This window comes from Bacteroides sp. AM16-24, assembly GCF_003471885.1.
Lineage (GTDB): Bacteria > Bacteroidota > Bacteroidia > Bacteroidales > Bacteroidaceae > Bacteroides.
Map to the genome: position 1 here is coordinate 273137 of NZ_QRKI01000005.1, position 53111 is coordinate 326247.

At 44.3% G+C, this 53111-nt stretch carries 40 protein-coding genes and 6 pseudogenes (1 of these 46 cut by a window edge); 14 read left to right on the forward strand and 32 right to left on the reverse strand.

Features of this window, described 5'->3' with window-relative positions; all coding sequences use genetic code 11:
* From DW182_RS08620 to DW182_RS08650, 7 genes are all read right to left on the reverse strand, one after another.
* Window positions 1–463, reverse strand: partial view of a glycoside hydrolase family 2 TIM barrel-domain containing protein gene (locus DW182_RS08620; protein ID WP_005831635.1) — the 5' portion only. The gene continues 1874 nt to the left of window position 1, outside the view; the window shows 463 of its 2337 coding nt (coding positions 1–463); it begins with the start codon at window positions 461–463; its stop codon lies off the left edge, out of view.
* Window positions 464–496: 33 nt separating this feature from the next.
* Window positions 497–2470 carry a DUF4978 domain-containing protein gene (locus DW182_RS08625; RefSeq protein WP_011965490.1) on the reverse strand — a complete coding sequence of 658 codons (1974 nt, stop codon included), beginning with the start codon at window positions 2468–2470 and terminating at the stop codon, window positions 497–499.
* A 245-nt stretch (window positions 2471–2715) separates the two neighbouring features.
* Window positions 2716–4416: a polysaccharide deacetylase family protein gene (locus DW182_RS08630; protein ID WP_011965489.1), complete on the reverse strand. Its 1701-nt coding sequence runs from the start codon at window positions 4414–4416 to the stop codon at window positions 2716–2718.
* A gap of 414 nt (window positions 4417–4830) precedes the next feature.
* The gene (locus tag DW182_RS08635) at window positions 4831–6876 is read right to left on the reverse strand and encodes a RagB/SusD family nutrient uptake outer membrane protein (protein ID WP_005831644.1); all 2046 of its coding nucleotides are present in this window, start codon (window positions 6874–6876) and stop codon (window positions 4831–4833) included.
* Window positions 6877–6888: 12 nt separating this feature from the next.
* Window positions 6889–10179, reverse strand: coding sequence for a TonB-dependent receptor (locus DW182_RS08640; protein ID WP_032845400.1), 3291 nt, complete (start codon window positions 10177–10179; stop codon window positions 6889–6891).
* Between the two features lie 220 nt (window positions 10180–10399).
* On the reverse strand, window positions 10400–10735 hold the full coding sequence (locus DW182_RS08645) for a hypothetical protein (RefSeq protein WP_005831648.1): 336 nt from the start codon (window positions 10733–10735) through the stop codon (window positions 10400–10402).
* 200 nt (window positions 10736–10935) lie between these two features.
* Entirely contained in the window at window positions 10936–13050 is a 2115-nt protein-coding gene (locus DW182_RS08650) for a hypothetical protein (RefSeq protein WP_005831652.1), read from the reverse strand.
* A gap of 243 nt (window positions 13051–13293) precedes the next feature.
* Here DW182_RS08650 and DW182_RS08655 point away from each other — a divergent pair, with 243 nt between their 5' ends.
* The 7 genes from DW182_RS08655 (at window position 13294) to DW182_RS08685 (ending at window position 23686) form a co-directional block, all read left to right on the forward strand.
* On the forward strand, window positions 13294–17364 hold the full coding sequence (locus DW182_RS08655; RefSeq protein ID WP_005831654.1) for a hybrid sensor histidine kinase/response regulator transcription factor: 4071 nt from the start codon (window positions 13294–13296) through the stop codon (window positions 17362–17364).
* A 1176-nt stretch (window positions 17365–18540) separates the two neighbouring features.
* Window positions 18541–18834, forward strand: a complete 294-nt coding sequence (locus DW182_RS08660; protein WP_002562183.1) for a hypothetical protein — start codon at window positions 18541–18543, stop codon at window positions 18832–18834.
* Between the two features lie 32 nt (window positions 18835–18866).
* A complete protein-coding gene (locus DW182_RS08665) occupies window positions 18867–19880 on the forward strand; it encodes a hypothetical protein (protein WP_032844108.1) in 1014 nt (337 codons plus the stop codon).
* A gap of 62 nt (window positions 19881–19942) precedes the next feature.
* Window positions 19943–20533: a hypothetical protein gene (locus tag DW182_RS08670; RefSeq protein WP_009860247.1), complete on the forward strand. Its 591-nt coding sequence runs from the start codon at window positions 19943–19945 to the stop codon at window positions 20531–20533.
* Window positions 20534–20559: 26 nt separating this feature from the next.
* On the forward strand, window positions 20560–22494 hold the full coding sequence (locus DW182_RS08675; RefSeq protein ID WP_032844110.1) for a ParB/RepB/Spo0J family partition protein: 1935 nt from the start codon (window positions 20560–20562) through the stop codon (window positions 22492–22494).
* Window positions 22495–22624: 130 nt separating this feature from the next.
* A complete protein-coding gene (locus tag DW182_RS08680; RefSeq protein WP_042994496.1) occupies window positions 22625–22864 on the forward strand; it encodes a hypothetical protein in 240 nt (79 codons plus the stop codon).
* A gap of 360 nt (window positions 22865–23224) precedes the next feature.
* Window positions 23225–23686, forward strand: coding sequence for a hypothetical protein (locus DW182_RS08685; RefSeq protein ID WP_032844114.1), 462 nt, complete (start codon window positions 23225–23227; stop codon window positions 23684–23686).
* A gap of 21 nt (window positions 23687–23707) precedes the next feature.
* Here the strand turns inward: DW182_RS08685 and DW182_RS08690 are convergent, their stop codons facing one another.
* The 23 genes and pseudogenes from DW182_RS08690 to DW182_RS08805 form a co-directional block, all read right to left on the reverse strand.
* A complete protein-coding gene (locus tag DW182_RS08690) occupies window positions 23708–24619 on the reverse strand; it encodes a M48 family metalloprotease (RefSeq protein ID WP_032844116.1) in 912 nt (303 codons plus the stop codon).
* Window positions 24620–24775: 156 nt separating this feature from the next.
* The gene (locus DW182_RS08695; RefSeq protein WP_015532679.1) at window positions 24776–25237 is read right to left on the reverse strand and encodes a TraQ conjugal transfer family protein; all 462 of its coding nucleotides are present in this window, start codon (window positions 25235–25237) and stop codon (window positions 24776–24778) included.
* 25 nt (window positions 25238–25262) lie between these two features.
* On the reverse strand, window positions 25263–25853 hold the full coding sequence (locus DW182_RS08700; RefSeq protein WP_009040009.1) for a conjugal transfer protein TraO: 591 nt from the start codon (window positions 25851–25853) through the stop codon (window positions 25263–25265).
* 18 nt (window positions 25854–25871) lie between these two features.
* The gene (traN, locus tag DW182_RS08705; protein ID WP_032844117.1) at window positions 25872–26771 is read right to left on the reverse strand and encodes a conjugative transposon protein TraN; all 900 of its coding nucleotides are present in this window, start codon (window positions 26769–26771) and stop codon (window positions 25872–25874) included.
* A gap of 4 nt (window positions 26772–26775) precedes the next feature.
* Entirely contained in the window at window positions 26776–27177 is a 402-nt protein-coding gene (gene traM, locus DW182_RS08710; protein ID WP_230596381.1) for a conjugative transposon protein TraM, read from the reverse strand.
* A 15-nt stretch (window positions 27178–27192) separates the two neighbouring features.
* The gene (locus DW182_RS08715; RefSeq protein ID WP_032844119.1) at window positions 27193–28044 is read right to left on the reverse strand and encodes a conjugative transposon protein TraM; all 852 of its coding nucleotides are present in this window, start codon (window positions 28042–28044) and stop codon (window positions 27193–27195) included.
* Window positions 28028–28318, reverse strand: a complete 291-nt coding sequence (locus tag DW182_RS08720; RefSeq protein ID WP_032844120.1) for a TraL conjugative transposon family protein — start codon at window positions 28316–28318, stop codon at window positions 28028–28030. The genes DW182_RS08715 and DW182_RS08720 overlap by 17 nt, the downstream gene beginning before the upstream one ends.
* Window positions 28308–28931: pseudogene (gene traK / locus DW182_RS08725) on the reverse strand (conjugative transposon protein TraK). Before traK ends, DW182_RS08720 begins: the two are co-directional and overlap by 11 nt.
* Window positions 28932–28961: 30 nt before the next feature.
* Entirely contained in the window at window positions 28962–29975 is a 1014-nt protein-coding gene (gene traJ, locus DW182_RS08730) for a conjugative transposon protein TraJ (RefSeq protein ID WP_032844122.1), read from the reverse strand.
* A 27-nt stretch (window positions 29976–30002) separates the two neighbouring features.
* Window positions 30003–30632: pseudogene (locus tag DW182_RS08735) on the reverse strand (DUF4141 domain-containing protein).
* A gap of 4 nt (window positions 30633–30636) precedes the next feature.
* Entirely contained in the window at window positions 30637–30912 is a 276-nt protein-coding gene (locus DW182_RS08745) for a hypothetical protein (RefSeq protein ID WP_004313115.1), read from the reverse strand.
* A complete protein-coding gene (locus DW182_RS22710; RefSeq protein WP_008020351.1) occupies window positions 30913–31044 on the reverse strand; it encodes a hypothetical protein in 132 nt (43 codons plus the stop codon).
* Window positions 31045–31066: 22 nt separating this feature from the next.
* The gene (locus tag DW182_RS08750; protein WP_032844123.1) at window positions 31067–31660 is read right to left on the reverse strand and encodes a TraG family conjugative transposon ATPase; all 594 of its coding nucleotides are present in this window, start codon (window positions 31658–31660) and stop codon (window positions 31067–31069) included.
* A gap of 8 nt (window positions 31661–31668) precedes the next feature.
* On the reverse strand, window positions 31669–33315 hold the full coding sequence (gene ltrA, locus DW182_RS08755) for a group II intron reverse transcriptase/maturase (protein WP_005655094.1): 1647 nt from the start codon (window positions 33313–33315) through the stop codon (window positions 31669–31671).
* Window positions 33316–33945: 630 nt separating this feature from the next.
* Window positions 33946–35970: pseudogene (locus tag DW182_RS08760) on the reverse strand (TraG family conjugative transposon ATPase); the annotation flags it as partial.
* 3 nt (window positions 35971–35973) lie between these two features.
* A pseudogene (locus tag DW182_RS08770) lies at window positions 35974–36294 on the reverse strand (DUF4133 domain-containing protein).
* Between the two features lie 24 nt (window positions 36295–36318).
* On the reverse strand, window positions 36319–36618 hold the full coding sequence (locus tag DW182_RS08775; protein ID WP_032844128.1) for a DUF4134 domain-containing protein: 300 nt from the start codon (window positions 36616–36618) through the stop codon (window positions 36319–36321).
* Between the two features lie 271 nt (window positions 36619–36889).
* Window positions 36890–37318 (reverse strand): hypothetical protein, encoded by a 429-nt coding sequence (locus tag DW182_RS08780; protein ID WP_009040015.1) that lies wholly within the window; start codon window positions 37316–37318, stop codon window positions 36890–36892.
* 21 nt (window positions 37319–37339) lie between these two features.
* Complete coding sequence (locus DW182_RS08785) at window positions 37340–37795, reverse strand: hypothetical protein (RefSeq protein ID WP_011965463.1); 456 nt, start codon at window positions 37793–37795, stop codon at window positions 37340–37342.
* A 328-nt stretch (window positions 37796–38123) separates the two neighbouring features.
* The gene (locus DW182_RS08790; protein ID WP_011965462.1) at window positions 38124–39056 is read right to left on the reverse strand and encodes a hypothetical protein; all 933 of its coding nucleotides are present in this window, start codon (window positions 39054–39056) and stop codon (window positions 38124–38126) included.
* A 3-nt stretch (window positions 39057–39059) separates the two neighbouring features.
* Window positions 39060–39554: a DUF3408 domain-containing protein gene (locus tag DW182_RS08795; RefSeq protein ID WP_009040018.1), complete on the reverse strand. Its 495-nt coding sequence runs from the start codon at window positions 39552–39554 to the stop codon at window positions 39060–39062.
* 2 nt (window positions 39555–39556) lie between these two features.
* Complete coding sequence (locus DW182_RS08800) at window positions 39557–39967, reverse strand: ParA family protein (RefSeq protein ID WP_032844135.1); 411 nt, start codon at window positions 39965–39967, stop codon at window positions 39557–39559.
* A 63-nt stretch (window positions 39968–40030) separates the two neighbouring features.
* A complete protein-coding gene (locus DW182_RS08805; protein WP_080510700.1) occupies window positions 40031–40225 on the reverse strand; it encodes a conjugal transfer protein TraA in 195 nt (64 codons plus the stop codon).
* 849 nt (window positions 40226–41074) lie between these two features.
* Between DW182_RS08805 and mobA the strand changes: the two are divergent.
* The 3 genes and pseudogenes from mobA to mobC all read left to right on the forward strand — a co-directional run bounded on the left by mobA (window position 41075) and on the right by mobC (window position 44907).
* Window positions 41075–41509 (forward strand): annotated as a pseudogene (gene mobA, locus DW182_RS22465) (conjugal transfer protein MobA).
* A 136-nt stretch (window positions 41510–41645) separates the two neighbouring features.
* Window positions 41646–42839 carry a conjugal transfer protein MobB gene (gene mobB / locus DW182_RS08820; protein WP_032844130.1) on the forward strand — a complete coding sequence of 398 codons (1194 nt, stop codon included), beginning with the start codon at window positions 41646–41648 and terminating at the stop codon, window positions 42837–42839.
* Between the two features lie 46 nt (window positions 42840–42885).
* A pseudogene (mobC, locus tag DW182_RS08830) lies at window positions 42886–44907 on the forward strand (conjugal transfer protein MobC).
* Window positions 44908–45003: 96 nt separating this feature from the next.
* Here the strand turns inward: mobC and DW182_RS08835 are convergent.
* Window positions 45004–46635, reverse strand: coding sequence for a hypothetical protein (locus tag DW182_RS08835; protein WP_042994497.1), 1632 nt, complete (start codon window positions 46633–46635; stop codon window positions 45004–45006).
* Between the two features lie 39 nt (window positions 46636–46674).
* Window positions 46675–48147, reverse strand: coding sequence for a hypothetical protein (locus tag DW182_RS08840; RefSeq protein WP_051671267.1), 1473 nt, complete (start codon window positions 48145–48147; stop codon window positions 46675–46677).
* A gap of 273 nt (window positions 48148–48420) precedes the next feature.
* On the opposite strand from DW182_RS08840, the gene DW182_RS08845 reads away from it, so the two are divergent.
* The 4 genes from DW182_RS08845 to DW182_RS08860 all read left to right on the forward strand — a co-directional run bounded on the left by DW182_RS08845 (window position 48421) and on the right by DW182_RS08860 (window position 53070).
* Entirely contained in the window at window positions 48421–49710 is a 1290-nt protein-coding gene (locus DW182_RS08845; RefSeq protein WP_032845669.1) for a DUF3945 domain-containing protein, read from the forward strand.
* Window positions 49711–49811: 101 nt separating this feature from the next.
* Window positions 49812–50258: a DUF1896 domain-containing protein gene (locus tag DW182_RS08850; RefSeq protein ID WP_032845671.1), complete on the forward strand. Its 447-nt coding sequence runs from the start codon at window positions 49812–49814 to the stop codon at window positions 50256–50258.
* Complete coding sequence (locus DW182_RS22290; RefSeq protein WP_009860214.1) at window positions 50248–50427, forward strand: hypothetical protein; 180 nt, start codon at window positions 50248–50250, stop codon at window positions 50425–50427. Before DW182_RS08850 ends, DW182_RS22290 begins: the two co-directional genes overlap by 11 nt.
* A gap of 153 nt (window positions 50428–50580) precedes the next feature.
* Window positions 50581–53070: an N-6 DNA methylase gene (locus DW182_RS08860; protein WP_233564115.1), complete on the forward strand. Its 2490-nt coding sequence runs from the start codon at window positions 50581–50583 to the stop codon at window positions 53068–53070.
* Window positions 53071–53111: the final 41 nt, after the last annotated feature.

The window sequence follows — 53111 nt, forward strand, 5'->3', positions numbered from 1 at the left end:
TACCCGAGCCAGTGTACCAGCGCGATTTCTCCGAATGATCTACCTTCACGCTCAATGTATTCTTTCCTCCATATTTCAAGTAAGGAGTCAAGTCAGTTTCAAATGAAGTATATCCGTAACGATGGTAATCTACCTCCTGTCCGTTCAGATAGATGGTAGCTTTATGATAGATGCCATCGAACACAATGCTGACCCGCTTACCTTTGTAAGACGCAGGCACATTGAAATCTTTCTTATAATAACCTATACCCCCCGGCAAATATCCACTTTCAGGACCCACCTCTTCGTTAAAGTCCAGTTCAATACTCCAGTCATGCGGAAGCTGGACAGGTTTATAGATACCTTGTTCTCCCAAACGGAACTGCCAATCGAAATCAAAATTCTGCCGGATACGTTCGGCAGACCATCCTATTGTCCCGGTAAACAAGAATAAAATGATTATTAATAAATTACGTTTCTGCATAAGTGATTAATATTATGATATGTTTCAACTCTTTCATAGTATCTGTATTTCATCGATATTTCCTGCAGGAGCTGGCACAACAACCCTATTAGGACGATAATAGTTACCTGTCGTTTCCAAATGAATGGTATTGTTTTTCCCCTTCTGCAACGGTACAGAAATACTGAAATAATTATATTTAGTGCCTCCTCCTGTAGGTTCCAGTTTTATCCGATAAGATTTCCCGTTCACAGTCAGAATATGGCTGGCCTGCCGGTTGTCCTCCAAAGAATAACGGATGCGGATGATATGTTCGCCCCCTTCCTTACCGTCCAGTTGTTCCCAAGTAATATATGCACCCTCATGAGAAGGCAATTTCACATAACCATTCCCGGCAAACCCAATATTCTGGATGTCATATTCCGCAACAGCATCCGAACTGAGCGATACAAACTCTGCCTGGACTATCTGATAAGGTTTCGGGAACAAGGTCCCTTTGCATTTCAGTAACACGGTAGTGCCTGCCTCCACGAATACCGACGGATTTTTGTCAGATGCCGTGTCGAACAATTCCGTTTGTCCCAAGCTGACGTTACCTTGTCCCACCCACTGATTACCTTTATCGAAATAACCATACGATGCGCTTTCCACTTGCATGCCAACAGGCAATGTGAAACGTCCTCCACCGGTGCTCATCAAAACTACCTCCGTATCACTACGCAGAATACTGATACCTTGCGATGTCGGATAAATAGGGGAGTATGATATTCCGCTGTTGGCAGTACTCGTACCTCCATCAACGCCTTCCCAATTGTGTACAAACAATCCGTAACCATGCGTCTTGGTAGCAAGGTCCACCGGGTCGCTCTGTAAAATCTTGTTCATGCGCCGTATGTCGTCCAAGTGCCCTACCAGCGGAACAATCTTGTTCCCATTCCTGCCATAGAGCGCTTCTATACTATAATAGTCGAAAGCAGCATTGCCCGACAAGGCAGCCAAATGCATCTGGGCAGAGATAGGAATACCCGAATTGGTTTCCATAATCATCCGGAAATTCTTGCCAACGTATGGGACATTGTTACGCATACTGGCAATGAATGAGGCATCCGAAGCAAAATGATGCCGGTAAGTGTCAATTCCTACAAAATCAAGATTAGTCTTTTCCCCTGAAAGCCTGTGGGCTTCATTCTCTTGGATCCGTCCGGCAACGTTCCAAAACACACAATTGGCACGGGTCCATACAACATAATCCGATTGTTTCACCGCACCGGCCACTCCATTCAGATAAGAAATAGCTAACGAATTGGGAAACGTGGTTCGCATCCCAATGAATTCATTATTGATTTGCACACCGATTACAGGATGCTTCTTCTCATTGGCAGCATCCCAATCGGCTATGTGGTTCATTACTTCTTTCAACACATAGGTTTCCCTTTCGCGCAAACGGTCATCTGCAATATCCAACGTGTAGTCAGACATATCTCTCCGGATGGTAAATTCACTAGTTGTTTCTTTAGAAGATGGTGAAGGGGAATAAAGCACATAGTCCGGTGTGCGTAAGTGTACGGCATTTTTATTAGGACGTCCCAGCCATTGCACATGCCCTCCGCTGTTTGCACCAAACCAGAGCATTTCCATTTTTAACCCATATTTATTCACCAGCTTCAGATAACTGTCCAGGATAGTCCAATCGAACCGGTCCTTTTTCGGCTCCACCTCATACCAATGTACCGGAACAGACACTGTATTGAATCCGTCTGCCGCCACTTGCGCAACAAGTTTTTCACACAAGTCCATGCTCCATTCTTCAGAATATCTCAGCAAATCCAGCCGCAACTGTATATTGGTCATATAAAACGGCGTACCTGTCACCCGAAGCACATACTTCTGTGTACCTTCAAGGCTTGTGTCTACATTTGAAATGACCTGTTGCTTCCTTTCTGTAGGAACAACATTTTTCGCGTTTGCCATTGCCGACCAGTTCATGCAGCAATAACATAATGATAATACTACCAATCTGTGTTTCATACTTATTTCAATTCGTGACATTAATAAAGTTATACATGATATTGTTTCTGCAAAATTATAGAAGGAAGAAGATATGAATAGGTGGAAAATCCGTCTAAAAGGGATGGAATACTACCTAAATACCGGACTAATAACAGAAAGGTTGCTAATCTGCTCTTATAAACGATATTTTCTCCTACCTATTGGCAGAATCAAGTTCGAGATAAATTCCACCAACGGGATGTTCCTTTAGCTGTGCTGGATTATCAAAAAAAACTTATTCTTATAGTTCCCCCATACGGATTGAAATCAAAGACCTGTTTATCATCCCGTTTTTTTACTAACAGTCTCTTTCCGTTTTGATACACCTTCACTTTTCCCTTTCCTTTCTTATTCAGCACCATTGTCAAAGGTTCATTAAATAATTCCTTGTCCAGTAACAAACGAGGTATAACTGCCCACTGCGATTCCTTTTTCACAATATCCAGTTGTACATTCCTCCGCTCTTTAACATATGCCGCTACCTCGCGAAAAGTACCTACCCAAATATCGTATTCCTGATTTTTCACTCTACGAAAATGTTCCCATAATATATCCGGGGAAGTGAAGGCATCATAACCGGTAGAAATTCCATGTATCATAGTCACTCCCCAATCATTGGAAATCATGAGCTCCTTTACCCATTTATCCAGCGATTCAACCGTTGATTTTGATTTCTCACCTCCTATGGCATATTGTTTGATACGTGTACCTATTCTATTTTCTGAAACAATCCGCCGTACATCTTCATTATAAGAATTAAACGGATAACAGAAGGTTAGCGGCCTTTCGCCTATTTCAGCCTGAATAATGCTATCATTCCTGCCAACTTCCGCTTTCACTTCTTCCAGACTAAGATGCCTCAAATCTGCATGTGACCAACCGTGACTGGATATTTCATGCCCTTTATCAAACATTTCTTTCATTTGCGTCCAAGTCATACGTGGTTTATCTTGCTGCTCCGTCACATTCTCTATCCCTTTTCCCCATATCCAAAAAGTCCCTTTGAAACCTACTTTTTCCATTTCCGGGAAAACAAGCGTATAGTGTTCTTCCAGACCATCATCGAAAGTATAGCTGATAGCACATTGCTTATCGTCCTTATAATCTGCCACATATACTTCCGAATCGTGAGAACGCATATATGCAGCTAGTTCCGGCACAACTTTGGCAACAGCTTCCATCGCGATTCCCGCCACCACCTTTCCACCAGAAATGTTCAGATGGGTGTTATCAATTTTTCCTTTTGGGCAGAAATCATATATTCCCGTAGGTACCCACATGAAAAGGCTTTTTGACTTCTCTACCCCCATACTGACTACCAAATCATACGTCAGCTTATTCAAATCTACAAAAGGAACATCCATTTCTTTTGCCACTCTTCTTGGTGATTCCAAATACTCTCCATGAGTGTCTACCAATGTGCTTCCCTCCGTCTCATAACTGCCTTTATGCCCAATGGTCCCTTCCGGTGGAAAATTCCGGCGCACAATTGAATTAAACAGCACCGGATAAGCTCCCTTTGCTCGCGTCTCCCTTACAAATCTACGCAAGTTTTCATCGAAAGTGCTTCCGGGAATAGTATGTAGCTCTTCGGCAGATTTCTCATCATTATGACCGAACTGGATAAATACATAGTCTCCGCTCTTCAATTTGGAGAGTACGACATCCCAACGTCCTTCATCGATAAAACTCTGTGAACTCCGACCATTCATGGCATGATTGTCCACCCGTACATCGCCAATCAAAAATTCAGGAAGCATCTGTCCCCAACCACGTTCAATATTTCCATTCTTCAGACTTTTATTCGCCATAGTAGAATCACCTATCATAAAAATGGTGATTATATCCTTCTTTCCGCTAGTAAAAGCGGAAAAGAAAAGAAGCGCACAAAATACATATAGTAATTTCGAATTCAACTTTCTCATGATATATTTTTTTACAAGAAAGAACATAAAAATAAGATATATGATAATGTACAATTACAGTTCATACGGCAATAGCATAATGATAATACTACCAATCTCTATTTCACATTTATTTCAATTCGTGATATTAATAAAGTTGTACATTATATGGTTCCTGCAAAATTATAGAAGGAAGGGGATATGAATAGGTGAAAAATCTGTCTAAAAGGGATGGAATACCACCTAAATACCGGGCTAATAGCAGAAAGGTTGATAATCTTCTATAAAAGATATCTTCCCTTATGGTGGTAGTCGGATTCTCAATTAAGACAGAAATAGAGACGAGGATAAATTCATCTCTATTTCTGTCTTGACTGGGAATATGTTTTCCAAACACCATATTCTATTCTATCACACGTATGCTGTTAAGCATATCTATTTTTCAGCTGAGGCATCAGCCTTGATTGGCCAGTATGGATTCTGATAAATGACGGATTCTTCTACATTGGTACCATCCGGTGAAGTCAGCAGGAACTGCTTTATAGGTATCGGATACAGATAATGAGCCATGTTCCAAGTAAATCCACCATATCCTATCTGGTTCGATGTCTTTTGGAATGGGCAAAGATATTCGCTGTAGCTAGACGGCGATACATTGGAGTTGCTTGTACCATCGGATACCAGAGCCGATGTACCGTCACTATTGTCATACCAATGCTCCATCGGCGTATTCCACAAGTGAAATCCTTGGGGTACATAGGGGCTGGTTATCAATTGATCCATTGCTCTCCAACGGCAGACATCCATGTTGCGCAAAGCTTCGGCCAGCATTTCACACCGCCGTTCGCGACGGATGTTATACAATGTCTTGTCAGTAAGTAGCTTTCCACCGGAATAAGCCCCCCAATCGTTCTCTGCTTCCTTATCCATCTCGGTAGCTGCAATGGTGGCATCGATGTCCGTGCTTATCCCGGCGCGACTGCGAATAGCCTGCCAGTAGCCGAGAGCAGTGGCATCTAGTGTCCCAGTCCTTTCGTAGCTTGCTTCCATATAGTTAAGCAAGGCCTCAACAGCCCGATAGCACACCAATGCAACGTATCCCTTAAGCTGTATGCAGTATTTTGAATTGAGTGCTCCGCCTTTGCGCAAAGCATATCCGGTGGTATAAGCACGTTGCATATCGCCTACGATAATATTAGGTACGGGTTCTATCAAATTGAGGCTCTGTCCGGGCTGGTCATCCCACACGATGTTCGTTTGCCCGGGCTCTTTCAAAAAGAGAGACAAACGACTGTCACGGTTGGTACGGACATCGGCTATCGTCTGGTCGCCCATATAGTAGCCATCACCGTCCGCGTACGTTCCATGTGTATATACGGGAGTACCGTCAGCCATCAGGAAATTCTGTACAAAAGAGCGAGTAATTCCAACGCCCCAATTCCCCATGTTGGCTGCCAAGGCAATATCATTTCCCTTGTTCATTGTATATTGTCTCCACAGCAGCACTTCGGGATAACTGGACAAATCTTCATCGCAGAACATGTTATAGTAGGGATTCTCCGGATCGTCCGCAGCCTGTTGCAGCATTCCGGTGTTGGCGGTCAGCTGCCCTTTGTATTTCTCGGCCACTTCCTTAGAGGCGGCCATTGCCTCATCCAAGAAAAAATTTATCTCGTTATCTATGTTTCCGCTCGGATATTCATAATTGGCATTGTATTCTTTGCTTTTACCTGGCCATCCTTCGCCATTGGGAACAAAAGCTGTCCCTTTGAAATATTTCAGGAATGTCCCTTCATATAGGGCTACACGTGATTTAAGCAGCAGTGCCAAGTCGCGGTTAATCCGGGTGGTGGCAAAGTCTATCCCATCCATCAACGTGGCAGCCTTGTCTAGGTCGGAAAGGATAAAACGAGCCACCTCGTTGCGCGGACTGCGTTTACTTGCCTCGGTGGTAGCCTCCATGTCATCTGTCAGTGCATGTTCAACGATAGGGAAATCTCCGAACTTCTGGTAGCGGTTAAAGTAATCGAGCGCACGAAGAAAGTAGATTTCGCCTATGTAGTGGCGGATAGATTGTAAATTGCCCGAAATCTGGTTCTGCGATCCATCTAAATTTTCACCGAATTTAGGAAGGACATTATCCAAGAAGTAATTCAATTGATAAATATTCTCGAATTTCCAGTTGCTATCGTCCTGCGGTACTTTCCACAGTGTTTTAGTCAAGCGATTAGGAGTATCAGAAGCTATCTGATTGTCCGTATGTTTATCTTCGGCATAAAATCCGTAGCTGTTTTTGCCGGAAGAGGGCAATATGGCAGAATAAAACTTATCGGCCCATGACTGCAACTGGCTAGCATCGGTAAAATATATTTCCGGAGAGATGGACGATTCCGGTTCCCGATCTAGGAAATCCTCACAAGAGATAAAAATGCTGCCACACAAAATAGATGCAGCTGTCAAAAATAGATGTCTTATCTTCATTGTATTCTAAATTTATAAAGTTAAACTTAAGCCAAAAGACCACGTGCGTGACAACGGATAAGCATTTCCTCCATTACCGCCGCTAATGGTTTCCGGATCGAACAACTTGGTCAAACCAGTCCCGGTCCAAACGTTTTCACCAGAAACGAATATGCGCAAACGGTTTATCCCGAACTTATTTGTAAATTTAGCAGGTAGGGTGTAACCAAACTGCAAGTTCTTCAAGCGTATGTAGGAAGCATCCTGCACATAACGACTCTGTACCTTTTGATTCTTTGCTCCGAAGCTGGTTCCATCGGATGAATCGGAGAAAATAGGCCGTGGATAGTACGAATCGAGGTTAGCGGGAAGCTCATGCCCTTCCAGCCCGGCGGGTTCTGCACGAAAATAATCTTCATGCTGTTTGAATCCTCGTGTATGCCAGCGGCTGTATCCGCCGCGTACACCGAACAACATGCCAGTGAAGTTTCCACTACCCCAATAGTCGTGTTTCAAAACGCCTTGGAAGAAAGCCCGGAAATCGAATCCTTTCCAATCGGCATTCAGATCTATTCCAAAGAAGTAGTGCGAATAAGTGTCTCCCAGTATCTTCAAATCGCCATGATCTCCCAAGGTACGTGCTCCCTCGCTGATTTTGCCATCACCGTTCAAGTCTTTATACATGATGTCACCGGCTGCCCATTGCGAGCCCACTGCATCTTGTCCTCCTTTAGGCAGAGAAGCCAGGTGTGCCTGCATTTCTTCATCGCTTTTGGCTATGCCGATGGTTTCATATCCCCAAATAAGTCCATCCTTGTATCCTGGCAGATAGGAGTCGATGGACAATGTCTTGTTGTCCGGATAAGAGTCAATCATCGTGATTTGATCTGACAATGACAAGTTAATGCCATATCCCAAACCATTTTTCAGACGGTCTTTCCAGCCAATTGACACTTCCCAGCCTTTCGTCCGTAAGTCGCTGTTGTTGGAACTGGGAGTTGATATGCCCAATGTTGCAGGCAGTTCGGCAGAAGGGCCTACCATACCTTCTGTGAAACGGACAAAGTAATCAAAAGAACCGGTCAAGCGATTATTGAATAGTCCGTAATCCACGCCAACATCCCATGTACGGACCTTTTCCCAAGTAAGAGCCGTATTTATCAGGCCGCCGACAGATGAAGTATTAGGAGATAATCCATTTTGCAACCAGTCTCCATTCAGTGAACCAATAGAAATTGTTCGATAAGTAGGATACCAATTGTTGATATTCTGGTTTCCCAGTTCACCGTAAGAAAAACGGACTTTCAACAAGTTGGCTATATTCTCTATTGGTTTCCAAAACTCTTCTTGCGCTATGTTCCACCCTAAAGAGAAAGAAGGAGACAATTGCCATCTGGAACCTCGACGAAAGCGAGATGTCCCGTCATAACGCATATTCACTTCCGCCAAATAGCGTCCCTTATAGTCATAGTTGAGACGGCCGAAAAAGCCTACCGTAGCCCATTCATTATGATATCCACTTACTTCCGTGTCTTTCTTGTTTCCTGTACCGTCCAGTCCGGTAGTCAGGTCAAATTGGGGGAGACCATTAACCATCAGACCGTATTTCTTAGTGGATGAGAAATCGTATTTCGTTTCTTCTGACTGAAATCCGAGCATAACCTTCAGGTTGTGCGTGTCATTAAAAGTATGCGAATAAGACGTATAAGCATTGAAATTCAAATAGTTTTCCTTTGTATCTTCCTGGTACAGGCTCGAATTCGCTTTTGTATCATCGACGGAACCATCCGGCAAATGGTTGTATGCGGGCAATGTAGTCTCCTTGACACCGCCGTCCGTAATGCGATAATTGAGTTCGATATTAGTGACCCAATTTTTTATCGGTTCGATAATCAACGTCGCCTGATGGTAGTGCCGATCAGTTTGTACATCGCGTTGCCCGCCTTCCGCGATATTCCTAACCTCTCCGTATGGATACCCGTTCGGATCGTACATAGGCATATTTGGCCAAGTCATACGGCCAAAATAGTCATAAAACTGTGAGTTGAAGGATGTCGGTCGCCAAACATCATTACGCGTAAAACGTGTACTGTAATTGAATTTCAGCCATTTTGTGATATTGGCATTGATTTTAGCAGCCACGTTGTAGCGGCTCAATCCATCTTCACCGTATTCCAGCAAACCACCCTGATCCAAATAATTGAAAGAAGCATAATAAGTCACCTTTTCCGATCCTCCGTTCACGCTTACATTATGCTCCTGAGAGAATACGCTGCTTTTAAACATTTCACTGTATATGTCTACGTTGGCATACGCATTGTACCACGGATAGTTCCATGCATTCGGATTTGCCGGATCAGAATCCATTCCTCCGGTAAGTTTTCCGGCTTGAAAATCCAGCATCTTCTGCATCACCTCGTCCGTAAAAACCTGTCCACTTCCCTTTTGATTTTTGTAAGCTTCATTGAACATCACGGCAAAAGAGTATGAATCCATCGATTCCGGCATATTGATAGGGCTGCCTATACGGAAGCTGTTGTTGTAGTTTACGGAAGTTTTCCCGGCTTTACCACTCTTGGTCGTGACAAGAATCACACCGAACGGTGCACGTGAACCATAAATGGAGGAAGCTGCCGCATCTTTCAAAACAGATATGTTCTCAATATCTTGTGGATTGATGGTGTTCAAGTCCCCTTCCGTGCCGTCAATCAATATCAACGGGCTACCACTTGAATAGCTGCCTACAGTTCCTGTACCACGGACAGAAATACTCATGTTCTTATCCAACTCTCCGGTGCTCGTACTGATTTTCAGACCGGGGACTAGACCTTGTAAGGCCTGAACCGCTGATGTTACCGGACGGGATTCTATTTCTTTGGCTGTGGCAATGCCAACCGAGCCGGTCAGATTGACTTTCTTCTGCGTACCGAAACCCACCACAACCACTTCGTCCAGCATCTCATTGTCTTCTTGCAGTGTAACGTTAATTGCCTTGCCGACAGTGGCCGTCACCTCTTGTGTCTTGTATCCTATGTACGATACGACGAGTACAGTTCCCGGCTGCACCGACAAGGAGAAATTACCATCCATGTCGGTAATCGTACCATTGGAAGAGTTGCCCTTTTCCACAACGCTGGCCCCGATGACGGGTCCCATGGCATCGTTCACTGTGCCTTTCACGGTGATTTTCTGTTGCTGTACAATCTGCACGGCACCGGAATCATTCTCTGCCCACAAGGATAGCGGCTGGCTTGCCACAAGCCCCGTGCAGAGCAATAAGGCTGTCGTCGCCTTACGGGAGAATTTAAAAGTCTCTGTTTTCATTGTTCTGGTATTAAAATTAGATTAATAAATTTGGTTCCTGTTTGAACGCCCCTGGATTGGTCAAAGGTCGTGACTACCTTAGTCAAAGTGCTTGACTACCTTGGTCAAGAATCTGCCCCGAAATATAGCGGAAGCAAAGTGTTATCCTGAATACTCCCTTTTACCTTTAAAAGCCTATGTCTTATCCTATTATATTTTTTGTCTATACGATGAGTGTTTTTTAGTCCATCGGAGAGTCATCAGAATCTCCGTCACTGCCGCCCGGTTTCTCGGTGGAGCCACTGCCTTCAGGTGCTTTACCTATGTAAATGGTATGGGAAGTGCTGCGGGGTGTCTTCAGCAGGTCGCCGCCACCGCCCCTGTACTGCGTAGTCACTGTAAGCGTATATTCGCCATCGTCTCGCACCGCACGCCAGGATTCTTTGCCACCATGCGATCCAGTATGATTTCCCTTGTCGATGCTGTGGGTAGTCTCCAAAGAGAAAATCTTGTCCGCCTTGTCATCGGTAGTCACGGTGTTGTCCACCGGCCATGCTTTCAATACATTTTTTGCCATATTTTCATAGTCTTTTGTTAACGTTGGAAATATTATTTCAAGTTGTGACAAAATTAGTTATAATAAGCACAAGCCGTAATTTGTAATGTTTCTAAAAAGGTTTCATTTCTTTCTAAATAAAAGGGCACAAAAAAGGATTGGGAATCTTTCGCTATCATGAAAGATTCCCAATCCTATCATCTATGTCTGTTACACCATTCTTACAGATTCTTCATCACCTGTAGCCAATATACCAATGCCCAATCTTGGTCGTTGGCATAAGGGTCATAGAAATGCGCTTTTTCTCCATTGACCTTATGCGGATACATGTAGGCGCAGGAAGCCTTCCCGTCTTCAAAAAACAAGCAGAGGTTATTGCGCACAATCTCTTCGGCCAACTTCTGATAAGATGTATCGCCGGTACACAAAGCATAATAATGGTAAACCGATGCAGTAACCGTACTCCAATAGTGAGGAAAAGTATCGCCAAAAAGCTCGTATTTGCCAAACCAATGCCCGTCCCAATGGCGGATAGCTATCTCGTTCAGGTGGAAACTGGGCTGAAAACCGTTGAACGCCTCCACAACGGGAAGTTGCCGCTTGACCTCGTCCAGATATCTCCGCTCCTTGGTTTCCAAATAGACTTGAGCGAGCAGTTGCAGGGCCGGGGCCACGATGCTCTGTTCATAATTCACTTCACTGGCCGGATAGTTCACCCCGTTGGCTATGAATTTGTCACCAATCGTTTTGAAGTCATCCAGCAGTAGCTGGTGTTCGTTCTCCATCTTGGCTTCTTTCAAACATTGCAACCCTAAACATACCGGATAACCGATGCCGTAAAAGCCATGACCGAACTGGCGAAACATGGAACGAAGCGTTTCGTAACCGTCACGGACAAACTGTCTGTTTCCCGTAGCCCGATACATATAGAAATAGAATTCGGCAATCCAGACATAGTTGTATGCCCGGTTCCGGTTCTTTTGATCCACACTGGAATAGGTGACGTATTCGGGTGTCTGCAAACGGGTACGGAGAAATTTTGCATAGCGGAGAAGAGAGGATTTCAAATCATTGTCTTTCTTGTCGGACAAGAGGTATTGCTTGGCCAACAGCACGCCCATACCTACACGCTCGGCACCTTCGTCACGGTCCACCGGGTTACAGTTGGGCGTGTTGTTCGGATAAATGCTGTCGGCCTCGCAGTCATAAACCATATACGCCCCGTCGCGCAAGTCGCGAGGATTGTTCATCTGCTGACGATTGCGGATAAACGATATGCGTTTGTTCACCAAATCTTTTACATTATCTATTACCAGTAAGTCGGCATGGGTTCTCTTTCCGTTGCCATAGCAGAACTCCACCCTCATTTCTCCCGCCTGCTCCATTTTGTGTTTTACCGTCCATATGCCGTTTGCATGATAGACTTTGACGGGGATACCATTTATCTTTGCAGTACAGTTTCGGAGCGGAGAATTGCATCGCATAGTAACGTAAGCCATTTCACCTATTTCATATACATATTTATCTGATGAGACAAGCACACCGCCTTTGTCCAACATTTTGTCACGAAAGTCCGCTTTTCCCCCATGCGAGAACAACCGCCATTTCAGGCGATACGACTCTCCCGGATTCAGACGCATGTCCGGCAGGTTCATGGCAAATATACCACGCATGTGCGAACTGCTCGTTTTCCTGCCCCGTCCCCATATCTCATAGCTGTCAATGGCTCCTTCGGTCAGCATCATCCCTACATGGGGGGCTTCAAAACCCATTCGCAACGCATTGACGTATGCACCGCTTCCGCCATTCCATACATGCGCATGGCAACGATTGGTGATGCAGGTTTGAGAATTCGGATAATTATCATTAAATGGAGTGTAAATGCCTATATCGTACAACCAGATCCGCTCTCCGCCCTTGTTCGTAAAAGTGTACTCTTCTATCAAATCACCACCATCCATGCTGCGTTCGGCACGGATAAGTACGTCACCCTCCTTATAGAGAACCTTTTTTCCTTCGTCCTCTACTACAAGAGGGCGCATCCATTCCTTTTTCAGGCTTTCATGTCCTTTTACTTGCGTGAAATAGCCCAATCCCCAACTGTATCTTTCCGTAATCCAAGGGTATTGACTGCCGTCAGTTTTCACTATCCAGTTCATGTGATGCTTGTCGCCTTCAACAGTCAATTCGTCAATGGCACCGGTAAACGGATTGACCGCAAACCGAACGGTATCGGACACATCCAGCTTGTCATGTCCGAACAAACCAACTGAACGGGCATTGATACCCGTTGCAAGCAGGAAGCTGAGAAATACCAGCAATGTTTTTCTTGTCATAAAATATATGTATTAAGAGTTATGTCAAAAGTGACCCTACAAAATTATAGGTTTTACCGTGAACAAGGGGGATGGAAAGTTCTTTTTTGAAGTTAGTATTCTTTCTAAATACTATTCCACGCCTATAAAGGCGTTAAAGAAGATGGAAATCCATCTTTTAGGGTTGTTTTTCTTTCTTTATTCAAATTATTATGCCATATCAATGGCAAATGCTTAATTTTGTATCATTGAAAAATACAGTGCATGAAGAATCTATTGACATATCTTATCATCAGCTTGTCCATACTCCAAAATTTGGCCGGACAAGCAACTTACAACTTTAAGCACATCAGTTCGCAAAACGGCTTGTCCAACGATTTTGTATTGGATATGGCAATTGACCAACAAGGATGTGTTTGGGTTGCAACGGAAGCGGGGTTGAATAAATGGGTCGGCAATGGGAGCAATATTGTATATAAGGAAAGTAATTCCGGACTGGTAAGTAATGAACTTACCTCCCTGTATTATGATCCATCCGAGAATATACTATGGGTTGGCTCCAGACAAGAAGGTATCAGTCTGTTCGACTGCCGGACGCAACAATTCAAAGATTTCACAACAGATGAAGGATTGTCCAGCAATAGTGTAACCGACATTATGCCGGCAGCTGGGGATAAAGGCGTATGGATTGCATATTTAAGTGGGGAAATAGACTTCTATGACAAACAGACAAAGAAAATCATCTCATACAATAGCCGAAACATTCCGGGATTGACCGGAAGAAACCGCTGTTGCAGAGATGACAAGAACGGAGCTTTATACGTAGGTCACATAGGGAATGGAATGACAATAATCAACTTAAAGGAGAAAACTGCAAAAAAATATCTTCATGAACCAGATGATCCTCAAAGTATTCCCGGAGATAATGTACGCTCCATCTTCATAGACCACCTGAAAAATATATGGGTGGGAACCAATGGCGGACTGGCTTTGTTCAATCCGATGACAGAGACATTCACCTGTTTCCGACACGACAACAAAAATGAGCATTCACTGGTAGGAGACAACATTCATTGCATCACAGAGACGAAGGATGAAAATCTTTGGATAGCTTCCGATTTAGGAGGAATCAGCCTACTGGATTTACATAATTTTAGTACTCAAAATGTTGAGAATTTAGAGTTTAAGAATATTACCCATCTTAACAGCAGTCTGTCTTCTCCCAACACACGAATGATACAAGAAGATAAATTTGGCAATGTATGGATTGGCAACTACAGTTCCGGTCTTGATTTTATCAGCCATAACCAATCAAACTTTCATATCATACCTTATTTCTATGAAATAGGTGAAACAAAAATCCGGAAACGAATTTATGGAGTAAAAGCCAATCCGGATGGCACTGTATGGTTGGGAGGAGAAAATGAATTGTCCCTATATGACGGACATCAGATATCCAGACGCGTGAATCTTTCCACATATATGTATCGTTCCTATTCGGTCATTTATACCATAGAAAAAGATAAAAACAATAATCTTTGGCTGGGAATCAACGATGAAGGAGTCATGTGCTACAATCCACAAAAAGACTTTTTCAGCCATGTGGATTTGGATGTGGATAACTTGGATATCCGTGTTTTCTATGAAGATGAGGACGGGACAATGCTGATAGGCAGTGAAATAGGGTTATATACTTATAGTAAAGGGACTATAAACAAGATTGCGATGAATAGCTGGAAAAACTGGCCACCTACAGTTTTTGCCATAATGAAGGACAAGCAACAGAAGACATGGATGGGCACATTAGGTTCCGGTATATACATTCTTGATGCCAATAATAAAGAGCTTATACATCTGCATGAAGATAAGAATTTCTGTTCCAACAACATTAACCAAATATACAAAGACAGGCAAGGAGGATTATGGATTGCAACTTATAAAGGATTAGCCTATGTAAAAGACTCCAACTATCCGGAGCAAATAGAGGTCTATGATGAAAAAAATGGGTTGGCAGACAGTCATATCCGGGCCATTCAACAGGATAAGATGGGGAATATATGGGTCAGTACCTATACCGGCATAGCCTGTTGGAATGCTTATCAGCAAAAATTCCATAATTATGATTATCAGGATGGAGTTCCTATGGGAGGATTTGTAGAGGGCTCGGCAACCATAACACCAGATGGCACTATCTATTTTGGTTCGTTACATGGAGTTTGCTATTTCAATCCGCAAACAATTGAAGCCAACGAAACCGTTTCTTCTATAGAAATCATATCCTGTGAAAGCTTCAATACACAAGAGGGAGGACGAAAATCGGAAACAATGACACCGGACAACGAGGGATTCATTCGTTTACCTTATGACCGGAACACATTTCGCATTTCATTTTCCACAGCAGACTATGCACAGAATGGGCAAGTGGAATATGCTTATATGATGGAAGGAATGGATAACTCTTGGTATAATACAGAAGATGACAATACCATTACTTTCCGCAATGTCACGCCAGGCAAATATACATTCAAGATAAAGGCACGCCTAAAAAACGGAGGATGGAATGAGGACAACATTGTTCCTCTACACATCATTGTCAATCCTCCGTTTTGGAGAGCCTGGTATGCCTATTTGTTTTATACATTGCTGGCATTGATTTTGATATATTTCATTTTCCGCTCATATAAAAAGAGACTTTTACTGCAAAATTCTTTGGACATAGAGAAAAAGTCCTTGGAAATGGAAAAAAAGAATCGGCAAAAGGAACACGAACTGAACAGTGAGCGGCTGCGTTTTTATACAAACATTGCACACGAGCTACGCACACCGCTCACGCTGATTATCGGTCCATTGGAAGATTTAAAGGACAACAGAAGCATGCCTACTCCTTTCCGCACAAAGATACAGACCATCTATCGTAGTGCCGTACAACTGCTCAATCTTATCAACCAGCTAATGGAGTTCCGCAAGACAGAAACTCAAAACCGCCAACTGACAGTAGTCAAAGGAAATCTAAACAACTTGGTTACAGAGATAGGATTGAAATACAAAGAACTGAACAGGAATGAACATGTGACTTTCAACATCGAAGTAGAACCTATGAAAAAGACTGTCTATTTCGATGCTGAAATCATCACCATCATACTCAACAATCTACTGTCCAATGCCATCAAATATACACCGGCAGGCCAGATAACTCTCTCTATGCACCAGATAAAGGCAAACGGCACGAGTTATGTAGAAATGGTCGTGGCAGATACCGGCTATGGCATCGATGCCGAGTCTTTGCCACACATCTACGACCGATACTATCAGGCGAAAGGTAAGCACCAAGCTTCGGGTACCGGCATCGGACTGGCATTGGTGAAGTCACTCGTTGATTTGCATCATGGCTCATTGGACGTAGAAAGCGTGCTTGAAAAAGGAACCACTTTCTTCTTTCGCATAAAGACTGACTATGATTACCCCGAGGCACTGCATAAAGAAGAAGAGGATTCAGCAATTCCTGCAAAAGAAATTGTGGAAGAAGACCCCGAAAACACACTTCCTATCCTACTGGTCGTGGAAGATAACAGAGATATCCGGGAATATATTGCAAACGAACTGCAAGATACCTATAGAATATTGCAAGCCGATGACGGGAAAGAGGGGTTAGCCTTAGCATTGAAATATACTCCTAATATCATAGTAAGCGACATAATGATGCCCAACATGAATGGAATAGCCTTATGTAAGGCTATTAAAAGCGACATGAACACCAGTCATATACCGGTCATTTTACTGACAGCCAAAGATTCTATACAAGATAAAGAGGAAGGTTATAACAGCGGAGCGGATTCTTACCTGACTAAGCCTTTCAGTGCTAAACTACTAAGAAGCCGGATCAACAATTTATTGGAAATCCAGAAACGCTTAGCCAAACGGTTTATAGCAAACGTCCCAACTACAATAACAGAAGAGTCCAACGATTTGCAAACGCCATCTTCCACCCAGCCACAATTGAACAAACTGGATGAGGCTTTTCTTACCAAATTGACTTCTTTAATAGAAAATAATCTGGAGCAGGAAAAAATAGATATTGCCTTTATGACAGACCGCATGAATATGAGCTATTCGGCATTCTATCGTAAAGTAAAAGCATTGACCGAACTCACACCTAACGAGTTCGTCCGAAAAATCAAATTAAGAAATTGTGCCCTTTTATTACAGACCGGGGAATATAATGTTTCGGATGCAGCCTTTAGAACAGGCTTTAACAACATGCCCCATTTCCGCGACTGTTTTTTCAAGGAGTTCAACGTATCTCCGTCGGAATATATCAAACGCCATAGAAAATAAAAGATAAGAGCCTATTTAAATTTTATTTAGCATTCTTTTGAGAGTTCTTTTTGAGGATGTTTTTCTGTTTTACGAGAAGCATAGCAAGCTATTTAACGAATAAAAAGAGGAAAACAGACCGAAAAGAAACTTAGGAAGAAACAGAATAAAAAACTTTTTGAAGAAAATTTAAATAGACTCTAAATAAGTTCTTTAGAGATAATTAATATCAAACAAACAACTAGAAATCTGTTGCATAATATTAACAATTAACGCAATATAGTCTATTTGAAATAGACAGATTTGAATTAGTTCTTTGCCACTTTAAGAGGTAAAGTTAGTTAAGATACCCATTAAAATATAAGTTTCAGATAAAAATAAACTTTACAACGTTTTTTTATTAATAAATTTATAATATAGCAGACTATCAATATAGTCAATATTTTCTACCACACCAAGTAACTAAGAACTTTTGAATTGCTACAATTCAAAACTAAGAAAAACCACAACTAATATACACCTTAATATCATCCATTCATATTATACAATTTTATGCTTATTATTTTACAGGCACTAACGAGGATTCATATAAAAGACAAAGTACTTACATTATGTATAAGCATATTAAAAAGCTGTTTTTTTATTTTATTTCAGCTTACTCTCGAAAGTTATTTTGAGGATTTATCTATTTTTTCAAAATAATATAATAGGCTATGTGACAGAGGGAAATAGATAAAAGAGCTCTTGTAAGGAGACTTATTAAACTTCTAAAAGAAGAATCAAAATAGTTTCTAAATCTTATTGAAACAATGTTGTATATCAATACATATAAACTATTACCACCGCAAGATGTAGCCCCCAAGCTCAATACACACTATTATGTGCCTATTTAGCCTAATTCTCGAATCCTGCCATATTTCAGTTCTTTTTTCCCTTTATAACGATTTCCCCATTTTTATTATCCCGTCAGTAGCTCCACCTTGCGTGGTTCAGGGTGCGAAGCTACGTCCGGGTCCCCTAAAAATCTGCAAGCCCGCTTCGCGCCCTGCGGGTTTTGATGAAAATTTTTCAATCCGTCCAGTGGGGCGGTTGAAAATTTTTCACCAAAAGCCTTGCATATTTTCTCCCCGTCCGTATCTGCCCCCTGAAACGAGCAAGGTGAGGCCACCGACAAGGCATAAAAAAAAAGTCAATGTTATGAAAAAGAGAACTGAAATACAACAAGATTTGAAACGAGGCTTCGGCTCCGCTCCAACCGGCATTAAAAATTTGGTGAAGTGGTTGTCGGTCGGTTTCATGGTCTATGTGGCAGTACGTTTCGTGTGTGCCTTTGTCGGTGGTGTAGTGGTTGGCTTGGGCGGTGAGTTGCCCATGTTGGCAGTTTTGGCGGTGGTGTTTTTCCTCATCCGTGCCGTGTGGCGCATCCTTTCCGCTTTCCTTTCCCTTTGCGTGCTCGCTCTTCTCATCCTTGTTCTTTGCGTGATACTCTGACAGAATATTAATCATTTTTAAATTAAATCATTATGACTAAAGTACATTTATTGGGAGCTAACAAAAGTTACGACAGAAGCGTTCAGACCGTTTCAGTCAATCAAGTGGTAGTATTGGAAGGCTACAGCTATGACAGCTATGTTGTGTATGAAGTAACCCGTGACAAGTGGGGAATAACCTATCATCTTGTCAATTTGCGAACACACGAGTTTCACACTTCCGACCTTATCCGGCCATTATCAGAGAAATTCGGAATAGGCATCTATTACGATGATGCGAACCCCAAGTTTTTGGATCCGTTGGAAACAGCCGCTTTACTGACCAAAGCGAAAGAGAAGAAAGCCGAAGAAGAAAAGAAAGCGAAGGAAGCAAGAGAGGAATACGAACGTATCGCCAAAATCGGTACGGAGCGTTTGCGCCCCCTTGTCCCGACGGATGCAAAGGCGGTCATTATCGGCACACTACGGGTAAACGAGTGCGACAGCTATACGGACTATTACGACTACAGTATAGCAAGAACCGTCATTTTAGGCTTTTCCAAGCATACACGCAACCTCTTTTCGGAAATGCGCAAGCATGCCGCCAATTTTGAGGGAACGGCCTATTTGGTGGAATATAACGCAGATTACGAACACCGTGAAAATTACAGCATGGGGGACGGCATGTATCTGGGCAGGAACAAGTACAGCGGTTGGACGGTTGAGAAAGAGCCTATCTACGACCTTGAAAAGTTCATAGAACGGTATGCGCACACCGCAGGAGATGAAGCCAACCTTTGCATGAAAGCACCGCAGAGAGAAAACGAAGCACAACAGCCGACAACAGCCGCAAACCTTTCATCCTTCAATCTTGAAATCGTGGAATACAGCGAGAAGGCGATAGCCGTATTTGGTGACACCAAGCCGATAAAGGACGTTCTGAAAAACTTGAACGGTCTGTTCCGTGCGAACCTCACCTATAAGGGCGAAAGACGTGCAGGGTGGATATATTCCAAGAAGCAGGAGCAGAAAGTAAGGGAAGCACTCGCCACGTGCATCCGTGTATGACAGCATGAACGGCAGGGCGGAGCAATCCGCCCACCTATCAATGAACCCATAAAAATAACGACATGAGAACAGAAACAAGAACATACACCCTCTATCGGATAACCGAGTTATCCGAAGAAGCCAAAGAAAAGGCTTATAACCAGTGGTTATGCAATGGATACTTTTACGGTTGGACGCACGAGAACCGCCAAACCTTTGATGCCTTTTGCGAACGCTTCGGTATCGTGTGCCGTAATTGGAGATATGACGCATGCAATTACAGCTATGACTACCGTAGCAGGCAGGAAGATTGTATAGACAGCCTGAGCGGTTGGCGATTGATGGCCTATCTGATGAACAACCATTGGAACGACCTATACACTCCAAAATATTTTTGGAAAGGAATGAAAGGACGAAAAAGCAGGATATTTGTAGATACCTGCTGCCCCCTTACGGGCTATTATATAGATAACGATATTCTTGATCCGATTTATAAGTTCTTGAAATCCCCCACCGAGAATGTCACGTTTGATGACCTTATGAACGATTGTCTCGACAGCTTTTTCCGTGCTTGTCGGGATGATATGGAGAGCACCCAGACTTTGGAATACTTCACGGAAGAAAGCAACGCCAACGGTTGGGAATACCTTTCAGACGGAAAACTATTCAATTAATTATCAACATTTAAAAACTTATCATTATGAAGACGGACAAAAAAGTACAGAAGAACAACGTACAGAAATCAGAGAAAGAAAATGCAGTAAAAGTAACCGCTTTGGCAGTTATCTCGAAGCAGATAATGTTACTCACACCGCAGGACGTGCCCACGGTTACCGAAGTGACGGACACCCCCGAAACGACAACCGTTCCCACCGTTACGGAAGAAACACCGCAGCAGGTCACGTTCAAGACACCGCTTGCAACGGCCACAGCCGAAACAGACCTTGACATCACCACCGTACAACCAAGCACGGACAACCACCGCAAGACATTCAATGACGCATCATTGCAGGAACTTGCGGAAAGCATTCGGGAAGTGGGCGTTTTACAAGCCATTGCGGTACGCCCACACACGGGAGGCGGTTATGAAATCATATACGGAGAACGCCGTTATCGTGCTTCACTGCTTGCAGGAGCAAAGACGATAAAGGCAACTATCTATAATAATATAACAGATGATGAAGCGGAAGATATGTCACTGAGTGAAAATCTGCAGCGTGAGCAGGTACGCCCCACCGAAGAAGCTAAAGCCTTCAAACGCTTGCTTGAAAAGGGACGGTATGATATTTATTCTTTGGCAGGACGTTTCGGACGGAGCGAGAAGTATATCTATACCCGATTGAAACTGAACGAACTCTATGCGCCTATCGGTGAACTGTTAGACAATGAAACAATTACTATCAGCGTAGCCGAAGAGATAAGCACCTATGAAGCAAATATCCAAAAGGACGTGTATGAGAACCACCTCAAGTCAGACAACAAGGACGATTGGAGCGGTTACACGCTCAATCTGTTCAAGAAATATTTTGAGAAATACTACACAACCGACCTTGAGCAATACAAATTCGACAAGACGGAATGCAAGGCATGCGTACACAACGCAGCCAATTACAATCTCTTTGCCGAGCATAACGGATGCGGACACTGCACAAACCGCAAATGTCTGGAAACCAAGAATGCCGCCCATGTGGCAAAAGAGACGGAGAAACTTTTGAAATCCGATCCGAAGTTGGTTGTCGCACGCCCCTACTACGGAAGCCGTAACGATATGGCACTACAGAAATTGGACAAGAAAGGGCATGAAATCAAGGAACTTGACTACAACGTATCGGCAAGGGAATTTCCAAAAGCCCCCGAAGCACCGAAGAAAGAGCAGTTCCCCCAAGCGAAAGAGTACGAACAAGCGGTGCAGACATTTGAGCGCAGAAACGAGGAATATGCCCGAAAGGTGGAGGAACTTGACCGCATGAAGGAGGAAGGCAGGATAAAGACCTATGTGAAGGTAGGGCAGACGGAACCCGAACTCTGCTACGTGGAGATAAACAGGAAGGAAACCGCCCCCGTCACTATCGGGACATTGCAGGAGAGGGACAAGCGTTTCAAACAGCTTTCTATCGAAAAAACCGTTGCCGACACGAAAAAGATTGTCCGGGAGAACGACTATCCCGAAAGTCCGTTCACGCAGTACGAGGACGGTATGGTTTATTTCGCCATGCTTACCCAACTGCAAAGGAAGCATTTTTCGCTTTTTGGCATCAAGGACCAGCCTTTCGCATTGGACGAGAAACAGCGGATGAAAATCGTTGCCAAACTGACGGACGCACAAAAGACGGTAATCAAACGGGACTTCATCAGCCACTTCCTTTGTGAGAACGGCCACGGAGACAACAACGCATCCAAGCTGTTAAGAGACTTCGCAAACATGCACTTTCCCGACCAGTACGGACTTGCCAAAGCCACCCACGAGGAAGAATATCAGAAACGGCATGAACGTTTGGAAGAAAGGATAAAGGAAATGAAGAAAGCGGAAAAGAAAGCAGCCAAAGAAGCGGAAAAACAGCAGACGGCAGAAAAGACGGAGAAGAAAGTCACCGCCCCGAAAACGGAGAAGCCCGAAAGCGGAAAAGCCGCCTGAAGCCGAACAGAAAGCATGTGCCGGAGACAACATCCGGCACATCTTTTTCACCACCCTCCAAGAGAACAGAGGGCAGGGCCGGACGACCCCACCCACACCGCCACCGTAAAACCTTTAAAAATATCAGCATATGAAATATATAAAAATGTCCCCTAACGTGGAGTATTCCACCGACAGGGAGTTTTTCCTTGAACATCAAATCCTCTGCATCGTGAGCAGGGAAGGTACAAAGTTTTGCAGTCTGGTAGAGAACCGTCTGTTCATGCGTTCCCAAAGCCGCCATATCAGCAAGCAGAAGCAGATGCATATCATGTGTGAAATCCACAAGGACATCTGCCGCCTTCGCTATGGCGGCGAACCCGTGGACTGACCTGCCACACCCCACACTTGAATACATCCTCTTAAAAAAGTCGGGCAATCCCTATGCGGTTGCCCGGCTTTTTTCTATTTTTGCAGGGTTGAACCAAAAAAGAAAGTTATAAGATTAAAGATTTTGAATGATAACATATTAGAATAGCTTTTAGCTGTTTGTTCTTACTCTCGAAACGACCAAATTCAATGCAGGAGAATAAACGGGCAGAGTCCTTGTCATACACTAATGGCACGGTCTTAACTCGTTTCCTGCATGGGTGCTTGGTCGTACCGGAGAGTAGAACCTGTTAAGTTCCGTGCTTTTTTTGGTACATAACAGGAAGTTATGGACAAGGTATTACTCAAAAATCACAGGAAGATGTACAACAAGAACGTTGCCATTACCGGCAGTACCATTGAAAAGACAACAAAATACGACCTATTCAGGGAAGATAAAATCCGTATGGAACTCTACCGGATTATCCTTTCACTTTATAATGAAGGTTATCGCACATTCACCTGCAATCCGCATTCCTATATCGGATTATTAGGTGCGGATACGATAGTCATGCTGCGTGAAGCGGGCAAATGCCCGGAGATAATCCTTTCAGTAGCCATACCGGAAACCGTTTTTCCGGCAGATACCGACAAGGTGTATCATGCCTTGTATGACGACCTGATAAAGCAGGCGGACAATAAAAAAATACTTCCGGAAAAAGAGTTTTTTGGCAATGCGCTTGTCGGTGGTCATATCATCTGTTATTACGATGACTTTTCCACAGAAATGCAGCAGATATGCGCATCCGGTACTCCCTATACCAATATCCGTAAAATGATATAGGTACACATTCTTTACCGCAGGTTACAGCAGTTTCTCCAGCCGTTCAATCCGTTTTTCGGTGGACGGATGCGTACTCATGATATATTCGGTGAAAGTCGGACGCTCACCGTAAACGTCTTCCGTCCTTTTCAACCGACGGAGGAAAGAAAGCAATCCTTCGCCGCAACCATATTTTACTGCATAGGCATCACAACGGTACTCGGCATATTTATTGATATTCACGTCAGTTATCCGGCTGATGCCGTATATAATCCGGTGAAGCAGTTTGTAAACGGCCCACCATAACTTCGCTATGAGTTCACCTACAAGGCCTAAAGCCGGAACCAATGCAAACACCATGCTGCCAATTATCCCGAATATCAAAGCCGGAATAAGAAATATACCATAAAGGCAGCGGTAACCGAACGACTCCATCGAGAATAAAAGCACCTGATAGACAAAGTCGTAATGGGAGATATGCCCCACTTCATGGCTGATGATGCCCTTCAGCTCCTCATCCGAAGCGGAAGCGAGTACTCCGCCCGTCAGTCCTATCGTATTGAAACCGAATGCGGCGGCATTTACCCGTGCGTCATTGTTACGATAAAGTTTCAGTTTCCGGTTCATACCCATTTCTGAAAGTAACCGTTCCAGCCTCATGCGATCGGAACTGTTCAAAGGACGGTATCCTTCTTTTCTGCGTAGCACCCACACATTTAGCGGAGAAATGGAATAAAGGATGAATAACAGCAAAAGATAATACGGTAACGTATTGACTAAATACGGAATCACCCCCTCATCAAACAGCCCCGGTATATATGCCGGCCATATATGGCGCAAGATTGAAAGTAGCAATGCGTAAAACACCGTAATAAAGACAAAATTCACTATCGTGACATAAGCCAGCAGCAACAGCTTGCTGATGATACGGAATATTCTGAGTGTTGTTTTCATGCGTATATGATTGAACTATTAACTTCCGGCTAAATATAAAAACAAATTTTGTGCAATCCGGAACAATTACTTATTCATTTGTTTTCATTAAGCAAATTTCATAAAACAAAGACGACAGGTTTCCCCACCGTCTTTCTTGATAGATAATGGTAGCAGTTATTCCTTTGCCGTAGTGTTTTCTAAATCGAACGTCACCGTCATTTCTCTTTCCCTGCCAAAATTATCCCGGACAAAGAATTTCAGTTCCGAACGTCTGGCGCTTGTCGAACGGTAAAAGAGGGTGAATATCTGCCTGACCGGATTTTCCGTATCCAGTCCCGGCACCTCTGCCAGCGGCCTCACTTCCCTGTTCACAAGTTTTATGCCTTCACTATCGGACACTTCTCCCTTGCCTTCCATCTGGATGTAACCTATTTCATACTCCGCCTTTTCATAGTCCCCTTCACGGTCAAGATAAAAGCGTATCTCCACCGTTTCACCCGTTGCAATCTGCTTTTGCAGATACCATGACGAGAGGCTGAAATCATAATCCTGCCGGATGTCTATCCCGTCGTTACAAGAATTGAAGGCCAGCGCCGCAAGCAGTGCACCTATACATTTATATAATACGTTTTTCATTTTTTGTTTCTCCTTTCTCTTTTTATTAGTTAATAATAAGGCGGACGCCCAATCCTATCTGGGTATGGAAGTTACCCGCATCCGTTCCGAAGAGCGCCCTTTCCTTTACCTGCATCAGCAGGATAATCCGGTCTGTCAGCCAGACATCGAAAGCCGCCGTCAGACCGCCGCCATAAATAAAGCAGTCACCGTTTGTCACCGCCGCTCCGTCAGGAAGCAGGGAGGTTCCCCAGTTGACTGTCTCGAAGCCGCCCAAAACGGAAAGTCCGATACGGAAACAGACGTTCCGGCCCTTGTCCGACAATACGGGAATAAAATAGCCGAGTTCCCCCGTGAACTGCGCTTTGGGTATTGCCTTATTTTCGTAGGTGTACTCCTTTATCTGATAATCCAGACCATACAGCCAGCAGGTACGGTTACGGTTGGTATGTGTAAAGGCCAGCGAGGTGAAGTAGTGGCGTTCGCCGCCACTCTTCCATGAAAGGAAATGATTGACTCCCCCTGTTGTAAATTGTACACCCGTCTGTCCCGGCAGGTCACGCTGCGCGTATGCTTCGCCCGCAAAGAGCGACAACATGGCAACTGTCAGTATGAATAGTATTCTTTGCATATACATTATATTATATATAGGTTATTATTTCAGATGCAGTTCACTGATTGGTTTTGCCGCCACAAGGTCTGTGTTCTCTATGCGGAACGACTGGTGACGGGCACCGCCCTTTTCGTAAACCTCCACCACGAGCAGCTTGTCATCCGGCAGGGTGAGCTTGGGCAGCACGAATATACCCCGCACCGTGGCTTTCCCGTCCACCGTTACCAGGCGGTTGTATGTCCTTACAGGTTCTATGAAGTTCTCCTGCATGGCCGTGCGCTTGGCTACTTTCTTGTCCACCACTTTGAAACGGATATAATCAATGTCGAACGATATATCCGAACTGTTGCGCAGGGAAGTATGCAGGTACAGCAGATCATTGTTGATATAAAGCCCTTTGAGCAGTGTCTGTATGCCGTACTTCTTGCAACCGACATGCCTGATGTCCCTTTTGTTCTTCTTATACAGCGTGTACATGATACGGTTCACCACCAGCGGTGTCTCCCCGCCGAGTTCTTTCAGCTTCACGAACATGCGGTCGCCCGCAATCCCGCCTTCGGGATTGTCCCGTAGCCAGTCTTCCATCTCAATGGAAAGTTGCGCTGGTTCGTCCTTATAAACCACATTAAAAGAATAGAAACAACCGTCGGCAGTGATAACGGAGAAGTTCGTTTCCCCTTCAAAACCTTTCACCGCCGCCTTGATGCGTACCACATTTTCCGCTCCCGTGGCCTTGTCCGCTATGATGTCGAACGAACCCAAATCCACATATTTCACTTCGGAAGGGAAAAGGATATGTACGGTTTTCTGAAAAGTCACCTCAATCTTATGCGGTGAGATAATCTGGTTGGTGGGAAAAATCTTTGTTTCCACCGCTTCCTGCGCCTTTACCGACAATACGGTTAAAAGCATGACTAATGATAAAATAATTCTTGTCTTCATCTGATTACTGCTTTTTGGATATTAATAAAAGTTGATAATTTGCCTTTACAGCCACCTTCACCTCACACATCTTTGTGGCCAGATATTGTGATCCGCCGCCAAGCACACCCCTTGTCACGTCCATGACGAGTTGTTGCGAGGCACTGCGTGCGAACGAGATGCTTGTTCCGAAACTGCCCCCGATATTGGCGGCGGCTTCCTTCATGGCGATACGTTCTGCGGTATTCGGAACGAAAAGCCCGGCCTGCCCGTCCATATCGTAAGCCGTTAGTTCCACCGGCAGGATATTGCCGCCACTCTCTATGGAGTTTACTGTGACTGCCATTCGTTGCCCTTCGATACGCACCGTACCATATAGCGGAGTATTGGCAGGTACAAGCACACCTCCCACTTGCAGCGGTTCCAACAACCGGAACTTCAGTCATGCTCCGGTGGTCACTGTCTGGTCTTCAGCCACGCAGGCACGTATCGTATTGGCTCCGACAAGCTGTCCGCCGCCCACGGCCGTGGCAAAACCGTAATTGCGGGGTATTGTGTCGGGTACCGGAGGTACGGCCAGTGACGAAACCACATTCTCCGTGGCACGTCCGGCAGCTATGGCCGCAGGATTGCCGGAGGAACCGCCCGTAACGCCCGCAGGCTGTATGTTTTTCACCTGTCCGCCCGTCTGTCCGGGGAAATAGCGTGCCGCCATCTCATACGACTTTTCCATCAGTTCCAGCGGGTCTTGTCCTTTCCGTTCACGTTCCAGCTTTTCGTTAAGCTCCTTTACCTGCCGTTCCAGTTCGTCCACCCTCGGACTCTCCTTCGGTTCCTGATAGAACGAGGTGATCTGCCTTGAAATCTGCCGCTGTTTTTCTCTGGACTCCCGGATAGCATCCGCTTTCGGTACATCTTCTTCCGGTTTCAGCCCGTCCGTTGTGTCCGGTGTCAGATAGCCACCTGCCATGTCCTGCAAGGTTCTCACTTTTTCTTGCCTGCGTTTCTTCATCTCTTCCAGTTCGTAAGCCTTCTGTTTGTCGGCCATCGTCTCCGGTGCGATAGCGTCTGGTATCGTCGTATTGATTCCTGCCGTCCCTTCCACCGTTTCGGGTGTGTCCGGTTTGAAGATAAACCAGATGAACCCGGCACAAAGCAGGGAGAGGAATGTCACCACACCATAGAATTTCAGCTTGTCGGTAACCTTGCGGTTTAACTTCTTCTCCTTTTCGGATGCAGGTTCCGCTTTCTGCATTTTTTTATTCTTTTCTTCTTTCTTATCGGATTGTGTCATTGGATACATTGTTTTTTAATGGTTGGATACTGTCCGTTTGGGGAAGCGCAATCCTTTGGAGATGCTGTACCTCAATCGGAAATTTGTCTGTCCCGCAGAAACCGCTCACGATGTAGGCAAGATCGATGGCGGCGAAGAGTCCGAGCAGGTAAAGGATGATCATCCTTTGCTGCCGGTAGCTCAGCCGTTGCCACCGCCTGCGGAGTTTTGCTGTATGTCGGTCTTTCTCCGTTCTGAACGAGTGGAAGACCTTTTTTATACCGTTATCTTTCATACTGTCCGATGTCCCTGTTTTCGATGATGGTAAAACTCTCTATCAGAAAGCCCTGCGGATTGTTGTCGCTCCGGGTTACATTCCTCAGACGGCAGGTGGTGACAAGCGACCTTTCGGTAACGCTGCTCGAACGGATGATGTGCTGCCGGCTATAGGTCTTCATCTCGTATGGATAACTGTTGAAGTTCCCCTGTATGCTGTCCACCGTCAGCGTCTGCGAGATGTTTCCCGCTATCATCCGGTTGAAGTAGCCTTTCTCCTGCAAGTTCCGGTAGTAACCGATGGCACTTTCATCCGAAAGGTAAAGGGCACGCTGGATGTTGCTTTCAATGGCGCTCTTGTCCGGTGACAAGGAGAAGAACAGTTCGTGAAAACGTTTAATATGTTCCCTCGCTTCCACGGGGCGATTCTGCTGCACATCCTGCGAGAGTGCCAGCATCAGCGATTTTCCGCTGTCCAGTACATAGATTTTCTGCCGCTGCGCCTCGGCGAACTCGTATGCCTTTCAGGTGGCGAAGACCGTTACCAGTGCGCATACTCCCAGGAATACCATTCCGAACAGCCGTAGCTGCCGGAATGATGTCTCGATGTTTTTTAATGATTTGAACTCCATGTCTTTTTTCTGTTTTTTAAAGTGATACGTTTAGAACATTTTCTTGATGCGTCCGGCTACCGATCCGCCGACTGCGCCTCCGACTGCCGCCGCACCGTTTCCGGCCATTTTCCCGGCACCGTTAGCCTTCTGCCCGTAAGCTCCCGCACCGCCTGCCTGGATAATCCACGAGGACACCGTGGGAACGCAGAAATAACCGATGATACCTATAATCATAAAGATGCAATAAACGCTGTTCGAAGCATCCGGTATAAATGTCGGGTCCTGCATCTGTTTGATATCCTGCTGCAACATCAGAACCTGTATGCGTGAGAGGATAGCGCCGAACAGGTCGCCCACGGGCAGCCATAAGTAAATACAGATATAGCGTGACAACCATGTGGTGAGCGTACTTTGGAACCCGTCATAGACGGCCAGCGCAAAAGAGATAGGCCCCAGTATGGACAGGACAATCAAGAAGAAAGTCCTCAGCGTGTCTATCAGTAGCGAGGCTGCCTGAAAGAAGAGTTCCAGCAGTTCCCGGAACCATTGCCTCACCTTTTCCCCCATGTCATACACCGCCTTCTGTCCGTACATGTTTATCATCGTGTCCATGTCCCCCAGCGACCAGCCAAGCTCGTCTATCTTCTTGTCAAATTCCTCATCACTCACAAGGAAAGCCTTTGCCGGGTCACGCAGCATCGCTTCCCGTTCCAGCTCGTCTTTCTCTTCCTGATACTTCTTCATGTCGAAAGTCTGCTGTTCAACCAGTGAGGAAGTGGCACTGCATACGGGGGAAAGAATCCCGTTGATTGTCCCCAGCACCATAGTAGGAAAGAACATGATGCAAAGGCCCAGCACAAATGGTCTGAAGAGTGGGAACACGTCTATCTCTTCCGCCCTTGAAAGGGACTGCCACACCCGGTAAGCCACGTAGAACAGGGCACCGATACCCGCCACACCTTTTGCCACGTTTGCCATATCCTCGCACAGCGGCATCATTTCATCGTAAAGCGAACGCAGCAACTCATGCAGGTTCGTCCAGTCTATTGATAGTAATACCATAGTCTATCTTTTTTTAATGATGAATGATTACCAGTAACGCTGGTCGTGTGTCCCGTACAGGGCAAGCACCCGCTGGGAATCCCCCTTCTTCTTGCTGCGCAGGTACGATATGCCGATATTCTTTCGGGTATAGTACCATGTCAGGTTCTTGTATTCCAGCACTTCGCCGTATATCCGGTTGATGATGTCCAGTCGTTCCTTGTCGGTCATCGAGAGTCCGGTAGCCGTGGTCACTTCCTTCAAGTCCAGCAGCAGGTTGCTGCTTTCTTCAAGCAACCGGTTATACCCGAAAGCAATGGCCGAGAGTTCTTCCACGGTAAAATTCGGGTCGCCCATCATCGTATTGAAATTAGTCACGTAAATATCGCTGATGTCACCTACCAGAAGGATAGTCTGTTGTACCTTGCGTGCCCCTTTTACGAGATCGTGTACAGATTTCAAAGCGTCGTAGTAGGCCTTTCCCTGCTGGTAAATCTTTACAGTCTCCTGAAAGTTACTTCACATGTTCTGTGCCGTTGTGGAAGTCTGTACAATTTCATTGGCCGAGTTTACAATGCCTTGAGCAAGGTTCGTAGGGTCTATCACTGCCCATTGTGCTTTGCTTGTCACCGAAAGGGACAGTAGTGCCATGAATAAAATTATCATTCTCTTTTTCATGCGTCTATCTCCTTTCTTTGGTAAGTAAATACCGGCTGTCGTCATCACGGGCAAACAGTCCGTAACAGCCGAACAGCAATACCTCGCTTCCGCTGAAATACCCGATACATCCGGCATCCTTGTTCCCGTGCAGGAAAAGGTCGTCCCCTTTCCGAAGCGGGATATTGATTTCGGTATAACTCATTTCTCCGGCGAACAGCGTAGCCTTGTATCCCTTGAATCCGTCCGTCACATGGTTGGATTTACGGATTGTCAGCGTGGAGCCGCCTTCCTTGTTCATTCAGTGACCGCAGATGCGGTCGTGTTCCAGTTCCTTCTTCATTTCCCCGATCAGGTTCAGCAGATCCAGATTGGTCAGGGTCGCATCTCCGAGTGCTTCCCTGCATTGGCTTAATAAATCTTTCTTACTCATTGTTGTCTATAGATTAATATGGTTACTTGTTTTCCTGCCGTTTGCTTTCGGCAAGTTGTTTGATAGCCAGTTCGATGTTTCCGCCCAGCTTTTCCGTAAGGCGGGTAAGTTCCAGTTTCTCAGTCTCTTCGGTGGTGTAGCAAAGGTACTCTTCAGCCGAAACTTCTGTCGCATATACCGCACTTTGCGTACCGCCAAGCCCTATCCAGACCTCTTTATAAAGGCGGTTCGCTGCATTGGCAAGATTGATAGAAAGTATCTGGCTGCGTTCCTTGTCCGTCAGGCCGAGCAGGTTCTGTATTTGGTCGAACTTGTTTTGATACTTCCGCTGATCGAGCAGTATTTTGCAGTCACTGTTGTTGATAATCGTCTCTTTCACAACGGGGGAAGAGATAATATCATCCACTTCCTGCGTCACTACAACCGCCTCTCCGTAAAACTTTCTGACTGTTTTAAAAAGATAACGGATGTAGTTTGCCATACCTTCCTTGGCGATTGCCTTGCCGGGTAGGTCGGGGGCATTACTGCCCCTTTCCCCCCTAAGAACCGTACGTGAAAGTTTCCAATCATACGGCTCAAGCAACTTTAAATTTCTATCTAATAGAAACCAGCTCATTGTTACATCTATTTAAGTTGAATGACTTTTCTTCTGCAACTGTCATGTACCAAGAAATTAACTTTCTTTCCATTGACAATTCTTTCATTAGTTCCCCACGAGTGTTCTTTGTCTATGGGTTCTCCGCATATGGGGCATAAATGATTTTGTTTTTCCCACATATACAGCAATGATTTTCTACCATTAAGCGACTTGAGCATCTTGTAAGTCTTGCGCTTTTCAAAATATTCTTTCCATTCAGGGTCGAGAGGATTGGCTTCACCTTTCACTTTTACGTATCGGGTGATTTTCGTGTCGTACAGTCTTTTGAGGGCAATCTTATCATCCGCTTTACCCCTTTTGAAGTTCGCCACAAAGCACCAGTTACGATTCTTTATTCGTGTAAAGTATCTGCTGGCAATCCAATATTTACCTTTCTTGGGATGTCGTCTCTTGGCCCATTGCCATAGCTTTTCAAATATCAAGTAATCAGCTTTTCTGAATGTGTCCGAAGCCACGCAATTCTTGTAGTAATTCACCCAACCGACTATTACCGGATTCAAAAGTCTTATAAGAGATTCCTGTTTACTACCTTTATTGGAATCAATGATTCCTCTGATTTTCTCCATGAATCCCTTCAGACTCTTTTTGGACGGCTTTATTAGAAGTATTCCATTGTATTTACGGATATTGTACCCGAGAAAATCAAAGCCCTCTTCAATATGGGTTATCTTTGTCTTTTCTTCTGATAGAGTAAGTCCCCGACTTTCAAGGAAGTTCTCCACTAACGGCTTTATTTCCTCCAATGCTTCCCTAGTCCTTCCCGTAATGATAAAATCATCCGCGTATCGAACCATGTGAACCTTTGGATAATATACTTGTCCCTTAACGGATTTCCTATAATACTTTTCTGCGAGCATTGCTTGCAGACCGTCCAATGTCATATTGGCAAGAGTTGGCGAGATAATTCCACCCTGTGGAGTTCCTTCTTCCGTAGGGAATAATTCCTTGTTGAAAACGAAACCGCATTTGAGCCATTTTTTCAGCATGACTTTATCCATTGGAATATTTTCCAACAGCCAGTCATGACTGATATGGTCAAAACAACCTTTGATGTCTCCTTCTAAAATCCATTCGGGAGAAGCTGTCTTGGCAAGGACGCAAAAACATTGTTCTCTTGCATCGCCAGCACTTCTCTCTTTACGGAATCCGTAGGAGTTGCTGTCAGCAGTTGTTTCTGACACAGGTTCCAATGCGAGCAGATACAATGCCTGCATTGCCCTGTCTTTCATCGTCGGAATCCCTAATGGACGCAACTTCCCGTTACTCTTTTTAATATGTATCCTTCTTAGAGGTTGAGGGGTATAGCCTCTTCTTCTTAGCTCGCTGATGGCCTTGAATTTACTGTTGGAAGTTGCCCACACAGCTTTATCAACACCCGCAGTTTTACTGCCTCTGTTCGATGTAACACGTTTTACCGCTAAAGCTTTAGCGTAAAACGAATGCGTCAGCATCCACTGCAAAGCTTTCACCCTGCCGTGTTTGCCTGCTTTCTGAGCTTTTACAATACGTGCTTGTAGCTTATTAACCGCTATTTCGCACTTGTTCCAGTCTATGCTTTCCCAAGTGCTCCACTTTTGGTCAGTAGATGCACACGATGTCTTACTTTCGTTCATTTGCTTTTCTCCTTTAAATAAGTTCTAAAAGTTTCTTGTAAAAAGTCACCTTGCGGAAGTCAGCCCACTTTCGTGTGAGGTGATGTTTCAACCTCTATCCGCTCCATTACAGAATGGCATTCGCTTTTTCCACATTCCTCTGCCCGCATTTCATTCGGCTTTCCTTACGGTTTGCTTACCTGCTGTTATACAGGAGAAATACGGGTTTACCATGTTTCTTGTATATGACAAACGAATGGGTTAGAATCCGTCTATCCGCCGGCAGTCATCATGTTCGTGTAACCTTAGCATGAAGAAGGTTATCCGACTGCGTCCCTTTTGGGTTAGAGCCCAGTATCATTAACAGCTCATTCGAAGTTACGACGTTTATCAACGGTTCACATTACGTTATTCATACCATTCAGCCTAGCTCCCCTGCCACTCGATACTAACGGCAGTTGTCGTTCCCTCGCGGTTCTGACTTCTCCTTTCGGAAGGGCTTCATTGTTGGTTCTGCTATCGCACGACCTCATTGCTTACTATCGCACGTTCCCATAGGCTACTGTTGACGAAACAACAGGTTTAATCGTTCTATTTCCAGCGCGTGGAATGGAATGTTAAACAATCATATACAAGACTTACATGTCGCAGCCAAGCTTCCTCAATTAATATCATCTTGCGGATACCTTGCAAACGTCTCATTTTATTTATAAACGTCTCCATGATAATGATGGTGACAACCGGAAAGAGGATTGGATTATCCTTCACAACATCCAACTCAAATACAATAAACCGTTTGTTCAGTAAATCCAGTTCCTTGTCCGAGTTCAGCAGATACCCGTATTCACCGTTCTTATAATAAGGTTCCAGCACGTTCAGAAAACCGTCCACATCAAAGTCCTTCTCCCGCACGTTCTTGTCTGCCAGTATCTTGCGGTAGTCCTTCCTTACAAAGTCATAGAACGAGTTGAAGTTCGGCTTTATCTTCCGGTTCTTCTTTATCTTTTCGATATACAGGCTGACCGCATTCGAGAGCGCCACCTCTTCCGAACGTCGGGGCGGTTCGTTCTCCCTTTTCCAAAGGGTGAGTATCAGTGTCTTGATGCTGTCCCGCTTCTCGATGTCATACTGGTAATCCTCCGTGAAAAACGGATTGAAAGAAATCGGATCATTTTCCTTGTATGTAAAATAAATCCCGTCATCCCCTCTGGTCTTCTGATGTATCAGGTCACAGAGTCCCTTGTATGAATTTCCGGTGTCCACCAGCAGGATATGCGTCCCTTGTTCCCAGTACTGTCTCACAAGATGGTTGGTAAAGAAACTCTTCCCGCTGCCGCTGGGGCCGAGTATGAACTTGTTTCTGTTAGTCACCACCCCTTTTTTCATGGGTAAATCCGATATGTCGAGGAAGACGGGCTTTCCCGTCAGCCTGTCCACCATGCGGATGCCGAAGGGAGAGAGCGAGTTCCGGTAACAGGTTTCAGCCGTGAAGAAACAGAGCGCCTGCCCGGTAAACGTGTAGAACGTCTCTTCGGCCGGAAAGTCCGCTTCATTTCCTGGTATACCCGCCCAATAGAGAGCCGGAAGGTCGGTCGTGTTATGGTGCGGGGTACATTCCATCAAAGCCAGTGCGCTTCCCACATCGTTCTTCACCCTGCGGAGTTCGTCCCCGTTTTCCGCCCATGCGATGATGTTGCAATGGCAGCGCACCGACTGCAATCCATTGGTATGCGCTTCATTCAGGTATTCGTCCAGCCACTCCTTGTTGATCTGGTTACTGCGGCTGTACCGGGAAAGCGACTGCATGTTCTTCGCCATCTTCTCGAAACGGGAAAGGTTTTCGTTGCTGTCATCTATGAATATCCACTGGTTGTAGATATGGTCGCAGGGCAGCATTACGCCCACGGGGGCGGCATAACTCAAACGGCAGTCCGAACGGTCTGTCGAGAGGCGTTCGTATCGCCCGTCCGTCCTTACCTTTCCCGGCAGGTCATCGAGGTCGGAAAGTGTATGCAGGCAGAGCCGCTTGTCACCGATACGCATTTCGTCCGGATTCAATTGCATGTCCTGCAACATGGTCGTTCCGTCGGCCGAGAGCGTAAGGTACCGTTCGATAATACCCGGTTCGTTCTCCGTTCCCGTAATCTCTTCCGTGGTCAGCCGTTCCAGCCTGACAAGTCCGCTGTCGTTAACGATACTTTCAAACTGTCCCACCGCTTCCATGAAACGCTCCACCGTTTCCTTGTCCCTTATCTCCTTCGGAACCAGAAAACCACGGCAGAGCGTGTTCCAGTTGCTTTGTTGCCGGGAGCGCTCTTTGGTGGTCTTGGTGAGGAACAGGTAGCAGGCGTGGTGCAGGTAGGGACGTTCGTTGAAGTGGCGTTCAAAACTGCGGGAGAGAAAGCTGAGTTCGTCCCGGCGGATGTCCGGCTCGTATTTCTCCGTGATGAAAATATCCTGTTTGTGCAGGATTGAATAGTTCGGCAACACCTTGATTGCCTTCGCTCATGTGGCGTGCATCGCCTCATATTCTGCGGATGATACCGAAAATACTTCCGGCAGTGTGACCCGGAAAGCGACCGTGATGTCGGCGTCCTTGCTGACGATGCAGCCGTGTTCCACCGCCATGATGGGAAACTTGCTTTCCAGTGTGGATGCTTTTAATATACTTCTCATAATTTACGATTGTTGTTTGTTGATCAGACGTGTGATACGTTTTCGTGAGAGGATTCTCCGGGGATGCTGCCGGGCCGCGAACAGCTTCATCAGTCCGTGGCTGCCGTATTTACGGTTCAGCGTAAAGGTCAGCCATACCAGTACCGTAGCCGCCGATACTCCGAAACCGATGCAGATTCACTGTCCGACACCCGCCATATACATGATGACGAACATCACGAATACGGCAAGCAGTCCGGTGGCGAAAACAAACAGGTATTGTGCCCGAAGCCCCTTAAATTCAACCTCACGGCCCACACCTTTATTTATCTCAAAATCAGCCATAAGTTACTGTCTTCAGTATGAATCTTAGAGGAAGAACGATCTTAGGATGGTGGCGGCGACTATCAGGAAGATGCAGGCTCCGAACCAGCTACTGGCTGTTTTTGAAGTATCGGGGTCGCCCGAACTGAACTTCTGGTAGACTTTGACGCCGCCAACGAGACCGATTACGGCGCCGATTGCATAAATCAATTTTGTTCCCGGGTCGAAATAACTTGTCACCATCTGGGTGGCCTCCGTAATACCTGCCTGCCCATTTCCCTGGGCCATTGCCGCACTTGCCGCCGCAACGACGGCAAGCATCATAATCAATCTTTTCTTTTTCATTTATTTCCGTGATTTTTAGGTGATTAAAAAAGCCACGGACTGCCCCCTTTCACTATCCCCATAGGCAACCCGCAGCCGCTTATGGTTTATTGATTCAGGGGGTAAGTTCCGGCGGGAAATCAGCCGGAGTCATAATATGTTATTCGCATCGTTACTTGATTTTGTGGTGAAACACTCTTGTTAATTCTCTCTTGAAAGCAGGATGTGAATCATCCCGAATCGTAATAACCGTTTGTTCTCATTGTCTCTATTGTGTCTTGTCTTTATCAAGTTATTTCAGATATTCTCCGCACTTGAAACCCTTGCGGGGTGTATAGTCTTCAAAGGAGGTAGACTTGAATAGCCACATCCGGTTCGCCCATCGGGCAAGGTCACGCTCGTATTGCGTAGGCGTCCGCTTGTTTGCATAATCCCGGAAAGGGATAACAAAGGGAGTAATCCCCAGTTCCCTCAGTACGTTCAACCTGAACAAATCCTGCTCAACGGTCGAATTGAATCCTATCAGCACGTAGCAGGTTATCTTGTAAGGTTTCACATGCCTGACCATCTCTTTCAGGCGGTCGGTCAGATCCAGCCGGGGCAAATCCCACGCAATATGGATGTTCTGCTTCATCTTCATCCGGTTTAGATGCCAGGCCTGTTCCTCATTCATAATCCTCACATCCACACCGTGCAGTTTAACGGGTTGCCGGGCCTTCATCAAATAATCTACCGCCGATCTTCACTGCGGATTGGCAAAGAAATTGTTATCCAGCACCTCAATCCATTTCCCTTTCGGGTTCAGCTCCACCGGCTCCACGGCCTGAATGTATCCTTCCTTCCCACGGACGAGACAGAAGGGGCATTTACGGATGCAGCCCCTTGAAAAGAACTGAAGGGAAAAAGGATATTGGGGGTAAATGGAATAATCCATCATCCGGCTGTTTTCCACAGCTTCGGGAAGCCTGCCGGCAATATCATATCCCGTTCCGCCCTTTATGATTTCCTTCGCATCCAGCAGATTGTAATCATAGTCAGAACTAAAAGTGAACACTTTGCTTGCCAGCACCTTATCATACCGTCCCGTCGGTTCTGCCCATTCCACCCGATGCCCTTTTGCCTTGTAATAAGCTGAAAGGCGCATCAGCGCAAAATTGGGGAAGTTATGTCCGTCCACATCTACCAGTCCTATATTCATACGGATAAAATTTAATGGTGAATAGTTCTTGTTGCCTTACCGGGTGAATGCCGCAGGCGGTCTGTCATCCCGAATCGTAATAGCCTTTTGTCATAGCCATTCTGTTTTATAAGTAAGTTACCAAAGGTATTGTCTCTTCTTGATTGGAGTGTTCCCTTACCAGGCGGGAACATCCATTTATCAACCCGAATCGAAATAAGTCATATACATGGTTTTGTTGGTTTATTCAGTCATTAATACCATAGCGAATTTCTCTCTTTAAGGTGATACGGGCTGTCAACCCGTATCAAAATAACCTCTTGTCATTGTTACCTCCTTTTTTAATTGGTTAATCTCTGTCCGGAGCAGCCCCGCCCATTTGCTCGGCTTCATCCAGAAATTTGCTGATACGGCTGTCGCTGCCATTGATACTTTCCAGTATCGAGCGTTCAATCTGCGTATCTTTGATATGGTGGATCGCCCTTAAAAGGGACAATCGTTTGTCTGTCGGAATATCCTTGCCGTTGCAGAGGTCGATAATCAGGTCAATCTCTTCCGGCCCTATGCCGGTTGCCTCGCCCGAATACTCTTCGCGGATACAGTTCAAATCATCCAGTTCCTCGTTCAACTCATCCGTATCCACTTCGTCACCGTTTCCTCCCTGTCCGCTATCGCCATCCGGCTTGCCGGAACTCTCATCCGAAGAAGCCCTCCACTCTTCCACGCGCTTGTCCCGGAACAGTTCCGGAATGCGCTCCGGCGGCACTTGTGCTACCTTTTGTGGCGCTGTATCTTCGTTTCTGCCAGCAAAAGTAGAGGCATTTTCTTTACCTGCAATAGTTCCGGAACCGGTGACGTTTATTGGCGGCCGTTGACGTATCCCGTAGCTTTTTGTAACGACAAGACTGTCCGTTTCAGAGCGTTTTTGGGGAGGTTTTTCCATATTTTTGCCTTCTGCTTTTTTCTTAGCTTCTACCTTTTCGTCATCCTTCATTTCCGTTTTTGCGGTCGTGACATTCCTCTTTTCAGACTCCGGCGCTACCAGAACGTCTTTCTTTTCCGCTTTCCCTTTCGAGCGCCTGCGCCCTTTTTTCTGTTCCTCTTTCACCGGATCGAACCATCCGGCAACGCCCCGCAGAGCTTTTGCCATGCGGCGGCGTGCCTTTCCGAAACATATTTCGCCAAGCTGTCCCTTGAACAGGAACTTATCCATGAACAGATAGGCGAACAATAGCCAGAACAGAGCGATTCCGGCTTCATAGTAACCTGATTGTATATTCATACCCTAAAATATTTTGTTATAACTCTTTTGTAAATAGGTCTTCACCTCATCCGCATGTTTCTCGAAATGCTCCTTCAATACATTGTCTATGTAGTTTCCTACCGTCAACTGCCGTTTTCCGGCAATGCCCACGATGACTGATATTTTCTGGTGCAGTTCCTTGTCTATATATACCCCCTGTCTGCCTTCACATTTATAAGGGGTGAGGAATCTGCGTATAAAGTCAGCCAGAGCCGTGCGAATCGTTTTCGGTGACGTTTTTTCCGTAACCACTTCCGAACGGTCGGCACCACCTGCATCGGAAACATCCCTGACTGTTTCATTTGCAGTGCCATCCGCTTTTCCTTTCTCATCGGATAAAGCGGTTTCTCTATTTTCGCCATTACCTCCGCCGGTTGAAGGTACAGATGATAAAGGAGGCTCCGAAGGAACCCCTGCCATCAGGCTGCGCAGGTACGCTTCATCCACCGGATTTTGTCCGCTTGTTTTCTTTGCCATGACTATTCGGTTTTAAGTACAGATATGATTTCATCCATAAACGTATCGAAGCCGCACTCTTTGGTGAATGCCGCATCGGGAGAGAACAGCGTACTCCGGTAAACGGGGCCGCCCATAGCGGACAAGTCCTTGGTAAAGTTACTGCGCACGGGAATACGTGTTTTGAGACAATCCAGCCCTAACAGGGAAAAACCTTGCTGATACACATCATACAATGTCGTGCGTTCCCTGCGGTCAACCATGTTCCAGAATAGATGAAGACCTTTCAGTGCGGACACGCCGGTCTTTATCAGCCGGTCATTAATGGTGGTGGCAAAGTTCAGCGTGCTTTCCAGCACAAGACGGTCTGCCTTTATCGGCACGAACAGATAATCGAGCGCACTAATTGCAGCGATAACCCCGTCGCTACCCATAGTTCCGGGCAGGTCGAACAGTACCATGTCATAATGTATGTCCGATTTCCCTTCAAATCTCCTTCAGTCAGTCATACAATCCGGCGGGGTACTTCCAATGACCGGATAAGCCTTTTTCTTCAACCGCCCGGTCTGCTCCACCAAGAGGTTCTGATAAACGGGTGTGGTCTTCACCACTTCCATATCCCGCTTTTTCTGTTTGATGATTGAGTGCTGCGGATAGTCACAATCCACCACAGCTACATTCAGTCCTTTCACATAATGCAGTCACGATGCCGCATAAATGGTGAATGTTGATTTACCCACGCCACCTTTCTGGGTAGCGAACGAAACGAATAATGTTTTCATTCTCTTTTCCATTGTTCCTAATTTAAGTGAATAATTTGATTTATTGATAGTTTAGCGGATAGACACCTATCCGTTCATTCATTTCATTATCAGTTTAGCTATATAGCTACTTAGCTATGAAGCTATTTGTCTATTTAGCTACATACTTACATAGCTATGTAGCCACATAGCTATCCGGTTGTTTATCTAAGTATTTAGCTAATAATCTATTTACCTGTCCATTTATCCGAATATTCACATTCTTGTCTATACATCTTTATATATGTATGGCTGTATAAGCGGATAGATAGCCTTATGAACGCTTATCTGAAAACTTACTTAATCAAATGGCTATTCAGACAAAAAGCCATTCAGATAGAAAACCGTCCGCATAGTTATCCTGATAACCATCTTTTTATCTGTCCGGATAAGTAGCTAAATAACTATCCGACTGCAAATAAACCTCAAAAAGAGCATCCGTAATGTACCTGTGGTTTCAAAGTCATTTGTTGGCGGCTGTTGGCGTGATGCCTGATAATGACCATAACGAAAAAACTATCTACCTTTGTCGCCGGGAGAGCGCAGCCCGTTCTCGAAGAGAGAACGTAAAACAAACCCTTCAGACCTTTAATCCGGCCCAGCCGGATTTTAATATGCGTCAGCATATAGCGAGGTGTACTTTCAGCGGTTGAAAATATTTCCACCCGCTGAAAGTCTCGCCCGAAAGGTGTTTCGGGGGCAAAGGTTCTCCCAAGTCGAACCTTTTAAAATTTTCATGTTATGAAAGATGAAACAAGAATCCGTAACGCCGCAGGGCGTAAGGTGCTGGCGGACCCGCGCACGCACCGCTATTATCTTTGTCTCAACGACGGAGAGAACGAAAAGTTTATCTCCATGTTCGAGCAGTCCGGCATGAAGAACAAGGCCGAATTTATCTTCGCCCGTATCTTCGGTTGAGACTTCAAGGTCGTAAAGATTGACAAGGAAGCGCAGGAGTATTACGCCCAATTAACCGCTTTCTATCAGCAGTTCCGAAGAATTGGAAACAACTACAACCAATGCGTAAAGACCATCCATACCATTTACGGAGAGAAGAAATCACTTGCGTTTCTCTACAAACTTGCCGAAGAAACCCGTAAACTGGAAGAAGTATGCAAGCAGGTTATCGAACTTACGAAGCGGTACGAAAAGGAGTATCTTACTAAAAAGGAATAATGTCATGGTGCCGAATGTTACATCAGGCAGTTCATTTTACGGAGTGATAGCCTATAATAAAATAAAGGTGGACGACGGTACGGCAAAGGTATTGTGACACCCCAGAATTGCAGCGGACACTTCAGGCAATGTTCCGATAGAAAACTGTGTACAGGCTTTCGAGCCTTACGTTGCACTCAATTCGCACGTAAGTAAGCCGGTTATCCACATCTCATTGAATCCTTCTCCGAAAGACATTCTCTCGGAGGAACAGATGACCGTATTAGCGCAGGAGTTCATGGAAAAGTTCGGGTACGGGAACCAGCCTTATATTGTCTGGCTGCACGAAGACATAAACCGCAAGCACATGCACATCGTATCGGTACGCATCAACGAGCAGGGTGAAAAGATAGACCATAACCGGGAAGCTATCCGGGCACAGAACATCTGTCGTGAAATGGAAGTGAAGTACGGGCTTCATCCCACACTCGGAGAACATGGCGAGCGGGAACTGGTAAGTCTGCAAAAGGTGGACTATCCGAAAGGTGATGTGAAAATGCAGGTAAAGCATACCGCCCACACCTTGCTGGAATGTTACAATTTCCATTCGCTTGCCGAATACAACACCCTGCTGAATCTGTACAACGTAACCGCTTACGAGGTCAGGGGAAGCGTGGACGGAAAGGAATACCACGGCATCATGTACGGAGTTTTGGACGATGACGGGCAGCAGGCGGGGACACCTTTCAAGTCCAGTAAGTTTGGCAAAGTATTCGGTTATGAAGCATTGCAAAAGAAGTTTGCCGCATCCATTGAAAAAGTAAAGAGAGACAATCTCGCCGAAAGGACACGCAAGGAAGTCGTCAAAGCCATGCAGGGCATAAGCACGAAGGAGGACTTTGCACGCAGGCTGAAAGAGGCGGATATAGAAGTCATTTACCGTATCAATCCCGAAGGGCGTCTATATGGCATCACCTTCATAGACCATACCACCCGGACGGTGTTCAACGGCTCTCGTATGGGCAAAGCCTTTTCAGCCAACGTGTTCAACGAATTGTTCAACAATCCGGATGCAGACCGTGAAAGACTGATACCGCAACCGGAGCAGGCACCGTCCCGGCAGGAAAGGGAAGCGAGAGCGGAAGAAAGGCAGGAAGGGGCGGAATACCGGCAGCAGGAAAATCAAAGCCATCAGCAAAGTGAGTTTTCCGACAGTTTGATTGATACATCCGCACTCGGTGCCGTTGACATTTTCTCCGTACTCATGGAAGATGACCATACGCACGAATACATCGACCCGGCTTTCCGCTTCGGGCGTAAGAAAAAGAAAAAGCGCAGGCGCAGATTATAATATAATAAGGTATAGAACAAGAAGTTTAATTTTAACAGTTACGATTATGCAGAATGAAGATGATTTAAGAGGTCTTGCCAAAGTCACGGACTTTATGCGGGCCATCAGTTTTTTATTTTTGGCGATACACATCTATTGGTTTTGTTACGGCTGGCTCCACGAAATGGGCTGAACGCTTGGCATAGTGGATAAAATACTATCCAACTTCCAACGCACCACCGGGCTGTTTTCATCCTTGCTTTACACAAAGCTGTTTTGTGTCCTTTTCCTTGGTCTGTCCTGTATGGGCAACAAAGGAGTGAAGAAACATGAAATCACATGGAGGCAGATTATCATTGCGGCCATAACGGGCACTATACTCTTTTTCCTGAACTGGTGGTTACTATCCATTAGTGCATCATCCGGTGTGTGTGCGGTACTTTATACCACAACACTGACCGGCGGTTTCTTCTGTCTGCTGGCATCCGGTTTATGGATAAGCCGTCTGTTGAAGAACAATTTATTAGAGGATGTTTTCAACCGGGAGAATGAATCCTTCATGCAGGAAACAAGGTTGATGGAAAACGAGTATTCTGTCAATCTGCCGACCAAATTCTGGTATAAAGGCAAAGTTTACAACGGCTTTATTAATCTCGTAAATATTTTTCGAGCGACAATGATATTGGGAACACCGGGCAGCGGGAAATCCTATGCCATTGTCAACCAATTTATAAAACAGACCATTGAAAAATCCTATGCACTCTACATATACGATTTTAAGTTTGACGACCTCTCAATTATCGCCTATAACCACTTGATTAAGTACAGACACCGCTATAAGATACCACCCAAGTTTTATGTAATCAATTTCGACAATCCGAGAAAAAGCCACCGTTGCAACCCGTTGGCTCCAGAGCTTATGACCGATATTTCAGACGCTTACGAGTCCAGTTATACAATCATGTTGAACCTCAATAAAAGTTGGGTGCAGAAGCAGGGAGACTTTTTTGTGGAATCCCCAATAGTATTGTTTACTGCGATAATCTGGTTTTTGAAGTTGTATGAAAATGGTAAGTATTGCACATTTCCACATGCAATAGAACTACTTAATAAAAGGTACGAAGATGTATTCACCATTCTGACAAGCTATCCTGATTTGGAAAATTATCTGTCTCCTTTCGTTGACGCATGGAAAGGGGGTGCTGCCGAGCAGTTGATGGGGCAGATTGCATCCGCCAAAATTCCACTGTCAAGACTGATAAGTCCTCAACTCTATTGGGTAATGTCCGGCAGTGATTTTACGTTGGATATTAATAATCCCAAAGAACCGAAAATATTATGTGTCGGCAACAATCCCGATAGAATTTCTATTTATGGAGCAGCTTTAGGTCTGTATAACTCCCGCATTGTGAAGTTGATAAACAAGAAGAAGCAGATGAAAAGCTGTGTGATAATTGACGAGTTACCCACTATTTTCTTTAAAGGTCTGGATAATCTGATTGCCACGGCACGAAGCAATAAAGTGGCGGTTGTATTGGGCTTTCAGGACTTCAGCCAGTTGAAGCGCGACTACGGCGACAAGGAGGCCGCTGTAATCATGTCAACTGTGGGCAATGTTTTCAGCGGTCAGGTAGTGGGTGAAACGGCCAAAACCTTGTCGGAAAGGTTCGGGAAAATCCTGCAAAAAAGAGAGTCCATGAGCATCAACCGCAACGATACGTCCACTTCCATCAACACGCAACTGGACAGTCTGATACCTGCATCCAAAATCAGTACATTGAGTCAGGGAATGTTTGTTGGTGCCGTAGCCGACAACTTCGGAGAGACAATCGAACAGAAAATTTTCCATGCGCAGATAGTCGTGGACAATGAAGCTGTACAGAAAGAGACGGCGGCCTACCAGCCCATTCCCGAAATCAGCTGCTTTCTGGACGAGAATGGTAATGATACAATGGAGCAGCAGATACAGGCTAACTACCGGCAAATCAAGCAGGATATTGTGGAACTTGTAGAGAACGAGTTAATCCGCATAGAGAATGATCCTAAATTAAAGTATTTGTTAGGTGATAATGAAAATAATAATTCCTAATAAGGATTTTAGAGGATAGTCCTATTTCAACAAAGCAATATGTCAAAAATAGGACTATTCCAATAATTATATGCCAAATAAGGCATAATATAATAATTACTCAGTTGAAATAATTATAGGATTCTTAAAATATGGGTGAGAATATTTTAATATCCTTTTATTTGTCTTGTCTTCTAACTTTATAATCGGATAGTCCCATGTATTTTCTATGTATTCTTTTATACGAAGCAATGTTAAAGCCTTATATTTTCCATTAAACATATAAAAAGTTGGAGTGTTAATAAAAAAAACAGCTTCAACTTCGAAGCTTAAAATGCTATAATCAATATGAAACATTTCTTCTAAATGTTCTTGCAAAACTTGAAGGTTGTTTATAAGCCAATTTTTCTTTCTTTCAAGTTTTTTTTCATATTCAATAAAATTACTATAATCAATTCTGTAACCGACAGCATCATACCGGGCACGATTATATTTTGTATCTGCAATAAAAACTTTATTCTTATTTTTATTTACAATAATAAAATCAATTTCACCTACTTTCGGAGTGTTTATATTTATATTCTGTTTTTTACCTTTTTGTCTAAATGATTCTATATTTCTACAATATGGATATTTGTTTTGTTGAAATATTTTTTCTATTTCATTTTCTAATAGACGATCATGTTCTAATCCTTTCTTATTCATAAAATCAACCATACCTTTGTCCTTTAACCATTCTTCAGGCATATTATTCCAGTGTATCATATTTGAAGCAATAACCATCATGCTTTCTGCAATCTTATTGTTTCCTATTAAAGCTCTTTCCACACCATCAACAATATAAGTTAAAATGGGTCTAAACATATATCGTTTTTCAGAATAAGGTTTTAAAACAGCATTTTCGAGAGTTAATTTATTAGTTTTGGACAACATTAATCCAGAATAAAACATTGATGTGTTTTCTTCAGAAGTTTTACATTCAGTTGCCAAATTAATTGGCAATATATAAGGCTCTAATGTTTGCTCAGGATTATTACTATGATGTTTTTTTAAATATGGAATTATTCCAATTGCCTTATTATAATCAATTGAGAAATTATCTTCTAACGCTCTTTTCAATTCATTCAATGCTCCTTCATCAAAAAAAGTTTCATAATCTATACCGAAATATCTACACAAGGTCTCGTTGACTTTTCCGAAATTGTTTTGCCATCCGCATGTAAATACATTTTCTTCAAATTCTATATAATAAGCATTTTGAATCATCTTATGGTATGCGATATAAATTGCAAATTCATAAATCCAATTACCTAAATAATATAACTCCTGTATTGTATTTATTATCTCTTTATAATCAAGTCCTTTTTTTGCAGTTAATTCTATATCACATGCTTGTTCTAATATCAATTTTAGAACTCTTTGATAACGAGGAAAGTCAGACTCTATTACCTCTGGTAATTGGAAACCTTCGAGTTGCTTTATATACAGAGCAATTGATGCCTCATGAAATAGAAATACGCTTTTAAAAAATATTTCTGTATCTTGTTTTAATATCAAATCTTTAAATTGACCAATAAAGTATTCAAAGCATGACATTAAAATTTTCTCAACTTTTTCATGGTCATAAGTAGTTGAATTACCATATTGTTCTATAATATATTGGGATAAGCCTATATTCCAATATTTATCTATAAAAGGTTCAAACTCAAAAGTTAATATTGGATATTCATCAATAAATATATGAGACATAATTTTGATTTAAATTAAATAGTTAATTACATATAATTATTATACATTTGAAGCTGATATTTTATTATTTCGAGCATCAATTATTATAACATTTTCCTTATTTGCTATATTAAGTTCTCTCAATAGGCGTTTAACTTTTTGTTCTTCTTTATCTGTAAAATATAAGATTACAGATATATATTTATCTGTATCATTTGCTTTTGCGTAAATAGATAGTTGGTGTTGTAAATTGGATTTTAGTTTGCTATTAGAAGCTAATTTAAACTCTATTAAAGTTTTATCCATTGCGCCTTTTGATATAGTATAATCAACAATTCCCCGTCCATTTTCAACCTCCCTATTGACATCAAAAGCAGTATTATACCACACGGCTTTAAATGAAATCTGCGCATCCTTCTCTCTTACAACCCCTTGTTGCCAAGATAAGCGATAACCATCTTTGTCTTCTATAAAATTTTTAAAATAATTAATTCGTGCTAAAGACTCATTATACGAATCTGTGTATAAATCTCCCTTTAATAGATTATTTAATTTGAATAAATTTTCCATTTGTTGAAAATACTTTTTCTGAACTTCTATCCATCGCTTGATAAAATCAATATATTTTAACTCGTTATTTGAAAACGATGTGAATATAATTTCATTTTCTATCTTATATCCACTTTTAATCATCAAAGAAGAATATTGAGCTAATTCATGATTTTGGGTAAGACTTGTAAAGTCTATTTTCTGAAGCAGCTTATGTGTCAGCGAATTAAGATAATCAACTAATTTACTTTCTGTTATTAGTCTCCCATGCGCGCACTTTGAATATGGATTATAAAAAATCTCTTCAACCATAAGAGGTGATTGTTGCGTAAAATATTCTTTAGCTTCTCGAAATTCAGGCAAATCAAAAGGGAATAATTTCAACCATACATTGTATTTTGAGATAAGGAGATTAAACGGATTTATTTTTGTGGAAGATGCAGGTTTCATGAAATCATCAAAATAAGATTTGATATAATCATATGTTTCTTTTTTAATGTCCTCATTGTTTTCTATGCGAAAAATAAGTAAATCTACAAATTCTTTTAGAAAAAGTGGAGTTCCGCACCCTTTAGGAAAATTCCCAAAACTTTCTATTGTATATTCCAAATAATAAGTAATATCTTGTTTCCAGTCAATTCTGTCTTGATTATTAAGAATGTGCTGATAACAATAGATAACTTTGTCGGCTGTCATTTGTGGTGTATTCGCATAGTCCAGTTTATTAAACTCATTAATTGACAATAGTTTTTGATGCCATTGGCAACAAAAAGGGAATTTATCAAATTTCACTTTCAATTGCCTCACTATTTCTTTATTAGTTTCTTGACAGCCTTTACATTTTCTATAGTCATGAAGGTCACCTAAAGTTGGCTCAATAGGATATGGTTTTGCTAAAAAGGTGGCAATGAAATATTGAATATGTCTACCACCACATTCAACATCATGCTGTTCTTGCAGATAAAGAGCTGTTGGAATTTTCATATTATTCTATAAATAAACAATTGTTATCTTTTATACAAAAGTACAGAAAAATAAGGAGAAGCATCATTCTTAGTAAAACAAAAAGTGACTTCCTATCTTTTTTAAGACTCTAACTTATTTAAATAGGGTTGCCATTTCTCGCCAATCACCGCCATCTGTTCCTATCCGTTTCAACAACATAACATCTTATTAATTAATATTCTACATTCGCACCGACGGGATAAAGTTTACCCGGTATTGATTAATTATTGTATCACTTAAATTATTGATTTTATGGCTAAGAAAAAGCAAGAACAACAAGAACAGAGTCAGGACGAGCATGTAATGGCCATCCTTGACAAGCGAACGAACAAAACCGCAGTTGTTTCCAAAATGAATGAACAGGACGGCAGTCTCGAAATCGTGCCACCCGACAAGAAGAACAGCGGCAGCTTCCTCAAACTGGACCGTACCTCACCGCTGGAACTGTTCTTTACGAATTTCAAAAACCAGTATGACAATCCCACGAGTTTCAGTTTCTTCCTCGTACCTCTCGTTCTTTTGGACAAGACACTGAATGCCGTAGTTCAAATCCGGAAAGGGGAAGACCCCGGAGCGGAAGGCAAGAAACTGGTGGAAAACAGCGAACTCAACGATGAAGGGCGCATCGCCAAACTTGCCCGAAGGTATAAGTTCGACGAGCATCAGCTCCCGTGGAAAGAGCTCTCCGCACTGGGAATTGACAAGCAACTGCTGTTTGACAACCATTGCATGGGAGAAATGCTGAAAGGAAGAATTACCTCAAAGGCTTTTCCCATCAGTAAGGAAGTGAACGGTGAAAAGAAGGATATGGGAGAAGCCTGTTTCCTCTGTGTCAAAGGGGAGGACGGCAAGGTACAACTGAAAACTCTAAGCAGGCTCGACAAACCGCAGTATGACCTGCCTGCCTATAAAGGAGTATTCACCGACGAGGAAAAGCAGTCACTTAAAGACACCGGAACTTTGGGAACAGTCAAGGAGATGAAGGATACCCATACGGGAACGGTCTGCAATTGTTATGTGTCCTTTCATGAACCGAGCAACCGTATCATTACCATGCCGGTGGATGCCATCAAGATACCCGATTATATCTACGGAAAAAGGCTGGATGACAAACAGAAGCAAATTCTCGCGTCAGGCGGACAGCTTCCCATCAACGACATACAGCGCAAAAACGACACATTGCTTTCAGGTGTCGCTTTCGTTGATCCGAGAATTATGGACATCGCATTCAAGCAGTCCGGCGAACAACTGAAGGTCAACGACACTATCATGGGTGCCAAAATCACGCCTGAACAGAAGAAGATGCTCCAGAACCATGAAATGGTGTTCGTTGAGAATATGCGTTACAAAGGCAGGGTATTTTCCGATGATGTACGTTTCAGCAACAAGAGCAACCAACTACTGATAGGACGTAACGCCCGTGAATACAAGCCCGCCATTGAGGGTAGGAAGAACGACAAGAAAAAAGAGGTGAAACAGCAGGCACCCCGCCATGTGGCGTCTGTAAAGGCCCAGTCCAAAAAGAGCCTTTCAGTCATGTAACAGATAGATTATTCATGTTTTTAGCAAATATATACCCGGTTCTCTTTTATGGCAGCCGGGTATATGTTTAATATCCGATTAACATTTTAAAGCGATAACAAATGATTATACAAGATAAAAATACCGCAACCGGAGAATTGTCCTATTTTGAGACGACTCTCCTTCTTTATTTAAAGGAAAGCCATCCGCATATTGCCGGTGACAAAGCACTTGTCCGGGCACGGGCTGACGAGGCGGAAGGCAGCTACGAACGTGCCATACATGACGGCTTATCCGTTACGCAGGCTTTGCAACTGGCCGAGGCCGTTCTCTATCAAGACTTTCGCTTTTCCAGATTCGATACGGTTTTCGAGGTCGTGTCGGAGTGGTTTCCCGAAGTACGGCCTGAAAGACGGACGGGTTTCTGCCTGAAAGTATTGTCGCCCGCAGAAACAGTATTCAGCAAATATTCCATAGACGACCGGTTTGAATCATCCCCGTCCTATCATACACTTACCGTTGAACTTACAGGTTTCATACAATTTTATATAGAACAATATGGCATATAACAAACGACAACATTTGGCGGACAACATAGCCGCACTTGAATTGATATTCATGCGCCCGGAGTTTTGTCTCACGGAAGAGGGACGCAAGGTTTTGAACGGTTATTCGGGTTTCGGAGGATTGAAGTGCATCCTGAATCCGGCGGAAAAAGACACGGACATTGAAAGATGAACGACAGACAGGGAACTGTTTCCCCAGGTCCGACTGCTGCATGAACTGTTGCGTGAGTATTCCAAAGACGGGAAAGAATACAAGGCATACGTCCAAAGCCTCAAAAACTCCGCTCTCACAGCCTTTTACACACCGGAACCGGTGGTAACGGCCATGCAGGAATCCTTGCAGGTACCGGGAATCCGTCCGGGACGTTTTCTTGACCCTTCTGCCGGAACGGGCATGTTTATCAGCGGCTTGAAGGATGTTCCCGAAGTCCATTGTTTCGAGAAAGACAAGCTCACGGGAAAAATCCTCTCATCCCTCTATCCGGAAAGCAGAGTGACCATAGACGGTTTCCAGTCCATACAGCCCTATTATAATAACTACTTCGATATGGTTTCATCCAATATCCCGTTTGGAAATACCAGAGTTTATGACCGGGATTTTGACCGGAGCGAAGACGTCGTGCGTAAATCCTCACTTGCTGCAGTACACAACTATTTCTTTCTCAAAGGTATGGACACGTTACACGAAGGCGGGATACTGGCCTATATCACGACTTCGGGCGTCATGGACTCGCCACAGAACCGTCCCGTCAGGGAATGGCTGGTGAACCATGCCAATCTTGTTTCAGCCATACGTTTGCCGGATAACCTGTTTGTTGATGCGGGTACGGAAGTGAGCAGTGACCTGATCGTATTGCAGAAGAATACCCGAAAATCGGAACTGACCGAAAAGGAACGGAACTTTATTGAAACCCGCCTTATATCAGGCAGCATCAATATCAACAACAGCTATGCCGATTTAGACCATATCGTCCATACTTCCGTATCTATGGGCAAAAACATGTACGGACAACCGGCCATGAATTTTATTCATGAAGGAGGTGTCGGCGCCATTTCCGAACATCTCAGGCAGTTATTGGCGCAAGATGTGGAGAACCATCTTGACCGGAAACTTTATGATGACAATCTATCCCGCTCAAACAATTCCACCATCCTCAAAACGGAGTTTGAGACACTATTGGAAACAGCAGGAGAGGCAGAACGGCAGGAGGTACAGGAAAAAAGCTCCGCACAGTCCTATGAACCCATGCTCAACCTGTTTGCCGCCTATGCGGATGAAGAGCAAGCGGAGGTGCAAGTCGTAGAAAGCAGACCTTCACCAAGCCGGGCACCGTCGGTATCCCGCAAAAAGAAAGGGAATGAACCGGAAATGTTCAATCTTTTCTCCCAAGAGAACATGTACGATGAAGCCGCCACGCAGGAAGACATGACCGGGGAACGGGCGGCAGCGGAAGCAAAATGGCAGGAGCGCAGACAAAAATTCGAGGAAGAGCGGAAGAAAGAAATGGAACCACGACCGTTTACCGGAGAGATACGTCCCGAATACAAGAACGGCTCCATCGTGAAATCGGGTGAGCAATACGGATATTTAAGGGGGGTGGGTACTCCCGAAGCACAATTCCATCCGCTTAAACTGACAGTCACCCAACAATACCGGGCCGCCTACTATATCCCGCTCCGTGAAGCCTACCACAATCTCTACAATAAGGAAGCCGAAACGGAAACCGAACAGCCGGAACTACGGGAAGAACTGGTCAAGCGGTATGACAGTTTTTACCGCATGTTCAGGGAATTGAATGGAAAGGACAATGCCAAGTTCCTGCTGATGGATGCCGGAGGACGGGAAATACTTTCATTGGAACGTTCCGTTAACGGCAAGATACAGAAGGCGGATATCTTTTCTGTTCCCGTATCGTTCAACGCCAATGAAGTGACACATGTGGATACACCGCAGGAAGCGCTTGCGGCATCCCTGAACAAGTTCGGAGAAGTCAATCTGGAATATATGGAAAATCTCAGTGAAACAGGCAGGCAGGAACTGCTCACACAACTGGAAAACCGTATCTTCTACAATCCTATGATGAAGAACTATGAAATCAAGGACCGTTTCATAGCGGGCAATGTAGTGGCCAAAGTCGAATGGATAGAGAACTACCTGAAAGACTATCCCGATGACGACGCAAGCAAGAAATCATTGGAAGCCTTGCAGAAAGCCATACCGGAGCCGATCAATTTCGAACTGCTTGATTTTAACCTGGGAGAAAGGTGGATACCCGTATCCGTATATGAAGAGTTTGCCGGTTATCTTTTTGAGGCAAAAGCCCATATCCACTATACGGAATCCATCGACGAGTTCAGTGTGAGTTTTGAAGAAACGAACGCGAACATCACCGACAGATATTATGTGAAAGGGGAAAAAAGAGGTTATTACGGAAACGACCTGCTGAAACATGCGCTGCACAACACGGTGCCCGACATAACAAAAACCGTGCAGGATGAAGAAGGCAATGATATAAAGGTACGGGATGCCGAGGCCATCCAGCTTGCCGACGCCAAAATCAATGAAATAAGGTCTGCTTTCACAGGCTGGCTGAATGAACAGCTCCCCGAATTTAAACAACACCTTGCGGACATGTACAACCGCAAGTTCAACTGCTATGTACGCCCGGATTATGACGGTTCCCTGCAAAGTTTCCCGTTCCTTGACCTGAAAGGGCTGGGCATACCGTCCTTGTACGACAGCCAGAAAAATGCCGTATGGATGCTGAAGATGAACGGCGGCGGTATAATCGACCATCAGGTACTGCGCCCATAAGGGCATATAGTAAATGTAGGCTTAGCAACCTACCCGGCAAG

Coding starts and splice junctions, on each gene's coding strand:
- DW182_RS08625 (WP_011965490.1), bottom strand. CDS start 2,470: ATGAAACACAGATTGGTAGTATTATCATTATGTTATTGCTGCATGAAC.
- DW182_RS08630 (WP_011965489.1), bottom strand. CDS start 4,416: ATGAGAAAGTTGAATTCGAAATTACTATATGTATTTTGTGCGCTTCTT.
- DW182_RS08635 (WP_005831644.1), bottom strand. CDS start 6,876: ATGAAGATAAGACATCTATTTTTGACAGCTGCATCTATTTTGTGTGGC.
- DW182_RS08640 (WP_032845400.1), bottom strand. CDS start 10,179: ATGAAAACAGAGACTTTTAAATTCTCCCGTAAGGCGACGACAGCCTTA.
- DW182_RS08645 (WP_005831648.1), bottom strand. CDS start 10,735: ATGGCAAAAAATGTATTGAAAGCATGGCCGGTGGACAACACCGTGACT.
- DW182_RS08650 (WP_005831652.1), bottom strand. CDS start 13,050: ATGACAAGAAAAACATTGCTGGTATTTCTCAGCTTCCTGCTTGCAACG.
- DW182_RS08655 (WP_005831654.1), top strand. CDS start 13,294: ATGAAGAATCTATTGACATATCTTATCATCAGCTTGTCCATACTCCAA.
- DW182_RS08660 (WP_002562183.1), top strand. CDS start 18,541: ATGAAAAAGAGAACTGAAATACAACAAGATTTGAAACGAGGCTTCGGC.
- DW182_RS08665 (WP_032844108.1), top strand. CDS start 18,867: ATGACTAAAGTACATTTATTGGGAGCTAACAAAAGTTACGACAGAAGC.
- DW182_RS08670 (WP_009860247.1), top strand. CDS start 19,943: ATGAGAACAGAAACAAGAACATACACCCTCTATCGGATAACCGAGTTA.
- DW182_RS08675 (WP_032844110.1), top strand. CDS start 20,560: ATGAAGACGGACAAAAAAGTACAGAAGAACAACGTACAGAAATCAGAG.
- DW182_RS08680 (WP_042994496.1), top strand. CDS start 22,625: ATGAAATATATAAAAATGTCCCCTAACGTGGAGTATTCCACCGACAGG.
- DW182_RS08685 (WP_032844114.1), top strand. CDS start 23,225: ATGTACAACAAGAACGTTGCCATTACCGGCAGTACCATTGAAAAGACA.
- DW182_RS08690 (WP_032844116.1), bottom strand. CDS start 24,619: ATGAAAACAACACTCAGAATATTCCGTATCATCAGCAAGCTGTTGCTG.
- DW182_RS08695 (WP_015532679.1), bottom strand. CDS start 25,237: ATGAAAAACGTATTATATAAATGTATAGGTGCACTGCTTGCGGCGCTG.
- DW182_RS08700 (WP_009040009.1), bottom strand. CDS start 25,853: ATGTATATGCAAAGAATACTATTCATACTGACAGTTGCCATGTTGTCG.
- traN (WP_032844117.1), bottom strand. CDS start 26,771: ATGAAGACAAGAATTATTTTATCATTAGTCATGCTTTTAACCGTATTG.
- DW182_RS08715 (WP_032844119.1), bottom strand. CDS start 28,044: ATGACACAATCCGATAAGAAAGAAGAAAAGAATAAAAAAATGCAGAAA.
- DW182_RS08720 (WP_032844120.1), bottom strand. CDS start 28,318: ATGAAAGATAACGGTATAAAAAAGGTCTTCCACTCGTTCAGAACGGAG.
- traJ (WP_032844122.1), bottom strand. CDS start 29,975: ATGGTATTACTATCAATAGACTGGACGAACCTGCATGAGTTGCTGCGT.
- DW182_RS08745 (WP_004313115.1), bottom strand. CDS start 30,912: ATGAACAAGGAAGGCGGCTCCACGCTGACAATCCGTAAATCCAACCAT.
- DW182_RS22710 (WP_008020351.1), bottom strand. CDS start 31,044: ATGAGTAAGAAAGATTTATTAAGCCAATGCAGGGAAGCACTCGGAGAT.
- DW182_RS08750 (WP_032844123.1), bottom strand. CDS start 31,660: ATGAGCTGGTTTCTATTAGATAGAAATTTAAAGTTGCTTGAGCCGTAT.
- ltrA (WP_005655094.1), bottom strand. CDS start 33,315: ATGAACGAAAGTAAGACATCGTGTGCATCTACTGACCAAAAGTGGAGC.
- DW182_RS08775 (WP_032844128.1), bottom strand. CDS start 36,618: ATGAAAAAGAAAAGATTGATTATGATGCTTGCCGTCGTTGCGGCGGCA.
- DW182_RS08780 (WP_009040015.1), bottom strand. CDS start 37,318: ATGAAGGCCCGGCAACCCGTTAAACTGCACGGTGTGGATGTGAGGATT.
- DW182_RS08785 (WP_011965463.1), bottom strand. CDS start 37,795: ATGAATATAGGACTGGTAGATGTGGACGGACATAACTTCCCCAATTTT.
- DW182_RS08790 (WP_011965462.1), bottom strand. CDS start 39,056: ATGAATATACAATCAGGTTACTATGAAGCCGGAATCGCTCTGTTCTGG.
- DW182_RS08795 (WP_009040018.1), bottom strand. CDS start 39,554: ATGGCAAAGAAAACAAGCGGACAAAATCCGGTGGATGAAGCGTACCTG.
- DW182_RS08800 (WP_032844135.1), bottom strand. CDS start 39,967: ATGGGTAGCGACGGGGTTATCGCTGCAATTAGTGCGCTCGATTATCTG.
- DW182_RS08835 (WP_042994497.1), bottom strand. CDS start 46,635: ATGTCTCATATATTTATTGATGAATATCCAATATTAACTTTTGAGTTT.
- DW182_RS08840 (WP_051671267.1), bottom strand. CDS start 48,147: ATGAAAATTCCAACAGCTCTTTATCTGCAAGAACAGCATGATGTTGAA.
- DW182_RS08845 (WP_032845669.1), top strand. CDS start 48,421: ATGGCTAAGAAAAAGCAAGAACAACAAGAACAGAGTCAGGACGAGCAT.
- DW182_RS08850 (WP_032845671.1), top strand. CDS start 49,812: ATGATTATACAAGATAAAAATACCGCAACCGGAGAATTGTCCTATTTT.
- DW182_RS22290 (WP_009860214.1), top strand. CDS start 50,248: ATGGCATATAACAAACGACAACATTTGGCGGACAACATAGCCGCACTT.
- DW182_RS08860 (WP_233564115.1), top strand. CDS start 50,581: ATGCAGGAATCCTTGCAGGTACCGGGAATCCGTCCGGGACGTTTTCTT.